This is a genomic window from Micromonospora sp. NPDC047707 (assembly GCF_040704235.1).
GTDB lineage: Bacteria > Actinomycetota > Actinomycetes > Mycobacteriales > Micromonosporaceae > Micromonospora.
The window spans coordinates 56,696-112,737 of record NZ_JBEYSU010000012.1 but is presented as its reverse complement, the minus strand read 5'-3'; the positions used below and the strand labels follow the sequence as shown (position 1 = coordinate 112,737).

Genomic DNA, 56,042 nt, shown 5'->3' with positions numbered 1-56,042 from the left:
CCTGCCCCTCGTGGCTGAACTCGTCGGGCGGGAAGCCGGCCACGGCGACGGGCCGGCCGTCGGCGTCGAGGTCGAACAGGTCCGGGCGGGACCAGGTCTCGACGCTGTCGACGCCCGGGAACATCGCGATGTCGCCGATCAGCTCGACGCCCAGCGCGGCGGCCCGGGCGCGGACCGCCCCGAAGTGCCGGGCGAACAGGTACTGCTCGAACCGGTACCGGTCGAGGTCGTCGGCGGCGCTCTCGTCGAGCCGGGCCAGGGCGGCCGGGTCCCGGCGCGCCAGCGGCCCCGGCCACCGCGTCCACGGGCCGCCGTGGCGGTCCCGCAGCACCATGAACCGGGCGTAGTCGTCGAGCCAGCCGGCCTGGTCCCGGCAGAACGCCCGGTAGTCGGCGGTGGGGGTGAAGGCCGCGTGCGCCCGGGCCAGGAGCCGCCGCTTCACGGCGAGGGCCCCCGGATAGTCGACCCGCTCCCCCGGCAGCTCCGGCTCGGCGGCCAGGTCCGCGGCGTCGAGCAGGCCGTCGTCGCACAGCCGGTCCACGCTGACGTAGAGCGGGCTGCCGGCCAGCGTCGCCGGCGACTGGTACGGGCAGCCCTCCGCGCCGACCGGGTTCAGCGGGAGCAGCTGCCACACCGACTGCTCGGCCGCGGCCAGGAACTCCAGCCACTCCTCGGCGGCGGGACCCAGCTCGCCGACGCCGTACCGCCCGGGAAGGGAGCTGGGGTGCAGAAGGATCCCGCTGCGTCGGGTCAGCATGGCGCGTGTCGTCCTCTCGGTCGTCAGGGGCGGTGCGGTCAGTCGGCGGGGCGGTAGAGGGCCTCGTACCGCCGCGCCGCGTCGTCCCAGGTGAACCGGGCCCGCATTCCCCGGTCGCGCAGCGCCGCCCAGCCGGCGGTGTCGGCGTGCCGGGTGACCGCCGCGCGGACGGCGGCGACCAGGTCGGCCGGCCGGTCGCCGTCGTACGCGATGCCCAGCCCGGACTCGCCGATCGTCTCGGCCATGCCGCCGACCCGGCGCACCACCGGAACCGAGCCGTAGCGCAGGGCGATCAGCGGCGCCAGGCCGCACGGCTCGTAGCGGGACGGCGCGAGGAAGGCGTCCGATCCGGCGTACGCGAGGCGGGCGGCCGCCTCACGGCTGTCCGGGTGGAAGGCGACGCCCGGGTGCCAGCGGGCGGCCCGGACGAACGCCCGCTCGTACCCGGCGCCGGTGCCGACCACGACGAGTTGGATGCCGAGCGCGGCGATCTCGTCGATGCCCTCCAGCAGCGCCTCGACGCCCTTCTGCGGCACCAGCCGGCCGACGAACGCGAACAGCGGCACGTCCGGGTCGACCGGCAGGCCGCTGGCGCGCTGCAACGCCGCCCGGTTCACCGCCTTGCCGGCCAGGTCGTCGACGTCGTAACGGGCCGGGAGGAAGCGGTCCGTCGACGGGTCGAAATGGTGGTAGTCGACCCCGTTGAGGATGCCGTGGTAGTCGCCGCCCCGGGAACGCAGCAGATGATGCAGCCCCGAGCCGTGCGCCGGGGTGAGCGTCTCGTCGCGGTAGCGCGGGCTGACGGTGGTGACCGCGTCGGCGTACCGGATGCCCTGGGCCAGCAGGTTGCCGGTGCCGTAGCCGGTCAGACCCAGCTCGGTGGCCTTGTCGTACGGGAAGAGTCCCTGGTAGGCGAGGTTGTGGATGGTAAGCACCGAGCGGGGCGCGGCGGGTCGCCGGCGCAGCTCGGCGGGGACGTGGCCGACGTGCCAGTCGTTGCAGTGCACCGCGTCCGGCCGGTGGGCGGGGTGGGTGGCCAGTTCGGCGACCGCGCGGGAGAAGAGCACGAACGAGGCCAGGTGGCGCTCCACGTACCCCTCGGGCCGTTCCCAGTCCGGGTGCGCGTCGGAGCCGAGCGTGAGGTACCGGACCCCGTCGTGGTCGCCCAGGTCGGTGACGTGGAAGCGGGCTCGGACCCGGCCGGCCGCCACCGGCACCGTCCCGACCGGACGGCCGGCGGGCAGGCCGGCGTACCCGGGGAGGACCAGGTCGACCCGGTGCCCGCGCGCGGCGAGCGCCTTCGGCAGCGCCTGGGCGACGTCACCGAGCCCGCCGACCTTGACCAGCGGAGCCACCTCCGACGTGGCGAAGAGGACCCGCAGCGGGGTGCTCACCGGCGTACCCCCGGAAGGGTCGACGCCGGGTGGAGCCCGCGCCCGGGCGCGGACCCCGGTGAGGGCGGCACTACCGGGCCCGGCGGCGCGGGCGGGGCGGCTCGGAGCAGGACGGCGGCCGTCCCGGCCACGTCCAGACGGACGCCGCCGGGGACCGGCGCGACGCGCAGCGCGGCGACGGCGGGCGCGGTCCACGTGGCGCCCGCGGCCGTCAGGCCCTCCTCCTCGCCGACCGCCACGCTCGCGGCGCCGGCGGCCGTCGCCGCGCGGACGCCCCCGGGGGAGTCCTCGACCACGAGGCAGTCGGCCGGGTCCAGGCCCAGCCGTTCGGCGCCGAGCCGGTAGCAGTCCGGGGCGGGTTTGCCCCGGGGGGTCTCCCCCCAGGTCACCGTCGCGGTGAACGCGCCGGCCAGGCCGAGTTCGCGGACCACCCGCCGGGCCCGCCGGTCGGACGCCCCGGTCACCAGCGCCATCGGCAGGCCCGCGTCGCGCAGCGCGCTGACCAGCGCCACCGCACCGGGTACGGCGACGAAGTCCAGCGCCGGCTCGGCCTCACGCACCTGGCGCAGCACGTCCTGCCGGTCGGCCTCCGGCAGGTCCCCGAAGAGCGTCGCGACGGTGTGCTCGGGCGCGCAGCCGAGCACGTCACGCCGGATCGCCGCCGGGTCCGGCCAGCGCCCGTACCCGGCGGCGATCCGGCGCCACAGCCCCACGACGGCCCGGCTCGAGTCGATGAGGACTCCGTCCAGGTCCCACAGGACACCGGCGAACTCGCGCATGCTCACCCGGCCCCGCCCGCGATGGCGGGCAGGATGACGAGCACGTCGCCGTCGTTGGTGCGGGTGTCGAGCAGCCCGCTCTCGCGGACGTCGACGTCGTTGACGTACAGGTTGACGAACCGGCGCAGCCGACCGTCGTCGGTGACCAGCCGGGAGTGCAGGCCCGGGTGCCGGGCGGCCAGGTCGGACAGGACGTCGGCGAGGGTCGCGCCGTCCGCGGTGACCTGTCTGTCGCCGCTCGTGAACTGCCGGAAGACCGTCGGGACGGTCACGTGCACGGCCACGGATGCTCCTCTCAGGTGGTGGGGATCTCGTCGCCGGGCATCGCGCCGGCGAGGTACGACAGCCGGCCGGCCGCCACGGCGTGCCGCATGGCGGCGGCCATGGTCAGCGGCTCCTTCGCCTGGACAAGGGCGGTGTTGACCAGCACCGCCGCCGCGCCCAGCTCCATCGCGAGGGTGACGTGCCGGGCACTGCCCAGGCCGCCCTCGACCACCACCGGAATGCCGACCTCGTCGATGATCCGGCGGATCGGCGCCGGGTCGGGCACGCCCCGGCCGGAGGCGACCGGCGCGGCCATCACCCGCAGCGCCGAGCAGCCGAGCGACTCCAGTGCGCGGGCGGTGTCCAGGTCGGGCAGGATGAAGGGCAGCACCTCGTAGCCGGCCTCGCGCAACCGGCCGGTGGTCTCGACGGTCGCCCGGTTGTCGGGCAGGTTGGTGCCGTCGCGCACGTCGAGCTTGAACACCTCGATGCCGTACGAGTCGTGCAGGATCTCGACGGTCCGCCACGCGCTGTCGGCGGACCGGGCGAAGGACGTGGTGCCGACCCACAGGTAGCGGTCCAGCGGCAGTTCGTCGTCCAGGTCGGACAGCAGGAGGCTGGACCGGCGGTTGTCCGGGTCGACGGTGGTGATGAAGATCTGCGACCCGGTCACCTCCAGCACCTGCCGGACCACGGTGGGCTCGGTGTACTGCTCGATGCCGACGAGGAGCCGGGAGGTGAGTTCGCGGCCGCCCAGCACCAGCCACGACTCCGTCAGATCCCGCTCCGGCAACGTCTCCACGGACAAGGGGACACCTTTCTGTCGCGGCCACCGGCGGGGTGACCGGTCGGGGGCGGCGGTACGCGGCCGGCGGACGCCGGCCGCGTCGGTCCCGCGCGCTCTCGGGGAAGGGGTGGGCTCAGCCCTTGACCGGGCTGGACTGGTACGACAGGACCCGCCAGTCGCCGTCGGCACGGACGGAGACGAACGTGATCCGGCTGGACCGTTCGGGGGCGACCTCGTCCTCACCGGCCAGCAGGAAGCCGCCCTCGGCCACCATGAAGGCGCAGTCGGCGTGCAGCAGCTTGATCTCGACCGGCTCGAAGCGCAGCCGCGAGCCCTTGTACGGGCCGGCGAACGCCTCGGCGAGCCAGGACCGGATCTCCTCCCGGCCCTTCAACTGCTCGTCGCCCATCAGCATGCTGCCGTTGTCGGTGAACATGGCGGCGACGGCGTCGGCGTCGCCCGCGTCCCAGTTGGCACGGACCCGCAGCGGGGCCGTCAGCGAGTGGCCCTCCTCGCCGTTGCTGTAGGCGCCGTAGTTGGTGGCCCACTGCTTGGCCTGGGTGACCAGCGACGCTGCCTTGGTGGTCATGTCTGCTCCTCGCGGGATGCACCGGCGCGGGGCGCCGGGTCGGTGGACACGGGGTGTGGGTCAGCCGGCGGTCAACGCCGCCTCGACCGGGGCGGGGACACCCCGGAGCAGGTCGGCGGCCTTCTCGCCGATGGCGATGGTCGCGGCGTTCGGGTTGCCGCTGACCAGGCGCGGCATCACCGAGGCGTCGGCGACGCGGAGCCCGTCGACGCCGAGCACGCGCAGCTCCGCGTCGACGACCGCGCCCATGGCGCAGGTGCCGGCCGGGTGGTAGATCGAGTGCGCGTACCGGCGGACGTAGTCGCGCAGGTCGGCGTCGGACTCCGAGGCCGACGGCCGGTACGGCCGCTCGGTGTACGGCGAGAGCGCCGGCTGCCGGGCGATGTCGAGCCCGATGCGCAGCGCCGCCACCGCGTCGTCCAGATCGGACTCCTCGGCGAAGTAGTTGTGGATGATCTTGGGTTTCGCCGTCGGGTCGTCCAGGGCCAGCAGCACACTGCCCCGGCTGCGCGGGGCGAGCATCGACGGGCCGTACGACAGGGCGTGGTCGGTGGGGGTGCCCAGCCCGTTGTCGGCGAACATGACCGGCGCGGCGAGGAACTCCACGTCCGGCGCGGGCAGGCCGTCGCGGATACGGACGAACCCGCCCGCCTCCGGCCCGTTCGAGGTGAGCGGCCCCCGGCCCTCGGTCATGAACTGCTCCAGGTGCTCCGGCGTGTCGGCGGCGAGCAGGCTGACCGGGTGCGAGTGGGCGTAGATCAGCGGCACCAGGACGTGATCCTGGAGGTTCTGCCCGACCTGCGGCTGGTCCAGCACGACGGGCAGGCCCAGCGCGGTCAGCAGCGCCGCCGGCCCGATGCCGGAGAGCATCAGCAGCTGCGGCGAGTTGTACGCCCCGGCGGAGAGCACCACCTCGCGCTCGGCACGGATCTCGACGTCCTCGCCGAGCCGCTGGCCGACCACGCCGACCGCGCGGCCGTTCTCGACGAGCACCCGGTGCACCTGGAGGTTCGTCTCGACGGTGAGGTTGGGCCGGTCGGCGGCCGGGTGCAGGAAGGCGGTGGCGGTGCTGCACCGCCGGCCGTCCCGCTGGGTGAGCTGGAACAGGCCGAAGCCGTCCTGCTCGGCGCCGTTGAAGTCGTCGTTGGCGCCGAAGCCGGCCTCCTGCGCCGCCGCCACGAAGGCCGCGGACATCGGGTTGCGGGCCCGGCCCTCGGAGACGGCGAGCGGCCCGCCGACCCCGTGGTACGCCGACTCGCCCCGCTCGTTGTCCTCGGAGCGCTTGAAGTACGGCAGCAGCTCGTCGTAGCGCCACCCGGGCTGGTCCCAGCCGTCGAAGTCGGAGCGGTGACCACGGATGTAGATCATCGTGTTGATCGAGCTGGTGCCGCCGAGCACCCGGCCGCGGGGCAGGTAGATCCGGCGGCGGTTCAGGTGCGGCTCGTCGTGCGTGTCGTAGTCCCAGTCCAGCTGGGTGCGGAACAGCCGGCCGAACGCCACCGGGACGTGCACGTTCTGCGCCGTGTCCGCCGGGCCGGCCTCGATCAGGCAGACCCGGACGTCGGGATCCTCGCTCAGCCGCGCGGCCAGCACGCAGCCCGCGGAACCGGCGCCCACGATCACGTAGTCGTACATCCACCCCTCCTCGTCGCCGGGCCGCCAGGCGGGCCGCCGGCGCGGCGTGCTGCGGGAGCCGGCCGCCGGTGCCACCGGCGGCCGGCCCGATGTCAGATGTAGAGGCTGTTGGGCTCCAGGCCGCAGAGCACCCGGCCGTAGAGCTCGTAGTTGGTGTGCGGGGTCATCAGGGCGTGCAGGTTGACCGTCTGCACGTCGCGGGCGATCCGCTGGATCGGCACCGAGCTGTAGATCGAGGAGCCGCCGCTGGCCATCGCCAGCACGTCCACCGCGGCCCGGCCGAGCTGGCAGACCGCGCCGACGTCGGCCCGGGAGCGGGCCCGCTCCTCCACCGTCCACGGCTGCCCGGAGCGGCCCTTCTCGTCGACCAGCGCGGTGACCCGGTGGGCGTGGAACTCGGCCTGGTCGGTCCGGAGCGTGGCCTCGGCCACCTGGAGGTGGGTCACCGGCGCGTCGGCCTGGCTGTCGTAACTGGTGTACGTGATCTTCCGGCCGGGCAGCCGCTCCAGGAACGCCTCGCGGGCGGCCCGGGCCAGGCCGAGCACCGTGCCGACCGACGAGGCGGCGGCGACGCCGAGCAGGGGCGCCCGCCACACCGGCGAGTCGGCGTTGCGCTTCGACGCGTACTGCCCCTGCAGGACCGCCGGCAGCGGCAGCACCCGCTCGGCGGGGACGAAGACGTCCCGCGCCACGGTGGTGACGCTGCCCGAGCCGCGCATCCCGGCGGTGTGCCAGTCGTCGACGATCTCCAGGTCGGTCATCGGCACGAGCATCATCACCGGCATCGGCGTGCCGTCCGGCGCCGCGCCCATCGCGATGATCTCCTGCCACTGGCTGTGCCAGGCGCCGCTGATGAAACCCCACTGGCCGTTGAGCAGCACCCCGCCCGGGCGGGGCTCGGCGCTGCCGGTCGGGCTGAGCGTGCCGCAGACGCGGACGTCGGGCGTGGTGAAGACCTCGTCCTGGACCTCGTCCGGGAACATCCCCACCATCCAGCCGGGGATCCACCACACCGAGGCGGTCCAGGCGGCGGAGCCGTCGCCGCGGGCCAGGTGGGCGGCCACGTCGCAGAGGGTGCGGGTGTCCGACTCGTACCCCCCGTAGCGGCGGGGGACCCGCATGCGGAACACGCCCGCGTCGCCCATCGCCTCGACGACCTCGTCGTGCAGGCGGCGGTTCTCCTCGGACCAGCCCGCGTGCTTCTGCAACAGGGGCACCAGCTCGGCCGCGCGGCGCACCAGCTCCGGGCCGGGCACTGTCTGGGTGACGTCCACCCTGACCTCCTCGCAAGTCGTCGTGTTCGGCGGTTCCGCCCACCCCGGGGGCACGGTGCGTGCCGGGTGTGCCACGGGTCGGTGACCCGGTACGGCGTGGTCCCCGGCACAGGCGGCGGAACGGACCCGGTCGGCCGGTCCTGACGTGCCCCGGGTGCCCTTGGCATCGTCTGCGGCGCACGCGGAGCCCCGCATCTTTCGAAGTGCGGTGTTGCCGGTGCCGTCGGCCGGCCCAGGAGGGCGACCACCGCCCGGTAGCGCAATCACAAAGATGCGTTGAGTGACGGGCCCCGGCCACGATTCAGGGAGCGATCACCACCGGTACCCGGCGTGGTCCCGGCCGCCGGCCGGCCCCGCCGCACCCGAGGGAAGGGAACACCCCATGTCCACGACCACGCAGGCCACCCGGCCCGACCTCGACGCCTACTACGGCCCCTTCACCAGCGAGAAGGAGAAGGAGGTGCTGGGCGTCCCGCTGCGCCTGGTCGGCGCCTGGAGCCGCAACGACGCCGCCGGTGTGGCCGACACGTTCACCGACGACGGCATCCTCATCCTCCCCGGCGACGTGTTCAAGAAGGGTCGCGACGAGATCTACTCGTTCATGGCCGCCGCCTACGCCGGCCCGTTCAAGGGCACCGGCGTGACCGGCAACCCGGTCGACGTGCGCTTCGTCAACGACGACGTCGCCCTGCTGCGCACCCACGGCGGCATCCTCGCCCCGGGCGAGACCGAGATCGCGCCCGAGCTGGCCGTCCGCTCCACCTGGGTCTGCGTCCGGCGCAACGGCGAGTGGAAGCTCGCCGGCTACCAGAACAGCCCCCGTGGCGCCGGCGCCACGCTGCGCTGGTGACTCCCGCCCGACATCCCGCGAGGAGCGCATCATGACCACCACAGCGACGACGCGGTGGGGCGACGCGACGCAGATCCTCGGCGCCGCCGGCGTCACCGAGGATCCCGCCTACGTCCGCGACTTCCCCAGCGCCGAGGAACGGGCGATCCTGGCCGTCCCGCAGCTCATCCAGGCGGCGTGGAAGGCCAACGACGCCGACCTCTTCGCCGACATCTTCGCCGAGAACGGCAGCCTGCTGATGGGCGACGAGCAGCTGACCAGCCGCGAGGAGATCCGCGCGTACATGGCCAAGGGGTTCGGCGGCCCCTACCGGGGCGCGTACGTCAAGGGTTACCCGGTCGCCCTGCGGATGCTGCACCCGGACGCCGCGATGGTGGTCACCGGCGGCGGCATCATCCTGGCCGGCGAGAGCGGCATCGCGCCCGACCGGCACATCCGCGCCACCTGGATCATCGTCCGGCGCGAGGGCGAGCGCCCGCAGTTGCTGTCCCACCAGAGCAGCCCCGTCACCGGCTGACCGGCGGGGCCGGCCCGTCCCGGGCCGGCCCCGCCCGCCGTCCACCCACCCACCCACGATCGAGGAGTCTTCCGATGTCGACCGAGTCCGTGGAGCGGCCCTCACCGGCCCGGATGTACGACTACTTCCTGCACGGCACGAACAACTACCCGGTGGACCGGGTGGCGGCGGAGGCGGTGATCGGCCGGGTCGGTCAGACGCTGACCCGGGACGTGGTCTGGGAGAACCGCCGCTTCCTCGGTCGTGTCGTGCGGTACCTGGCGGCCGAGTGCGGGATCCGGCAGTTCATCGACGTGGGCGCCGGGCTGCCGAGCCAGGAGAACACGCACCAGGTGGCGCAGCGGGCGGTGACCGCCCCGCGGGTCATCTACGTCGACAACGACCCCGCGGTGGCCGAACACGGCACGCGGCTGCTCACCGAGCAGGAACGGGCCAACACCGCCATCCTGACCGCCGACCTGCGCGACCCCGCCGCGATCCTCGACCACCCGGACACGAAGGCGCTGATCGATTTCTCGGAGCCGGTCGCCGTGCTGTTCGTCGCGGTCTTCCACTTCGTCCGCGACAGCGAGGACCCGGCGTCGATCCTCCGCGCGTTCCGGGACCGGATGGCGCCCGGCTCGTACCTGGCGCTGTCCCACCTCGCGGTGGAGGGCTCGCCGGCCGAGGAGCGCGCGCTGATGGAGGAGAGCTACCGCAACGCCACCGCGCCGATGGTCTACCGGTCGACCGCGGCCATCCGCGGGCTGTTCGACGGCTTCGTCCTCGTGCCGCCGGGCCTGGTGCCGACCGGCCGGTGGCGGCCCGACGAGCCGGACGCCCCGTCGACCGAACGGATGTACGCCGGCGTGGGACGCAAGCCCTGACGCGCCGCAGACCATCCGGCCCCGCACACCCGAGGAGAGACATGCGCGTCGTCTTCGCCCTGTGGCCGAACCCGGCCCACCTGTACCCGCTGGTCCCGCTCGCCTGGGCGATGCAGAGCGCCGGGCACGAGGTCCGCGTCGCCTCCCATCCGATCCTGGCCGACAGCACGAAGGCCGTCGGGCTGACCCCGGTCGCGGTCGGCGACCCGCAGCTCATGCCGATGGGTCCCGGCCGGCCGCAGCCGCGCAGCGTCAAGGAGCGGCTCGACCGGATCACCGCCGCGCTGGACCTCTCGCCGGCCGACAAGGACGTCTGGGACGTCTTCTACCAGTTCATGCTGCCGTCCATGTGGGACTTCCACCCGGTCGGCTCGACCGCCGCCGACCCGCACCCGGTCCTCGACGACCTGGTGGAGTTCACCCGCGCGTGGCAGCCCGACCTGGTGCTGTGGGACCCGTGCTTCCCGGCCGGGGCGGTGGCGGCGCGGGCCGCCGGCGCGGCGCACGCCCGGCTGCTGTGGGGCCTGGACTACTTCGCGTCCACGATGGACCGCTTCGCCGAACGGGCCGCGCGCCCGGGCCCCGGCCCGGAGGCCAACCCGCTGGTCGAGACGATGCGCCCGGGTGCCGAGCGGCACGGCCTGGACGTCGACGACGAGCTGCTGCTGGGCCAGTGGACGGTCGACCCCACGCCGGCCGGGGTACGGCTGCCGACCAGCGTCCGGACGGTGCCGGTGCGGTGGGTGCCCTTCGCGGCGCAGGAGGCGCTGCCGCGCTGGCTGCACCGGCGCCCCGAACGGCCCCGGGTCGCGCTGTCCCTGGGCCTGTCGCAGCGGATGTACTTCAAGGGCGGCTGGGACCACGTTCCCGGGTTGCTCCGGATGGTCGCCGACCTCGACGTCGAGGTGGTCGCCACGCTGAACGCCGACCAGCTGGCCGGGATCCCCGAGCTGCCGGAGAACGTCCGGGCGCTGGACTACCTGCCCCTCACCCAGCTGCTGCCGTTCTGCGCCGCCCTCGTGCACCACGGGGGCATGGGCACGTTCGCCAGCGCGGCCGCGCTGCGGGTGCCACAACTGATCACCGACTCGGACGACGACAACGGCATGATCACGATCGAGGCCGACGGCCTGGAGTGGTCGATGGCGACCAAGCACATCGAGTCGTCGGTGACCGCCCGGTGCGTGGCGCAGCGGGGCGCCGGCCTGGTCCTGGACATCAAGAACCTGTCCGTGGAGGCGATGCAGAAACAGCTGGTCCGGGTGCTGGACGAGCCGTCGTTCCGGGAGGGCGCGGACTCGCTGTACGAGGACCTGCTCGCCACGCCGAGCCCGACCGAGATCGTGCCCGTGCTGGAGAAGCTGACCCGGCGGCACCGGGTCTGACCCCGCCGGCCCGGCGGCACCGGGCCTGACCCCGGCCCGACCCTCCCCCGGCGGCGGCCCCGCACGTGCGACGCCGCCGGGGCGACCCGTCGCGCCCTGAGCGCCCTGTCGCGCGCGGGCCGATCCGCGCCCGTCCCGCCGCCGGCGGACCAGCCCGCCCCGACCACCCGGAGAACCGATGATCAACGTCTTCCAGCCGACGCTGGGCGCGGCGGAGCTCGACGCCGTGCGCGACGTGTTCGACAGCAACTGGCTGGGGCACGGGCCGCGCACCCGGCAGTTCGAGCGGGAGTTCGCCGAGCACGCCGGGTTGGCGCCGGAGCGGACCATCTTCATCACCTCGGCCACCGCCGGTCTCTTCCTCGCCGTGGAACTGCTGGGCCTCGGGCCGGGCGACGACGTGGTGCTGCCGTCGATCAGCTTCGTCGGGGCGGCCAACGCGATCGCGGCCGCCGGCGCCCGGCCGGTCTTCTGCGATGTCGACCCGCACACCCTCAACCCGACCGTCACCGACGTGGAGCGGGCGCTCACCCCCGCCACCAAGGCGGTGATCGTGCTGCACTACGGCGGCGTGCCGGGCGAGGTGGCGGCGATCGCGGAGCTGTGCCGGCAGCGCCGGCTGGCACTGGTGGAGGACGCGGCGTGCGCCGTCGCGTCCACCGTCGACGGCCGCGCCTGCGGCAGCTTCGGCGACATCGCCATGTGGAGCTTCGACGCGATGAAGATCCTCGTCACCGGCGACGGCGGGATGCTGCACGTGCGGGACGACGAGCTGGCCCGGCGGGCGCACCGGCTGGCGTACCACGGCCTCGAACACGCCAGCGGCTTCTCCGCCGCCGGCAAGGGCGTGCCGCACCGCTGGTGGGAGCTCACGGTCCGGGAGTACGGCCGCCGGGTCGTCGGCAACGACCTGACCGCCGCGATCGGCCTGGTCCAGCTGCACCGGCTGCCGGAGTTCGTGGCCCGCCGGCGGGAGATCGCCGGGACGTACGACCGGCTGCTGACCGACGCCGAGGGGGTCCGGCTCCCCCCGCCGGTGCCCGACGGCCAGGTCAGCTCGCACTACTTCCACTGGGTCCAGCTCGACCCGGCGATCCGCGACCAGGTGGCGGCGGACCTGCTGGACCTCGGGATCTACACCACCTTCCGGTACGCGCCGCTGCACCGGGTGCCCGCGTACGGCGACGGCGGGCACCTGCCCGGCGCCGACGAGGCGGCGCGGACCACTCTCCTCCTACCGATGCACCAGGGGTTGACCGATGCAGACGTACGAACGGTGGCGGACAGCCTGCGCAAGTCCGTCGACCAGCGACGGGCCGCGGCCGGTGGCTGACCGGACGGCCGGGCGCTCCCGAGGGCGGGCCAGGTGAAGGCCCTGGTGCTCGCCGGCGGCTCCGGCACCCGGCTGCGCCCGCTGACCTACTCGATGCCCAAGCAGCTCGTGCCGGTGGGCAACCGGCCGGTGCTGGAGCACGTGCTGGACGCGGTCCGCGCCGCCGGCGTGACCGACGTCGGGGTGGTGGTGGGCGGCTGGGCCGAGCAGATCGCCGACGCCCTCGGCGACGGCTCCCGGCTGGGCGTACGGCTGACGTACCTGCGCCAGGACCAGCCGCGTGGCCTGGCCGACTGCGTCCGGGTGGGCCGTGGGTTCCTCGGTGACGACGACTTCCTCATGTACCTCGGCGACGTCATGCTGCCCGACGGCGTGGCCCGGTACGCCGACGAGTTCCGCGCCCGCCGGCCGGCCGCGCACGTGCTCGTGCACAAGGTGGCCGACCCGCGCGCCTTCGGCGTCGTCGAACTGGGCCCGGACGGGGCCGTACGGCGGCTGGTGGAGAAGCCCCGGCACCCGCGCAGCGACCTCGCCCTCGTCGGGGTCTACTTCTTCACCTCGGCGGTGCACGCCGCGGTCGACGCGATCACCCCGAGCGGCCGGGGCGAGCTGGAGATCACCGACGCCGTGCAGTGGCTGGTCAGTGCCGGCGCGGACGTCCGCGCCAGCGAGTACCACGGCTACTGGCGGGACACCGGCCGGGTGGAGGACCTGCTGGCCTGCAACCGGCACCTGCTCGACGGCCTGGCCCGCGACGTGGCCGGTCAGGTGGACGCCGCCAGCGAGCTGACCGGACCGGTGGTGGTGGCGCCCGGCGCCCGGGTGGTCGCCTCCCGCGTGGAGGGGCCGGTGGTGATCGGCGCGGACACCGTCGTCCAGGGCTGCCGCATCGGGCCGCACACCGCGATCGGCCGCGGCTGCCGGCTCACCGACACCGAGGTGACCGACTCGATCGTCCTGGAGGGCGCCTCCATCACCGCCGTCCGGGGCCTGCAGGGCTCGCTGATCGGCCGGTCCGCCACGGTCCGTCCCGGCCCGACGACCGGCAGCCGGCTGGTCGTCGGCGACCACACCCGGGTCGAGATCGCCGCATGACCGGCGCCGGCCACCCGCCCGCCCGCCGCCGGGCCGAATCCGCAAGGGAGATGCGATGAGCGACGAACAGAAGGCGTTGCTGCTGGACAGCGTCCGCAAGTACCACCAGGAGATCCAGGAGGAGCGGCCCTTCGTTCCCGGCGTGACGGAGATCTGGCCGTCCGGGGCGGTGCTGGGGGTCGAGGAACGGGTGGCGCTGGTCGAGGCCGCGCTGGACCTGCGTATCGCGGCCGGGCGCAACGCCCGCAGGTTCGAGTCCGCGTTCGCGCGCAAGCTGCGGGTCCGCAAGGCGCACCTGTGCAACTCCGGGTCGTCGGCGAACCTGCTCGCGGTCTCGGCGCTCACGTCGCCGCAGCTCGGCGACCGGCGGCTGCGGCGCGGGGACGAGGTGATCACCGTCGCCGCCGGGTTCCCCACCACCGTCAACCCGATCCTGCAGAACGGGCTGGTGCCGGTCTTCGTCGACATCGAGCTGGGCACCTACAACGCCACCGTGGAGCGGGTCGCCGCGGCGATCGGCCCGAAGACCCGGGCGATCATCCTCGCGCACGCGGTCGGCAACCCGTTCCCGGTCGCCGAGATGGCCGAGCTGGCCAAGGAGCACGGCCTGTTCCTCGTCGAGGACAACTGCGACGCGGTCGGGTCGTTCTACGACGGCCGGCCCACCGGCAGCTTCGGTGACCTGGCGACGGCGAGCTTCTACCCCGCCCACCACATGACGATGGGTGAGGGCGGCTGCGTGGTGACCTCCAACCTGGTGCTCGCGCGGGTGGTGGAGTCGCTGCGGGACTGGGGACGCGACTGCTGGTGCGCGCCCGGCGAGAGCAACACCTGCATGAAGCGCTTCGAGCACCGGATGGGCTCGCTGCCTGACGGCTACGACCACAAGTACATCTACTCGCACGTCGGGTACAACCTGAAGACCACCGACCTCCAGGCCGCATTGGGGCTCGCCCAGCTGGCCCGGGTCGACGAGTTCTGCGCGACGCGCCGGCACAACTGGCGGCGGCTGCGCGACGGCCTCGACGGCGTGCCGCACCTGCTGCTGCCGGAGGCCACGCCCCGCAGCGACCCGAGCTGGTACGGCTTCGTCATCACCGTCGTCCCGGGAGCGCCGTTCACCGTTCCGGAGCTGGTGGACTTCCTGGAGGAGCGGAAGATCGGCACGCGGCGGCTGTTCGCCGGCAACCTGACCCGCCACCCCGCGTACGCCGGCCAGCCCTACCGGGTGGTGGGCGAGCTGACCAACAGCGACATCGTCACCAGCCAGACCTTCCACGTCGGCGTCTACCCCGGCCTCACCGACGAGATGATCGACTACGTCGTCTCGTCGATCCGGGAGTTCGTCAAGACCTACGGGTGACCAGCCGGCCCGTCGGGGCCGGCCGGCATCCTGATTGGAGCCTGAAATGGGTGTTCTGACCGACCGACGAGACCCACGGGTGGCGGTCATCGGCCTCGGCTACGTCGGGGCCTGCATCGCGGCGGTGCTGGCCGAGCGGGGCCTCGACGTGGCCGGTGTGGACGTCGACCCGCACCTGGTCGACGAGCTGCGCCGCGGGTACTGCCGTTTCGAGGAGCCCGACCTCGCGGACCTGCTCCGGGCGGGTGTCGACACGGGCCGGCTGCGGGTCGGCACCGACTACGCGGCGGTCGCCGACGCCGACGTCGTCCTGGTGACCGTCGGCACCCCGGTACGGCTGGACGGGTCGCTCGCCGACGACCAGCTGCGCGGCGCCTGCGTGGAGCTGAGCCGCCACCTGCGCCGCGGCCAGCTGGTGGTGGTCAAGAGCACCGTCCCGCCCGGCACCACCCGGGACTTCGTGCTGCCGCTGCTCGCCGGCGGCGGGCTGGTCGGCGGCACCGACTTCGGGCTGGCGTTCACGCCGGAGCGGCTCGCCGAGGGCACGGCGCTGCGGGAGCTGCGGACCTTCCCCATCGTCGCGGGCGGCCTCGACGCCGGCAGCACCCGGGACGCGGAGACGTTCTGGCGGCGCGCGCTGGGCGTCGACGTGATCCCGGTGGAGTCGCTGGAGGCCGCGGAGATCGTCAAGCTCGCCGACAACTGGTGGATCGACCTCAACATCGCCCTCGCCAACGAGCTGGCCAAGTTCAGCGCGCTGTACGAGGTGGACGTCCTGGAGGTCATCCAGGCTGCGAACGGCATCCCGAAGGGCACCGGCACCATCAACATCCTGCTGCCCAGCGTCGGGGTGGGCGGTTCCTGCCTGACCAAGGACCCGTGGATGGTCTGGCACTCGGCGCAGCAGCGGGGCCTGGAGATCCTGACGGCGCCGGCCGGCCGACGGGTGAACGCCGGGATGCCCGCGTACACCGCGCGGTTGATCCTCGACGAGTTGGCCGCGCTCGGCCGCCCCGCACGTGGGGCGCGGGTGGCGGTGCTCGGCCTGGCCTTCAAGAACGACACCGGGGACCTGCGCGCCACGCCGGTGCTGCCGGCGGTCGAGGCGCTGCGGGAGGCGGGGTGCGCGGTGCGCCTGCACGACCCGCTGGTCGACCCGGACGAGACCGAGAAGCTGTTCGGCCTGCGCCCGGTGGCGGACCTCGACGACGCCGTACGGGACGCGGACTGCGTCGCGGTGCTGGCGCACCACCGGCCGTTCGCCGGGATCGATTTCGCCGCGCTGCCGGTCACCCGCCCGTGCCTGGTGCTCGACGGGCGGGCCTACTACAGCCGGGAGCGGATCGCCGAGCTACGGGCGGCCGGCTTCCACTACCGGGGGATCGGCCGGTGAGCGCGCGGGTCGTGGTGACCGGCGGGTACGGATTCATCGGCGCCCATCTGGTGGAGCGGCTGGTGGCGCGGGGCGACGAGGTGACCGTCGTCGACGGCGCGCCCCCGGCGACGGGACGTCCGGCGTGGGCCGGGCAGGTCCGGTTCGTGCAGGCCGACGTCCGGGACGCCGGGCGGCTCGCCGAGGCGATCGCCCCGGGCGTCGACGTGGTCTACCACCTGGCCGCCGTGGTCGGCGTGGACCAGTACCTCGCCCGGCCGCTGGACGTCATCGACATCAACGTCACCGGCACGCGTACCGTGCTGGACCTGGCCTGCCGGGCGGACGCCCGGGTGCTGCTCGCCAGCACCAGCGAGGTGTTCGGCAAGAACCCGGCGGTGCCGTGGCGGGAGGACGACGACCGGGTGCTCGGCGCGACGTCGGCGGACCGCTGGACGTACTCGACGAGCAAGGCGCTCACCGAGCACCTCGCGTACGCCTTCGGCCGGCAGCACGGGCTGGCCGCGACGATCGTGCGGTACTTCAACGTCTACGGTCCCCGGCAGCGGCCGGCGTACCTGGTCAGCCGCTCGGTGCACCGGGCGCTGAACGGCCGGCCGGTGGTCGTCTACGACCGCGGCCGGCAGACGCGCTGCTTCACGTTCGTCGACGACGCGGTCGCCGGCACGCTCGCCGCGGCGGACCGTCCGGAGGCCGTCGGCGAGTCGTTCAACATCGGCAGCATGGTGGAGAACACCATCGCCGAGGTGGTGGAGCTGATCGGCGCCCTGACCGGCGGCGCCGCCCGGTCCGACGTGGACACCCGGGCGGTGCTCGGCACCGCCTACGAGGACCTGGCCCGCCGCATCCCGGACACCACCCGGGCCCGGACGATGCTCGACTGGAAGTGCGAGGTGCCGCTGCGCGACGGCCTGGCCCGCACGGTCGGGTGGGCCCGGGACAACCCGTGGTGGCTCGCCCTGCCCGACACCGGGGCATCCTGACCCGACAGACCAACCGTCGCCGCCCGTCCCCGTTCCGGGGCCGGGCGGCGACAGCGCGTTGACCAGGAGGCATTCGGACCGGCTCCCGCCGCCGGAGGACGCGAGACCTCGTGGTCAACGGACGCGGGCCCCTCGGGGCCCAGCGGCGCGCACGGCGGCCGGGGTGCGGGGGGCGGCGCCCCGGCCGCCGTGCGCGGTCGGTGGGGCTACTGCCGCGCGGGCTCCGGGGAGCCGCCGGTGCCGGCCGCCGGTTCCCCGCTCCCCTGCGCCGCGTCGGCCGACGGCTGCTCCGCCGTCGGGCGGACCCGCCGCAGCAGCAGCGCCGAGAGCACGGCGAGGAGCACGGCCAGCCCGGCGCTCACCACGCCCGCCGCGTTGAAGCCGCTCGTGAACGCCTCCCGGGCCGCCTCCAGCAGTGCCGCGCCGGTCTGCTCGGGCAGCTGGCTGACGACCGTGCTCGCGCCGGCGAGGGACTCCTCGGCCGCCTCGCTGACCTCACCCGGCAGGCCGGCGGGGACGGCGGGGGCCACCTCGCCGCGGTAGACCGCCGTGCCGACGCTGCCCAGCAGCGCGACGCCGAGCGCGACACCCAGTTCGGTGCTGGTCTCGGACATCGACGACGCGGAGCCGGCCCGCTCGGGCGGCGCCGCACCGATGATCAGGTCGGTGCCCAGCACGGCTCCCGGGCCGAATCCGAGGTAGACGATCACCAGACCGGTGACCGCCAGCCCGAGCCCGCCGGCGCTACCCACCAGGCCGATCAGCGCGTAGCCGACCGCGGCGATCGCCATGCCGCCGGCCACCACGTAGCCCGGCGCGACGCGCTGCGCGATCATCGGCGCCAGCATCGACCCGATCAGCATGGACACCGCGTACGGCAGCATCCAGAGACCGGCGCGCAGGGGCGAGAGTCCCTCGACGAGCTGGGCGTACTGGGCGAAGAGCAGCGCGATGCCGCCGATGGTGGCCCCGCCGATCAGCATGATGAGCAGCGCGGCGCTGAAGGTGCGGTTGGCGAACAGGCGCACGTCCAGCAGCGGGTGGGCGAGCCGGCGCTGCCGGTGGACGAAGGCCACGCCGATCACGAGCCCGACCACCATGGCCAGCAGCGGCGGTGCCCCGAACCCGTCCTTGGCCAGCTCCTTGAGGCCCCAGACCACCGGCAGCACGGTGGCCAGGCTGAGGGCGACGCTCACCAGGTCGAGACGGCCGGCGTCGGGGTTGCGGTACTCGGGCAGCAGCGCCGGCGCGGCGATCAGGAGCACGACCATCACCGGTACGCCGAGCAGGAACACCGAGCCCCACCAGAACCCCTCGAGCAGGGCGCCGCCGATCAGCGGCCCGATGATCGAGCCGATCATGAAGCAGCTCATCCAGATGCCGATGGCCATGGTGCGCTGCTGCGCGTTGCGGAACATGTTGCTGATCAGCGACAGGGTCGACGGCATCAGCGTCGCACCGGCGACGCCCAGCAGCGCCCGCGTGGCGATCAGCATCTCGGCGCTGGTGGAGTACGCGGCGACGACGGAGGCCACGCCGAAGGCGGCCGCACCGATCATCAGCAGCCGCCGCCGGCCGATCCGGTCGCCGAGGGTGCCCATCGTGACCAGGAACCCGGCGATCATGAACCCGTAGATGTCCATGATCCACAGCAGCTGGGCGGCGTCCGGCGCCAGGTCGGCGCTCAGGTGCGGCAGCGCCAGGTAGAGCACGTTGAGGTCGAGCGCCAGCAGCAGCGTGGGCAGGGCGAGCACCGCGAGCCCGACCCACTCCCGCCGGCCGGCCCGGGGCCCGGCCTCGCTCTCGTTGACGTCCATCATGGTCCTTTCCGTCCGGGGTACGCGGAACCGCGCGGCCTACTTGTCGTAGTCGTCGTGCAGCCGCCACCAGCTGTACGGCGTGGTCTGCGGCCGCCCGTCCGGGGTGTCCTCCCAGGTCTCCTGGCGACCCAGCGGGGTCAGGTCGAGGAACGTCCAGTTGCTGCCGAGGGCCTCCACGCCGCGGGCGGTGGTGAAGTACGTGCGGTACACGTCGTCGCCGTCGCGCAGGAAGACACTGAGGCCGAACGCCTCCCCCGCCTCCGACGTCAGCCCGAGGTCAGCGTTGAAGTCGGTGCCGTAGGACGAATACCAGGGCACCGACCAGCCCATGCGCTCCTGGAAGGGCGTGATCTCGGCCAGCGGGGCCCGCGAGACCAGGGCGAGCGTGGTGTCCCGGGCGTTGAGGTGGGCCGGATGCCCGAGGTTGTCGACGAACATCGAGCAGCCCTCGCAGCGGTGCGCCGAGCCCGGCGTGAACATGAAGTGGTAGACGACGAGCTGCCGCCGCCCCTCGAACACGTCGGCCAGGCGGGCCTTCCCGGCCGGGCCCTCGAAGACGTACTCCTTCTCGATCCGCGTCATCGGCAGCCGGCGGCGCTCGGCGGCGAGCGCGTCCCGGGCCCGGGTCGCCTCCTTCTCCTTGACCAGCAGCCGCTCCCGCGCGGCCTGCCACTCCTCCGACGACACGACCGGTGGCAGGTTCATGATCTCTCTCCGTCCGTGGTGTGAAGCGTCCTGGGGGGGTGCCGGCGGCCGGCCGCGCACGCGCGCGGGTCACGGCGAGGGGACGTGGCCCGTGCGGGGGACCCACGACCGACCGTGGTCCGGCACCCTGGTCCACCCTGTCCGGGGCCCCTCTCGGTCCACTCCCGGTTCACTCGCGGTCGCCGCCGGTGACGTGACGGCCTGTCGCCGGAGCGCTGCGTTACGGTGACACCATGCGTTTCGGGCTCCTCGGTCCGCTGGGCGTCTGGACGACGGACGGCGCGCCGGTCACCGTGCCCGATCTGAAGGTCCGTGTCCTGCTCGCCGCCCTGCTGGTCCACGAGGGCCGTCCCGCGTCGGTCGACCGGCTGGTGGAGGACGTCTGGGGGGACCGTCCACCGGCCAACCCCACCGGGGCGCTCCAGACGAAGGTCTGGCAGCTGCGCCGCGCCTTGAACGCCGCCGAGTCCGGTGCCCGGGACCGGGTGGTCTCCCACCCCCCGGGGTATCTGCTGCGCACCGACCCGGACCCGACCGACGCCGAGCGGTTCACGGCGCTAATGGAGCGGGCCGCCGGCACGACCGGTCCGGACGCGCGGGTGGCCCTCCTCGACGAGGCGCTCGGTCTGTGGCGCGGCCCGGTGCTGGCCGACTTCCCGGAAGCCCCGTTCGTCACGGCGCTGGCCGCCCGGCTCGACGAGCAGCGGTTGGCCGCCACCGAGGACCGGGCCGAGGCCCGGCTCGCGCTGGGCGAGCACCACCTGCTCACCGGGGAACTCGCCGACCTGGTGACGCGTCACCCGTACCGGGAGCGCCTGCGCGCGCTGCACCTGCGGGCGCTGTACCGGGCGGGCCGGCAGGGCGAGGCCCTGGACCGCTACGAGCGGTTCCGCCGGCGGCTCGCCGACGAGCTGGGCGTGGACCCGGGCCCCGAGCTGGTCGCCCTGCACCGGGCGATCCTGTCGCACGACCCGGCGCTGCTCGCCCCGCCGGCGACGACCGGCGCGGTCACCGTCGCGCCGGTCCCGGCGGGCGCCGCGCACCCGGCGGGGGTACGCGGCAACCTGCCCGCCCCGCTGACCGACCTGGTGGGCCGGGAGGAGGCGGTACGGGACATCCACGGCCTGCTCGACGCCGCCCGGCTGGTGACCCTGGTCGGCTCGGGCGGGGTGGGCAAGACCCGCCTGGCGGTCGAGGCGGCCCACCGGCTCGTCGGGGCGTACCCGGACGGCGTGTGGCTGGTCGAGCTGGCGGCGCTGCGCCGCGCCGGCCCGGCGGCGCTGGCCGGGTCGGTCCTCGCGGTGCTCGGCGTCCGCGAGAGCGTGGACCTCGCCCCCGCCACGCCGGCCGAGCACCTGGTGGAGGCCCTGCGCGGTCGCCGGCTCCTGCTGGTGCTGGACAACTGCGAGCACGTCGTCGAGGCGGTCGCCGAGCTGGCGCACCGGGTGCTGCGGCACGCGCCGGACGTCCGCCTGCTGGCCACCAGCCAGGAGCCGCTGGGCGTCGCCGGGGAGCAGGTCTGCGCCGTACCGCCGCTGGCCCTGCCGGACCCGGCGGTCAGCGACCCGGCGGTGCTCGCCCGGGCCAGCGCGGTCCGGCTCTTCGTCACCCGCGCGGGCGCCGCCGCGCCCGCCTTCGCGCTCGACGAGGGGAACGCCCGGGACGTCGCCGAGCTGTGCCACCGGCTCGACGGCATCCCGCTCGCGCTGGAACTGGCCGCGACCCGGGTCCGGTCCCTGGGGGTCCGCGGCCTGCTGACCCGGCTCGACGACCGGTTCCGGGTGCTGACCAGCGGGCACCGCGGCGCGCCGCCCCGCCAGCAGACCCTCCGCGCGATGATCGACTGGAGCTGGGAGCTGCTCGGCGAGCCCGAGCAGGTGGTGCTGCGGCGGTTGGCGGTGCACGCGGACGGCTGCGCGTTGGAGGCCGCGGAGGCGGTGTGCGCCGACGACCGCCTCCCCGCCGACCAGGTGCTCGACCTGCTGGCCCGGCTGGTCGACCGCTCGCTGGTGGTGATGGCCGAGCTGCCGGGCGGGCCGCGGTACCGGCTGCTGGAATCGGTGGCCGCGTACTGCGCCGAGCGGCTGCGCGAGGCCGACGAGGTGGCTTCCGTCCGCCGCCGCCACCGGCGGTACTACACGGCGCTGGCCCGCCGGGCCGACGAGGCGCTGCGCGGTCCCGAACAACGGCAGTGGCTGACCCGGCTCGACCAGGAGACCGCCAACCTGCGCCACGCGCTGGACGGCGCGGTCGCCGACCGGGACGCGGCCGGGGCGCTGGAGCTGACCACCGCGCTGGCCTGGTACGGCTACCTGCGCGGGCGGCTGCGGGAGGCACGCCGGTCGATCGAGACCGCCCTGGGCGTGCCCGGCCCCGCCCCGGAGCCGCTGCGGTCGGCCGCGGCCTGCTGGCAGGCCGGGCTGGCGCTGCTGGAGGGCGGCGGTGACCACGCCCCGCTGGTCGCCCCGGCGCTCGCCGGCTGGCCGGCCGGCGCGGACCCGGCGGCTCGGTCGCGGGCGGTCTGCTTCCTCGGGCTCGCCCTGCTCAACACCGGCGACGTGGCCGGCAGCACCGCGCTCGTCGACGAGGTTCTGCCGGAGTTCGAACGGCTCGGCGACCGGTGGGGCGTGGCCACCGCGCTGAGCCTGCGGGCCAACCAGGCGCAGGCCCGGGGCGAGCTGGCCGCGGTCCGCCGCGACGCCGAACGCGCCGTGGCCCTCTTCCGGGAACTGGGTGACCGGTGGGGCCAGTTGCAGGCGTCCTTCCCGCTCAGCTCCCGCGCGGAGGCGACCGGGGACTACGCGGAGGCGGCCCGGCTGCACCGCGAGAGCCTGCGGATGGCCGAGGAGCTCGGGCTGTGGCTGGAGGCGGCGGACCGCCTCTCCGGCCTGGGCCGCATCGCCCTGCTCGCCGGCGACTACGACGGGGCACGGGAGTTCCACGAGCGGGCGCTGCGGCTGGCCGCCGAGCAGAACTGCAAGCCCGCCGAGCTGTACGCGCAGATCGGTCTGGGGCTCGGGGCCCGCCGGGAGGGCCGCCTCGCCGAGGCGGAGGACCTGCTGCGCGGCGTGCTGGGGTGGACCCGGCAGCCGGGCCTGGACGCCGAGGTGGTGCGGGCGCTACTCCTGGCGGAGCTGGGGTTCGTCGCCGAACTGCGGCAGGCCGCGCCCGCCGCGCACGACCTGCACGCCGAGTCGTTCGCCCTGGCCACCGCCATCGGGGATCCGCGGGCGCAGGCGCTGGCGTTGGAGGGGCTCGCCGGGGCGGCGGCCGTCGACGGCCGCCCCGGGGACGCGGCCCGGCTGCTCGGCGCGGCGGCGGTGGCGCGGGCCTCGGTGGGCGCGCCGCTGCCGGACGGGGAGCGCGGGGACGTCGACCGGATCACCGCCGCCGCCCGCGCCGCGCTGGGCGCCGCGGCGTTCGCCGAGGAGTTCGACCGGGGCACGACGCTGCGGCCGGACCAGGCCTACCGGTCGGTGTCGGCCACCGCCGGCCGTCCGGCCTGACCGGGCCGGGCGGCACGCCGCCGCCCGGCCCGGTCCCGGCAGCCCGCTGTCAGCCGTCGGCGGTGCCCTTCGAGTTCTGGTACGCCGCGATGTGCCACCGTCCGTCCCGCCGCACCACCGTGGACGTGGCGAGGAAGCCGCGCTCGGGGACGATCCCGCTCTCGCCCTCCAGCAGCACGCTGCCCCGGGTCACCAGCAGGGCGATGTCGGCGGTGAGGAAGCGGACGTCGAGCGGCTCGACGTACACCCGCGTCCCCGCGTACGGGCCGGCGAACCCGGCGGCCATGAACGCGCGGATCCCGTCCCGGCCCTTCATGTACGAGTCCCCGATGAGGGTCCCGTCCTCGGTGAAGATCGCCGCGAAGCCGTCGGCGTCGTTGGCCGCCCAGGCGGCCATGATGCGGGTCGCCACGTCCCGCACCGCGGCCTCGTCGGTCAGCACGGCGGTGTCGCCTGCGGACATGTCCTACCTCCTCGTGGTCCCACCGGCACGCCCGGCGGCGTGGGTGCGTCTCAACAGGTGATCCGGGCGTCCGGCGAGGTCAGGTAGCCCATCATGTTGGGATCCCAGACGACCGCCCGGTACGTCCAGGTGCCGCTGCCCCGGCAGGCGAAGTCGAGCCGGTTGACGGTGCCCGGGTCCATCCAGCGCTCCAGCACGGTCCGCCAGCCGGTGTCGGTCGACTGCCAGCGCATCAGCCAGAAGATCGCGTAGACCGTGCAACCGTTGGTCGCCACGCTGCGTACCGACACGCCGGTCGGGCTCAGGGTCGGGGTGCTCGGGGCGGTCACGCACGTCGCCGGCGCGGTGTCCGCCCGCGCCGGGGCGGGGCCGAAAGTGGCCGTCGCCGACGCGCACCCGGCAACGAGGGCGGCGGACGCGACCCGGGTGGAGACGCTCATGGTTTCCTCCTCAACGGTCCCGCTCACGGGACGCGTACCGGTAGGCGTCGACGATCGTCTGCTCCAGCCGGTTGCCGTCGGTGTCCACGAGGACGGCCCGCAGCGACAGCGACGCCGCGCCCGGCGGGGTGGCCACCACGGCCCGGTAGCCGGCTCCGCCCGCAGGCACCACGCGCGCCGGCCGCCACGTGCGGCCCGCGTCGCCGGAGACCTCGACGGCGAGTTCCCGTACGGCACCGACCCGGGCCTGCGGCTGGGACATCACCGTCACCGGCAGCACGGTCACCGGCCCCGGACGCACCCGGTTGTGGTCGTCGACCGGCGGCGCGTACCGGACGGCCCAGAGCGGGAACGACTCGCCCGCCTCCCCCGCCGGGTCGGAGCGGAACGTCCACACCGAGTCCACCCGCGTCGACAGGTCGGAGAAGGACGGCCGGGTCGTCCGCTTCTCCACCCGGAACGTGCCGGGGCCGGGCGGGACCTCCGTCTCGAGGTTCCCGGCGCCGGAGCGGGCCAGCAGCACCCCGTCGCGGTAGAGCAGGGTGGACGCGGTGTCGGTGAGTGAGCCGCCCCGGTGGGAGTCCTGGTCGGAGTAGATCGGGACGCCGAACCAGACGGTGTCGCCGCGCCGGCCGGCGTGGCCCGCGAAGTCGAACATCGGCCCGAACACCGCGGCGTTCCACCGGTCGGTGTACCGGTGGCCGGCCCGGTAGCTCCGGTAGCCCTGCCCGAGGGCGGTGACCTCGGTGGGTAGCCCGCCCGGCCCGGGGACGTTCTCACCGAAGGCGCCGCTCCACTGGGTGTCGCCCGCGTCGAGCAGGTGGACGGTGCGGGCCGGCAGGCGGAACGGCAGCAGGGCGGCCAGCGTCCCGGTCACGCCGGGAGCCGTCGCGAAGTGGGCCTTGGTGGCGGGCCGGCCGGGCACCTGCGCGACCAGCCGGGTGTCGACGGCGGCGAGGTCGCCCTCGTCGACGGTGCGGTCGAGGCCGGTGAAGAAGCCGCCGGGGCGGGTGTCCAGCAGGCCGTACGTGTACGGGGTGTCCGCGAAGTCGCCGCGTGGCCCGGGCACCCCCCAGGTGGAGGCGAGGTAACCGGTCATCCGCGTGGCGTCGACGTCGCCGCCGATCTGCCCGGCGTACAGGCCGTCGAAGCCGTCCGCCGCCAGTGACAGGGTGAACCCGGGGCGGTCGCCGTCGCGCCGCTCGAAGCCGAGGTCCACCAGGGCGGTACGGGCGTCGGGCCGGGGCACGGAGGTGCGTACCGGCGCCGATCGCCGCGCGTCCACGGTCACCGTGGCGTCCCGGTCGAGGACCAGCTCGGGCTGGACCAGCCGGTGCCAGGTGGAGCCGGTGTCGCCGAAGTCGACCACGTCGGCGACCAGGACGTACGTCCCCCTGGGCAGCTCGGCGGAGGATGTGCCGGCCGCGTCGCTCAGCACCGCCCGGACGTCGCCGGTGAGGTCGAGGACCATCGTCTCGGCGACACTGCTCGCCCGTCCGTCCGGGCCGAGGTGGCGCACCGTCAGCGTGTGGGTCTCGGCCGCCGGTCCCGCACCGCCCGACGCGGTGGTGCTCGCGGGCCCGGACGCACCGCCGGACGTCGCGTCGCTCCCCTGCCCGGACGCGCCGTCCGACGTGGCGGTGCTCACCGGGCCGGGGGCCGGGGCGGCCGGGGTGTGCAGCCGGATCCGGGCGAGGTGCGCCCGCTGGGAACGGATCGCCGCCCACGCCGCCGGGGCGGCCGACTTCGTGAGGGTCACCGCACCCGCGTGCGGCAGGCGGGCGGTGGTGCGCAGACCGGGCCCGGTGAGCCCGGCCGCCGGATCGGCGCCGCGTCGGGTGACGAGCAGCGGCAGCCCGGGGCTGCGCGCGTCGTCGTAGCCCGCGCGGACCAGTTCGGTGACGTCGAACAGCCGCCGGTCCAGCAGGCCGGCGGTGACGAGCGGACGCGCGTCCTCGGGGAGCACGAGCTGCCGGCCGCCCGCGCGGAGGGTGGTGAACCGGATCCCGGCCCGGCCGGCGCCCGGCGTGACGGTCACCTGCGCGCCGTCCGCCGAGGCGGTGACCCGGTCGCCGGTGAGCAGCGTGACGGTGTGCCGGGCCGGCGCCGTGGACGGCGGGCCGGCCGGCGCGGGACGGGCGGCCCCCGACCCGCCGGCGTCCGCCGCCGTCCCCCCGCTGTCCGCACCGGACCGCACGGCTTCCCGACCGGACGGGGCAGCTTGAGCCGGTGGGGCCGGCAGCGCCAGGACGGCGGCCAGCAGGACGGGGACCAGTGCCCGCCCGGTCCCGCGGCCTGGTCGACCTGTGCCGTCCGGTGACCGCTCCCCACCCACGTCCCGTACCTCCGCGTTCGACCGGCCGCCGGGCGGCGCACGCCGGGCGGTGACTGGTTTCCCTCGTCCGCATCGTTCTCCGGCCGTCCCGCGGCGCGCATCTTCCACCGTGCGCTCTCCCGGGCCCGCGCCGTCGGCTGCGCACGGTGGAAGATGCGCCGTACCGGGCGGCGGCCGGACGATCCCACGGTGTGGAGGGCGGATGCGAGGGAGCCTCCGCGACGACCCGGCGGCCGTGACCACTCCGGTGGGCGCGTCCGCGGTGAGGAGCCGGTGATGACGGCGGTACGCGAGGACCGAACAGACAGACGCGCGAGGATCTTCTTCCCGGAGCTGGAGGGACTACGCGGGATCGCCGCCGTGCTGGTCATGCTGACCCACGTCGCGCTCACCACCGGTGTGATCGCCTCCGACATGTACGGCGCGTCCGGCAACCCGGTCGCCGGGCCGGTGCTGAACACGATGGACGTCAGCGTGCCGATCTTCTTCGTCCTGTCCGGACTGGTGCTCTACCGCCCGCTCGCCCTGGCCACGCTCACCGATCGGCCGGCGACGCCGCTGCGGCCGTACCTCTGGCGGCGGGCGCTGCGGATCCTGCCCGCGTACTGGGTGCTGACGGTCGTCGCGCTGGTGGTGCTGAACGCCGACGCCGTGGACGGGCCACGGGACGTCCTGTTCCCCCTGCTGGTGCTCCAGGTCTACGACCCGGCGACGATGCCGACGGGCATGGAGCAGACGTGGAGCCTCGCCACCGAGGTCGCGTTCTACCTCACGCTTCCGCTGGTGGCGTGGGCGCTGCGCCGGTGGGCGCGTCGGGTCACCGACCCGGCCGCGCGGGTACGGCGGATCGTCCTGCCGCTGGGCGGCGTCGTGCTCGTCGGCGCCGCCTTCGCCGCCTACCACCACCTGCCGTCCATGGGCGCCTTCCCGGCCCAGCACCTGTGGCCCACCGAGTACGTGGGCTACCTGGCCGCCGGCATGGTCCTGGCGACCCTGTCGGCGGTCGCCGAGGTGGCACCCGAGCGGCAGCCGGCGGTGTACCGGTTCCTCGGCCGCTTCCCCGGCGTGGCGTGGCTCGGTGCGCTGGCCGCGTACGCGCTGGCCTGCTCGCCGGTCAGCGGCCCGAACGAGATGAACTACCCGCCGCTCGGCGCGGCCATCGTCGACCACACCCTCTACCTGGCGATCGCGGTGCTGGCGGTGGCACCGCTCGCGCTGCCGAGCGGGCGTCCCCGGTACATGCGCGCCGTGCTGTCGAACCCGGTGGTGGCCTTCCTCGGCCGGATCTCCTACGGGGTCTTCCTCTGGCACGTGTTCCACCTGTGGCTCTTCTTCGGCCTCACCGGCACGCCGCTGGGGACGGGCAACTTCTGGCTGGTGACGGCGACGATCCTCGGCGCCAGCGTGGTGACGGCGACGGCGAGCTGGTTCCTCGTCGAGCGGCCGGCCATGCGGCTGCGACCCTGGCTGGGCCGCGCCCCGGTCGACCCCGGCGCGGAAGCGCCCCGGACGGTGCCGGAGCAGCCGGCCGTCACCGACGCGCTGCCCGGTTGGGCCACCGGGACGGGCACGCCGGTCGTGCCGGTCGCGCCGGTCACGCCGGTCGCGCCGGTCGCGCCGGTCACGCCGGTCGCGCCGGTCACGCCGGTCAACTGACCACACCGGACCGGCGGTACGCGGGCGGAGGGTCCGCCCGGTTGGGAACGGAGGGAGAGGCGATGAGCGGGACCCCGAGGGACCGGGCGGTCGTCCTGGGCGCAAGCATGGCCGGCCTGTTCGCCGCGAAGGTGCTCGCGGAGGCGTACCGGGAGGTGGTCCTGGTGGACCGGGACCGGTTGGCCGACGGGACGGCGCCGCGCCGCGGGGTCCCGCAGGGCCGGCACCTGCACGGGCTGCTCGCCCGCGGGCAGCGGGCCATCGAGGAGATCTTTCCGGGCTTCACCGCCGAACTGACCGCCTCGGGCATGCGCTCCGGTGACCTGGGCACCCGGATCCGCTGGTACTTCGACGGCCGCCGCCTGGCGCCGGCGGAGACCGGCCTGCTGGTGGTCGGGGGCTGGCGGCCGGGGATCGAGGCCCTGGTGCGGCGGAAGGTCCTCGGCCTGCCCGGGGTACGGCTGATCGACGGCACCGACGTCGTCGCGCCGGTCGCCGCCACGGACGGCACCCGGATCACCGGCGTCCGGATCCACCGCCGGGACGCGGGCACCCCGGAGGCGCTCGACGCCGACCTGGTGGTGGACGCGACAGGCCGCGGCTCGCGGACCCCGACCTGGCTGGCCGAGCTGGGGTACCCGGCGGTTCCGGAGGAGCGGGTCAAGATCGGGCTGACGTACACGAGCGCCCGGTTCCGGTTCCGCGACGACCCGTTCCACGGCGACGTCTCGATCAACCCGGTCGCCACGCCGGCCCACCCGCGCGGGGCGTTCCTGGCCACCCTCGGCGAGAACCGGGGGCTGCTCTCGCTGACCGGCGTCCTCGGCGACGAGCCGCCGACCGACCGGGACGGCTTCCTCGCGTACGCGCAGTCGCTGCCGGTGCCCGACGTCATCGACGCGGTACGGGACGCCGAGTTCCTCGACGAGCCGGTCTCCTTCCGGTTCCCGGCGAGCGTCCGCCGGCGGTACGAGCGGCTGCCCCGCGTACCCGACGGGCTGCTCGTGGTCGGCGACGCGCTGTGCACCTTCAACCCCGTCTACGGCCAGGGCATGACGGTCGCCGCGTTGGAGGCGCTGCTGCTGCGCCGGCACCTGGCCGCCACGGCGGCACCGCGTCCGGGCCGGTTCTTCGCCGACGTCGCCCGGCTCCTGGACGCGCCATGGGAGGTCGCGGCGGGCGGCGACCTCGCCCACCCCGGTGCCGAGGGCCGGCGTGGGCTGATGGTGCGGATCGCCAACACGTACCTGGCGCGGGTGCAGGCCGCGGCCACCAGGGACGCGCGGGTCACCGAGGCGTTCCTGCGGGTGGCCGGCCTCGTCGACCCGCCCCAGGCGATCATGCGCCCGTCGGTGATGTGGCGGGTCCTGCGCCGGGGCGGCCGGCCGGCGGCGCCGGCCCGGGGCGCCCCGACCGCCGTCCGCCCGACTGCCGACGACCGCGGCTGAAACCGCCCGACGGTCCCCCGCGGGGACCTCAGCCGGGGCGGGTCAGCTCGGCGTAGTCGGCGGCGGTGAGGGGCGCCAGCGACAGCGACCCGTCGGCGCGGGGCACCCCGAGCGGCTGCCCGTCGCGCAGGAACGACACCGAGTCGACCTCCGCGCGGGCGGTCAGGGTGCACACGATCTGTCCGAAGGCGAGGATCTCGTCGCTGCGACCGATCTCGTCGCCCGCCTCGGGCACCTCGACCTCGGCCCGGTCGCCGGCGAGCCGCACGCCCGCCACGGTGACCCCGCCGGGCAGCGCGGTGGTCAGGCCGTTGTCGCGCTCGGCCTGGTTCGGGCCGGCGAGCAGGTGCTGGAGTTGCCCGTCCAACGTCGGCGGCGTGTCGATCCGCCGGACCACGGGCACGAGGCGGTCGTCCCGGAGGAAGCACAGCACCTCGTCCACCTGACCGGCCGGCACGGTCGAGGTGGCCGTGCCGGGTGTGGGGAACGGACCGGGCGGCACCTCCACGGCGCGTGGCCCGTCGTCGGTGGGGACGCCGCAGCCGGCGAGGAGCAGGGCGAGCAGGACGGCCGCCGCCGCGCGCGCGGTCACCCGACACTCCCGGGCAGCTCCACCCGGAAGCGGGCGCCACCGCCGGGCCGGTCCCCCACCGTCGCGCGCCCGCCGTGCGCGGCGGCGTGCTGCGCGACGATGGCCAGGCCGAGGCCGGTGCCGTCGGTCCCGGCGCGGGCGTGGGCGGCGCGACCGCGGACGAAGCGGTCGAAGATGCCGTCGCGGTCCTCCTCCGGTACGCCCGCGCCCGCGTCGTCCACCTCGATCACGCCGGTGCCGGTGCCGGCGTCGACCGACAGGCGCACCGCGACCGGACCGCCGCCGTACCGGTCCGCGTTGTCGAGCAGGTTCACCAGCAGCTGCTCGGTACGCCGCCGGTCGACCCGCCAGTCGGCCGGCGTGTCCGGCTCGACCCGCACCAGATCCTCGGGGAGCGCCCGGGTGCGGCACACCTCGCGGGCGAGCGCCGCCACGTCGACGTGTTCCCGCTGTGCGGGCTGGTCGGCGCGGGCGAGCTCGATGAGGTCGTTGACGAGTTGCTGGAAGCGGTCGATCTCGTCGGCCACCAGCCCCGCCGCGGTGGCCGTCCGTTCGTCGTGGTGATCGCGGCGCCTGGTGAGGACGCTCGCCGCCGCGGAGAGGGTCTGCAGCGGCGAGCGCAGCTCGTGGCTCACGTCGGCGGCGAAGCGGCGGTCCCGCTCGATCCGCCGGGCCAGTTGGTCGACCATGTCGTTGAACGAGGTCGACAGCCGGGTCAGGTCGGGGTCGGTGGCCGGGGCCAGGCGGGTGGTGAAGTCCCCGGCGGCGATCTTCTCGGCGGCGTCCGCGACCGCCGTCAACGGGCGCAGGCTGTGCCGCGTCGCGTACCAGCCGAAGGCCGCGCCGGACCCGGCCACCATGATCGCCACGGCGGTCAGCGCCAGGGCGAGCACCTGGAAGGTCTCCTCCAGCTCGCGCAGCGAGGTCAGCTCGTAGTAGGTCGCCCGCTCCGACAGCGGCACACCGACCAGCAGGGTGGGCTGCCCGGCCAGCCGGACCCGCTGCACCGCGGGCCGGCCGGCGCGCACCCGCTCGTGCAGCGCCTCGGGGACGCCGGTGGCGGCGGTCTCCGCGGTCCGCGCGTACCAGGAGCCGTCCAGGTGCAGCAGCGGGCGTCGGGCGCTGCCGGTGTCCAGTGACCGCAGCACCTCGGCGACGTCGGGGCGCTCGGTGTCCAGCCCGGTACGCACCACCGCCGCGTCGAAGTACGCCGCCCGCACCGCGGTGCGTTCCCGCTCGTCCAGCAGGGACCGCCGGGTCAGGTCGTACGAGAACAACGCCATCGACGCGGCCAGCAGCGCGGCGCCGACGGCGAACCCGGCGGTCACCCGCGCGCGGAGCCCGAGCCGTCTCATCGCTGCAGCTTGTAGCCGAGCCCGCGCAGGGTGACCAGGTGCCGCGGGTTGCCCGGTTCCGCCTCGATCTTCTGCCGCAGCCGCCCGACGTGCACGTCGACGAGGCGCTCGTCGCCGGTGTCGTACCCCCAGACCCGCTGGAGCAGCTGCTGCCGGGACAGCACCCGGCCGGCGTGCTCGGCGAGCTCGCAGAGCAGCCGGAACTCGGTCCGGGTCAGCGGCACCGGCTGCCCCGCCCGGCGTACCTCCCCCGCGTCGGGGCTGATCTCCAGGTCACCGATGACCTGTACCGGCACCGGTCCGGTCAGGGCGCGAGCCCGGCGGCGCAGCGCCCGCAGCCGGGCCGACAGCTCCTTGATCGCGACCGGCTTGACCACGTAGTCGTCGGCGCCGGCCTCCAGCGCGGCGACGATGTCGTGGGTGTCGTCCCGGGCGCTGACCACCACGATCGGGACGTCGTCGTCCCGCCGCAGCTGCCGGATGCACTCGAACCCGTCGATGCCCGGCAGCATCAGGTCGACCAGCACGTAGTCCGCGGGCTCCGAACGCTGGAGGCGCAGCCCCTCCTCGGCGGTCGCCGCGCCGCGCGCGGCGTACCCCTCCTCCTCCAGCGCGAGCAGCAGCGCCAGCCGGATGCGGTCGTCGTCCTCGATCACCAGTACGGCCGTCATACCGGAATCATCCCTGCCACCAGGGCAGGTGCCCACCTCCGGTGTCCCGCCGGGGAATTTGTCACACGACTGTCATGCAACTGCGCCGGCCGCTACAAGAGCCCCTTGAAGGGTGAAGGACATGCCCGAAGGGACGCGACGATGACCGGCGACGCACTCGTCCACGCCCTCGTCGTCGGCCTCGCCGTCGGCGCGTTCGGGCGGCTCGTCCTGCCCGGGCGGCCGGTCGCCCCGGTCTGGCTGACCCTGGCGGTGGGCGTCGGCGCCGCCCTGCTCGGCACCATCAGCGCCCGGGTCGCCGGGGTCGACGTCGCCGCACCCAGCCCGCTCCGGCTGGCTGTCCAGGCCGGCTTCGCCGGCACCGCGGTCCTGCTCGCCCTCGTCACGGCGGGACGGGCCCCGCGCCCGACAGGCCACGCCACGACCCGGTGGCGATCCGCCATCGACCCGACCACGGTGCCGGCGGACCAGGAAGGGAAGGGCCGATGACCGTCGTGCCGGACGAGCACGTGATGACCCTGATCTGCGACGGCTGCGGCGACACGGCCGCGAGCACCGCCGTCGTCCTGCCCGACGCCGAGGTTGTCTGGACCCTGGTGTCCGAGCACGGGTGGACCGGATCCCCGTTCGCGACCGGCCCGCACCGCTGCCCACGCTGCACTCCCCTCCCCACCCCCGGTTCGGCGGCGGCCGGCCCGCACCCCCTCGGGATCGACGACCTCGACGAGGTCGACGATCCGGTGCCGGCCGCCGCCGAGGCGGAGACCGACGCGCTGCGCGCGGCGCTGGCCGCGGCGGAGGAACACGCCGGCCGGGTGACGGTCGACCTCTCCACCGTCGAGCACATCGACTCGGCCGGCCTCGGGCTGCTGGTCCGCGCCCGGCAGGAGGCCCGCCAGCGGGGCATGGAGCTGTGCCTGCACGCCCCCTCCCGGTTCGTGCTGACCGTGCTGCACACGATGCGTCTGCAGGCCGCGTTTCCGGTGGTTCCGCCCCGGTCCGGCAGCGCCACCGAGCCCGAGGTGCTTGTCTGAGCGGAGCGCCGCGCCGCCCGGTGCCCGGCGGCACCGCGCCCCCCGAACCGAGGATGAGGACACCGACATGGTCATGCCCTGGCCCCTGCCCGAGAACGACCCGTTCCACCCGGCGTGGGACCCGCCGCAGCCGGACGACGAGGACACGCGACTGGCGGCGCTGGCCGCGCAGCGGCTCAGCATCGACTGGTCGACCCGCCGTCAGCAGATCACGGTGACGGTGCAGAACCGGGTGGTGATCCTCGCCGGCACGGTCGCCGATGTGCAGGCCCGCAAGGCCGCCGGGGAACTCGTCTGGGACGTGCCCGGCGTCGCCGACGTCTGCAACACCCTCCGGGTGGTGGAGCGGCGCCGCCGTTGACGCCGGGGCGGCTGTAGGACTCCTGGGCCGGTCGGGTCCTGCCCGCGCCGCGCGCGCCGCCGTGCCGTCCGATTGCCGACACCTTCCACTGTGGTGGGTCGTCCCTAGAATGGGACATGGCCCGGCCCCGGATCACCAGCGCCCTGCTCGACGTGCTCGGGCTCCTGCTCGAGGCGTGGGATCAACAGACCGAGGTGCACGGCTGGCAGATCATGCGGTCGGTGCGGCGCTCGGGCCCGACCGTCTACGCGGTGCTCGACCAGCTGGAGGACGCCGGCTGGATCACCGGCTCGTGGGAGCGGCGGGCCGCCGACTCACCGGTCCGACCACGGCGGCGGTACTACCGCCTGACCCCGAGCGGCGCCGAGGCCGCCCGCCGCGAGGTCCCGGCGCCGGTCCGGACGCCGCCGGCGCGCCCCCGCCCGGCTCCCGGCTTCGGCCGCGACGCACACGCCACGCCGGCGGGCTGACCCGGTGGGCACGGTCGAGGTTGTCCTGGCGCTGGTGCTGGGGCTGATCGTCAACGAGATGACCGACCTGTCGCCGTGGCTCGGCCGCAAGCTGGTCACCTGGTCGGCCCGGCTGCACTACCCGGACGACCACGAGCGGGCGGAGATCCGCGCCGAGGAGCAGGCGGCCATCATCAACGAGCGGCCCGGCAAACTTCTCAAGCTCGGCACCGGGCTGGGGTTCCTCGCCGACGCCGTACTCACCCGGCTGCGCCGGCTCGCCGGCCGGGAGCCCGGCGGAGAGGTGGCCGACGACCTGCTGGGCGCCCGGCGGGTCCTGCCGCTGGAGGACGAACCGACCCCCGGCGTCGCCCGGTACCTGTTCCCGACCGAGCGGTACCGGGGCGAGTGGCGCCGGCACTGGATCCACCCGGTGAAGAGCGTCGGCGTCGTCGCGGTCTACGCCGTCCTCGGCGTGCTGGTCGCCCAGCAACGCGTCAACCCCCGCTACACGGGCTGGGTCGTCGCCGCGGTGCTGGTGGGCGCGGTGCTGTTGACCGCGCACCGCGTCCTGGGCTGGCACCTGGGCCGGTTCGTGATCACGAACAAGCGGCTGATGTCGACCGAAGGCGTGTTCGTCCGCCGGGTGGGCATGATCCCGCTGCTGCGGGTGACCGACATGCGCTACGTCCAGTCCCCGTTCGGCCGCCTGCTCAACTACGGCACGTTCCAGTTGGAGTCGGCGAGCCGGCGCAACGTCCTGCGCCGGGTGGTGGACCTGCCCAACCCCAACGAGCTCTACCTGCGCCTGGTCGAGGAGATGTACGAACCGGACGCGGTGGAGGCCCGGCTGGGCGTCAACGTGACGGACCGCGACGCCGAGGACCTGTCCGACCTGGAGCTCGCCCTCGGCCACGGGACCGGGCGGCAGTGGCACGACGGCGTCATCTCGGGGTACGCACCGGGGCTCGACGTGGTCGACCCGGCGGCGGTACGCCGCGAGGTGGTCCTGCGGGTGGCCGATCTGGCCGCCCAGCTGACGGCGCTGACCGAGGCGATCAGCCGGCTGGAGCCCTCGCCGGCCGGGGCCGCCGGGCACGGCGACCCGGACGCGTCGGTCGCCACGGAGGAGACAGCTCCGGTCGGTCCCGCCGAAGCGCCGGTCACCCGGCCGGTACTGCGTCCCCGGCGGCCCCGCGCCGACCCGCTTCCGAACACCGGCGACTGACGGGCGGGTCGCGCGGGGTGAGGCCGGCCCGGAGACGCTGCGTCGTCTCCGGGCCGGCCCGTCGCTCAAAGGTTGACCCGGCCCGGGTCGGCGTCCGGCTTCGTCACGGGGCGGAGCAGGCCAGGTCGGTCGGGGCGGTGCCCGCGCCGGTGCCGGTGAACCCGAAGGTGGTGCTGGCCCCGGCGGCGAGCGTGCCGTTGTACGGCTCGTTGGTCACGGTGTTCGCGCCGCCGGACGTGGTCAGCCTGCCGTTCCACAGTGCGGAGATGGCGGTGCCGATGGGGTTGGTCCAGGTGACCCGCCACGTGCTGGTCGGGCCGGTGCCGGTGTTCCTGACCGCGACCTGCCCCTGGAAGCCACCCTGCCAGGAGTTGGTCACCGTCCACGTCGCCGCGCACCCGGCGCCGCCACCGCCACCGGCCGGCGTGGTGAACGTCCGGCCCGCCGACGGTGCCGACGCGTTGCCGGCGGCGTCGCGCGCCCGCACGCTGACGGTGTACGCGGTCCCGGCGGCGAGGTCGGTGGCCCGGTAGGTGGTGCCGGTGACGGTGGCGACGATGGTGGCCGGCCCGGACCCGACCGCCCGCAGCACGTCGTACCCCGTGACGCCGACGTTGTCGGTGGCGGCGGCCCAGGTCAGCGTGGCACCGGTGGCGGTCAGGTCGCTGACGGTCGGCTGCCCCGGAGCGGTCGGCGCGACGGTGTCGCTCCCGCCGCCCGCGTACCGCTCGGCCAGGCTGATGCCGGTGGTGGTGGAGGCGGCGCCGCCCAGGCGCACCTGGTGGTCGAGGCTGACGAACCTGCCGTTGTGCTGCCACAGGACCGGCTTGAGGATCTGGTTGTACTTCGTCTCGTCCCAACTGGTCCAGTCGTCGCGCAGCAGGCCGCCGGTGTCGCCCGAGTTCGGGTTGAGACACCAGAACGTGTGGTGGATGCCGTACTCGCCCATCATGTCGCGCAGCGCCGCCATCCACCTGTCCTGCCGGGCGTCCTGGCCGAGCCGGCCGCCCCACTCGCCGACGAGCAGCGGCGCGGTCCCGTTCTCGTGGAGGTAGAGCCAGTTCGGCCGCCACACGTCGCTGATCAGGGAGTTCTTGTCGAAGTCCTGCTGGAACCAGGGCTGCTCGAACACCAGGGGCCCGTAGTCGTGCGGGGAGTAGACGAGCTGGTCCTGGTGCGCGCCGAGGTTAACCGGGTGCTCGGCGACGCCGCGAAGGTTTCCGCCCCACCAGTTGTAGTGGTAGTTGGGACTGAGGTCCGGGTCGGTGTTCGGCGAGCTCCACGTCTCACCTGCGCGCGGGTAGACCTCGATTCCCTCGCAGAGGATCAGCAGGTTCGGGTTGACGGCGAGGATCCGCCGGCCGGCCGTCTCGCAGGCGTACTTGAAGTTGTCCTGGTCGGTGCTGGAGTCCCACTTGGCGCGCGGCGGCTGGTTCGGCGTGCCGTGCGGTTCGTTCTTGATGTCCATCGCGACGATCGTGTCGTTGGTTTTGTAGCGGTCGGTGACCCATTCCCAGCCTTTGGTAGAACAGTTCCGGCGTGATCGTGCCCTTCCACCACACCGGGTAGACGTGACCGGAGTTGTCGGCCTCGGCGCTGTGCACGTCGAGCATGACCTTCAGGCCGTACTTCTCGCACAGCTGCAACCAGTGGTCGAAGACCTGGAGGTTGTTCTTGCCGGCCAGCTCGGGGTTGACGTACGTGTTGACGTTCGGGACGACCGTCTGGCCGGCCTTCCACTCCAGCAGGAGCTGGGTGGAGATCGGCACCCGGACGATGTTGATGCCGCGTTCGGCCATCTGTCGGGTGATGGTCTCGATGTTGGCCGACCACAGGCCGTGGAAGACGCGCTCGGAGGCGTTGAAGCCGAACCAGTTGACCCCGGTCAACCACACCTGATTGCCGGCCTCGTCGACGATCCGGTTGCCGTCGGTGTGCAGCCAGTCGGCGGTGGGTGCGGCGGCGACGAGGGGGGCGGGGGTGTCGGGCGCGGCGACCGCGACCGCCGCTGGGGCGGTCAGGCCGACGGCGGCGCAGGCCGCCACGATGGCGGCCCGCATGCGTGCGCTTACAGGCATGTCCTGTCCTTCTCTGGTGGGGTGGAAGGCCGGATCGCCCGCCCGGTACGGCGATCAGAATCGATGGGAGCGCTTCCACAGAGGTTAGGGCGTTGTGCCGGCCAAGGGAAGGACGATCTCGCCGACGGTCCGGGATGGACGGCTTCGCGACCGCCCGACCGGCGCCGACCGTGCCCCCTGACCGCCGGGGCCCGCCGGCGCTCGGCGGCGGTTGATCCGGTCGGCCGTCCGGGACGTACCGGTGGAGGGGCGGGCAGCGTTCGGTACGGTACGCTACCGCCCGATCACTACGACGAATCGTCGTGGCCGGCGGCGGGCGCCGGGACGGGCGGGGAGGTGTCGATGGCGGACGACGACGCGGAGGTCACCGCGTGGGCCCTCGCCGCGGGGCGGGGGGACCGCGACGCCGCGGCCCGGTTCGTCCGGGCGACGCAGCAGCAGGTCCGCCGCTTCCTCGGCGCACTGGTGTCCCCCGCCGAGGCCGACGACCTGGCGCAGGAGACGTTCCTGCGGGCGGTGCGGTCGTTGCCGTCGTTCGCCGGCCGGTCCACGGCACGCACCTGGCTGCTCGCCATCGCCCGCCGGGTCGCGGTCGACCACGTCCGCGCCGCGACGGTTCGCCCACGGACGGTGCCCATGTCCGACTTCTACGACGCCCCGGACCCGGCCCGCAGCGGATTCGACCGGCAGGTGGCCCTGGAGCAGCTCGTCGCGGCGCTGCCGGCCGAGCGACGGGAGGCGTTCGTCGCCACCCAGATCCTCGGCCTGTCCTACGGCGAGGCGGCGGAGGTGTGCGACTGCCCGGTCGGCACCATCCGCTCCCGGGTGGCACGGGCCCGCGAGGACCTGGTGGCCGCAGCCGAAGGCCGGCCGGGCGCGCGCCGGGGCGGCGGCACGGCCGGCTGAACGCGACACTGGGCCGTCCCGGCGGTGGGAGTCCCCGGGCGGCGTCCGGAAAGTGCCGGGAACCGTCGCCGCCGCCGGTCCGACTACCGGTACATGGGGTGTGAGCAGTGGCGCGAGGTGCTGTCGGCGCAGCTCGACGGCGAGGAGACGCCGGCCGAGCGGGCGGCGGCCGAGGCGCATCTGAGTGGCTGTGGTGACTGCCGGTCGTGGTTCGACCGGGCCGCGGCGGTGACGCGGCGGGCCCGACTGTCGGTGCCGCTGCCCGGCACGGATCTCACCGACGCGGTCCTGGCCGCCCTACCCGCGTCCGCGCCCCGCCGGCGGCGGGGCCGCCTCGTGCTCGGCCTGCGGGCGGTGCTGGGTCTGATCGGCGCGCTCCAGCTGCTGCTCGGGCTGGTGCAGATCGGTCGCGGCGCGGCCGGCGCGCACGTCCACACCGCCGGCACGCTGGGCGCGGGGCACCTGTGGCACGAGTCGGCGGCGTGGAACGTCGCGGTGGGCGCCGGTTTCCTGTTCGTCGCGGCCCGCCGTACTCCCCCGACCGGCCTGGTGCCGATGCTGAGCGCCTTCGTCGGCACGTTGCTCCTGCTGTCGGTCAACGATCTCGTGCTCGGGCGGGTGGACGGCAGCCGGCTGGTCAGCCACGCGTTCCTCCTCGCCGGCTACGCCGTCGTCGTCGCCCTGTCCCGCCCCCGTCTGCGTCCCGGCGGCCCCGCCCGACGCGGACGCGGCGGTGACGGACCGCGCTGGCGCCTCGACGCCGACGAGCCGGCCGAGGTCCCGCGGCTGCGGCTCGTCCCGCCGCCGTACCCGGGATCCGCTCACCTCCCCGACCGCCGTGCGGCGTAATCATTATCGGACACAAGATCGGCTAGTCCGGGGCGCGCTGCGCGGCCTCCCGGCCTGGGCGCTGCTACTCGGCGTCCCGCTCGTCGTCGCCCTCGGTTGGCCGCTGCCCTGGTTCGGCGGCACCCTCGTCGCGTTCCTCGTGATGGACGCCGTCCTGGGCGTCGTCGCCCGACGGCGCGGACGTCCCCTGCCCGTGAGGTCCGACGTCGACTGACTGTGCCCTCCGGCGGCACGGACGAGGCGATTCGGCAGCCGGCTCCCGGCGGGGCGGGCCGCCGACCCTTCCCTTCCGTGGCGAAATCCGTCAGGCTTAGCTCCAATCATCGAAGGTTTTCGACATTGGAGGTGCTGGATGGGTAAGCGGTGGACCGGCCTGCTCGCGACCGCGCTGCTGACGCTCGGCGTGCTGCTGCCGGCAGCGCCGGCGGCGGCCGCACCGACGTTCAAGGTGCCCTTCCCGTGCGGCCAGTCCTGGTCCGGGCAGACCCGCACCAACCACAGCCCCGCGTACGCGGTGGACTTCAACCGGACCGACGACCTCGGCGACCCGGTGGTGGCCAGCGCACCCGGCACCGTCGACCGGGTGACCGACCTCGGCGGCACCAGCTACGGCAAGTACGTCCGGATCAACCACGGCAACGGATACAGCACCTACTACGCGCACCTCAACGGCTTCAACGTCTCGGTCGGGCAGACCGTCGGCTACGGCAAGGTCATCGGCTGGGTCGGCAGCACCGGCGGCTCCACCGGCCCGCACCTGCACTACGAGCAGCGGCTCAACGGCAGCGACATCCAGGTCCGCTTCAACGGGACCCTGGCCCTCTACTGGGGCACGAAGACGTACACCAGTGACAACGGCTGCGGCGGTGGCACCGCGACCGGCACCGTCAACACCAGCGGCACCCCGCTGACGGTCCGTTCCGGCCCCGGCACCGGGTACGACGCGGTCGGCACCGTCGCCGACGGCGCCACCGTCACCATCCGGTGCCAGACCAGCGGCACCACCGTCACCGGCACGTACGGCACCAGCTCCATCTGGGACCGGATCGGCGCCGGCCGGTACATCGCCGACGCGTACGTCTACACCGGCCACGACGGGTACATCCCGAACGTGCCGCGTTGCTGACGCAGGCGGTTAGGAAGGGTCCCTTGTACAGCGCCAGGCGTTAACAGGGGGCCCTTCCTTACCCTCAGGCTCCCACCTTCGTGTAGCCGCGCAGGAGGTCGCGGGCGATGATCAGGCGCTGCATCTCGTCGGTGCCCTCGAAGATGCGGTAGAGGCGCACCTGCCGGTACCAGCGTTCGATCGGCAGTTCCCGGGTGTAGCCCATGCCGCCGTGGATCTGGAGCACCCGGTCCACCACCCGGTTGACCATCCCCGCGCCGTACAGCTTCGCCATGGAGGAGGCGTGCCGGGGGTCGAGACCGGCGTCGACCGTCCACGCGGCGCGCAGCACCAGCCAGCGGGCCGCCTCCAGCTCGGTCTCGGAGTCGGCGATCATCCACTGGATCGCCTGGTTGGTGCCGATCTTCGCGCCGAACGTCTCGCGCGTGTTGGCGTACTCGATGGCCATCTGCAGCGCCCGCTCGGCGATGCCGAGGGCGTGTGACGGGATGGTGTAACGGCCCTTGCCGATCCACTCCATGCCGAGCGTGAAGCCCTGACCGACCTCGCCGAGGATGTTGCGGTGCGGCACGCGTACGGCGTCGAAGACCAGCGACGCCGGCCCGCCCTCGCCCATGGTCTGGATGAACTCCGACCGCCAGCCCATCGCCCGGTCCACCAGGAACGCGGTGGCACCGCCGTTGCGGGCGCCCCGGTCCGGGTCCGTCACCGCCACGACGATCGCGAAGTCGGCGTCGTTGCCGTTGGTGATGAAGGTCTTCTCGCCGTCGAGGATCCAGTCGTCACCGTCGCGCCGCGCGCGCAGCTTGATGTTCGCCGCGTCCGAGCCGGCACCCGGCTCGGTGATGGCGAAGCAGGAGACCCGCTCCCCCTCGATGGTCGGGACGAGGAACTCCTTCTTCTGCTCCTCGCTGGCGTGGAAGAGGATGTTGTCCGCCTCCCCGCCGAAACGGAACGGCACGAACGACCGGCCCAGCTCGGTCCAGATCAACGCCTGGGTGACCGCGGGCAGGTCCATCCCGCCGTACTCCTCCGGGGTGGCCAGCCCCCAGAAGCCGAACCGGCGCGCCTTGAGCTGGAGCTCCCGCAGCTCGCTGCGTTCCAGGCCGGGCTGGTGGGCCCGCTCACGGCGCAGCACCTCCTGCTCCAGCGGCATCACCTCCCGGCGGATGAAGTCGCGGGCGGTGTCCCGGATGGCCCGCTGCTCGTCCGAGAGCGCGAAGTCCATGTTGCCTCCTGGTCCTCTGTGGTGCGCGTACGGTCGTAAGCCCTGGTCTAGAAGGCGTTGACGCCGGTGAGCGCCCGGCCGATGAGCAGTTGCTGGATCTGGCTGGTGCCCTCGTAGAGGGTGGCGACGCGGGCGTCGCGCAGGTACTTGCCGACCGGGTACTCGTCGATGTAGCCGTACCCGCCGAACACCTGGATCGCGTCGTTGGCCGCGCGGACGGCGGCCTCGCTGGCGAACAGCTTGGCCATCGACGCCTCGGTGGCGAACGGCTCGCCCCGGTCGATCAGGTCGGCGACCCGCCAGACGAGCAGGCGCGCGGCGGCGGTGTCGACCGCGATGCCGGCGAGGAGCTGCTGCACGAGCTGGTGCCCGGCGATGGGCTTGCCGAACTGGGTGCGCTGGCCGGCGTAGCCGACGGCGGCGTCCAGGCAGCCCTGCGCGATGCCGACGCACCCGGCGGCGACGGACATCCGCCCCTTGGCGAGGGTGGCGAGCGCCAGCCGGAAGCCGCCGCCCTCGTCCCCGAGGCGGGCGGTGTCGGGGACCCGGACCTCGTCGAGGACGAGTTCCGCGGTGGCCTGCCCGCGCAGGCCGAGCTTGCCGTGGATCTCCCGCCGGGTGAGGCCGGGGGCGCCGGTCGGCACCAGGAACGCCGTGATCCCGCGGTGTCCGGGGCCGCCGGTACGGGCGAAGAGGAGCGCGACGTCGGCGGTGGTGCCGTTGGTGATGAACGTCTTCCGGCCGGTGATCAGCCAGGTGTCGCCGTCGCGGACCGCTCGCGTGGTCAGGGCGGCGGCATCCGAGCCGCTGTCCGGCTCGGTCAACGCGAAGCAGCCCAGCGCGGCGCCGGAGCAGAGCCCGGGCAGCCACCGCTCCCGCTGCTCGGGCGTGCCGTGCGCGGCGATCGACTTGGCGACCAGCCCGAGCGAGACCGAGACGATGCCGCGTACGGCGGAGTCGCCGCGCCCGAGCTCTTCGAGGACCAGGCAGTACGAGAGGTGGTCCCCGCCGGATCCGCCGTGCTCCTCGGGGATGGTCAGCCCGAGGAAGCCGACCTCGCCGAGCTTGCCGACGATGCCGCGGTCGACCGACTCGCGGCGGTCCCACGTGGCGGCGTGCGGCACCACCTCACGGTCGACGAAGTCGGCGGCCAGCCGGCGGACCGCCGCCTGCTCGGCGGAGAGGTGAAGGTCCATGCACGGTAAACTAGCGGTGCAAGTTTTCGGCTGTCCAGACCTGGGTGTGGCAAAGTCCCCGGCGGACCACCGAGCAGAGGAGGACGGACATGCCCCGGCCGCGACAGGCGCTGCTCACCCGGCAGCGGATCGTCGAGGCCGCCGCCGCGCTGATCGACGCCGAGGGGCTGGCGGCGTTCTCCACCCGCCGTCTCGCCGCCGAGCTCGGGGTACGCGGACCCTCGCTGTACAACCACTTCGCCACGAAGGACGAGATCCTCGACGCCGTCGCCGACAGCGTCACCGGCCAGGTGGACGTGTCGTTCTTCGGCCACGTCGACTGGCGGGAGGCGCTGCGCCGGTGGGGGCACTCCTACCGGGCCGCGCTGGCGGCCCACCCGCACATCGTGCCGTACCTCGCCCAGGGCCCGGGCCGGCGGCACGTCGCCCTGGCCATGGCCGACGCCGTGTACGGAGGGCTGGTCGAGGCGGGGTGGCCGCCGGCCCGGGCCACCCACATCGGCGCACTCATGCGGTACTTCGTGGCCGGCTCGGCGCTCGGCTCGTTCGCCCGGGGCTTCGTCGAGGACCCGTCGGTCTACGCCGACCAGTACCCGCACCTCACCCAGGCCCACCGCCTCGCCGAGCACCAGCAGCAGGTCGACGAGGGCGCCTTCGCCCTCGGCCTGGACGCGCTGATCGACGGCCTGTCCCGCACGTACGAGCGGACCGTGGGGCCACTTCCGCCTCTCCCGCCGGCCGCCGAACCGTACTAGAGTCGAAACTTGCACTGCTAGTTTTAGGCGACGTGAGGGGCTTGATGGATCTCGCACGGACCGACATCTACCTCGACGGCCACTGGGTCACGGCGTCCTCCGGGCAGACCCTCGACGTCCACAACCCGGCGACCGAGCAGGTCGTCGCGACCGTACCGGCCGGCACGCCGGCCGACGTGGACCGGGCCGTCGCCGCCGCCCGGGCCGCCTTCGACGGCTGGGCCGCCACCGCGCCGGCCGACCGCGCGGCCCGCCTCGACCGGCTGCACGCCGCCCTGACCGCCCGCGCCGACGAGATCGCCCGGACCGTCGCGCTGGAGCTGGGCACCCCGCTCAAGGTGGCCACCCGGGTGCAGGCCGGCCTGCCGCTGACCGTGCTGCGCAGCTACGTCGACCTGGCCGGGCACCCGCCGGCGCCGGCGACCGTCGGCAACTCCCTCGTCGTCCGGGAACCGGTCGGCGTGGTCGGCGCCATCACCCCGTGGAACTACCCGCTGCACCAGGTCATGGCCAAGCTCGCGCCCGCGCTCGCCGCCGGGTGCACGGTGGTGCTCAAACCCAGCGAGCTGACGCCGCTGACGGCGTACCTGCTCTTCGACGCGATCGACGAGGCCGGCTTCCCACCCGGCGTGGTCAACCTCGTCCCCGGCACCGGCCCGGTGGTCGGTGAGGCCATCGCCGCGCACCCGGACGTCGACATGGTCTCGTTCACCGGCTCCACCGCAACCGGCCGGCGCATCGCGCACCTGGCCGCCGACCGGATCGCCCGGGTCGCCCTGGAGCTGGGCGGCAAGTCGGCCAACGTGATCCTCGACGACGCGGACCTGGCGACCGCGGTGAAGTCGGCGTCGGCAACGCGTTCCTCAACTCCGGTCAGACCTGCACGGCGTGGACGCGGATGCTGGTGCACCGCGACCGGTACGACGAGGCGCTCGCGCTGGCGGCGAAGGCCGCCGACGGCTACCGGCTCGGCGATCCCTTCGACCCGGCCACCCGGCTCGGCCCGCTCGTCTCGGCGGCGCAGCGGGACCGGGTCCGCGACCATGTCGCCCGGGGCCTGGCCGACGGGGGCCGCCTCGTCGCCGGCGGACCGGACGCGCCCCTGCCCGAGCGGGGCTGGTTCGTCGCCCCCACGGTGATCGCGGACGTCGACCCGGACAGCGCGCTCGCCCAGGAGGAGGTCTTCGGGCCGGTCCTGGCCGTCATCCCGGTCGACGACGACGAGCACGCCGTCGCGGTCGCCAACAACTCGCGGTACGGCCTGGCCGGCGCCGTCTGGTCCGGCGACGAGGAGCGGGCCCTCGCGGTGGCCCGGCGGATGCGCACCGGCGCGGTCGACGTCAACGGCGCCCCGTTCAACCCGCTCGCCCCGTTCGGCGGCTACAAGCAGTCCGGCCTCGGCCGGGAGCTGGGCACCTACGGGCTGGAGGAGTTCCTCCAGACCAAGGCGATCCAGCGATGAGGGCGCTGGTCGTGCGGAAGGTCGGCGGCACGCCGCGCGTCGAGCAGGTCGAGCCGCCGGCCCTGGCCCCCGGGCGGGTACGCGTCGACGTCCGCGCCGCCGGTGTGTGCCACTCCGACCTGTCCATGGTGGACGGCACCCTGAAGCCGCCGTACCCGCTCGTGCTCGGGCACGAGGCAGCCGGCGTGGTGGTCGAGGTCGGCGACGGCGTACGCCGCGTGGCCCCGGGCGACCACGTCGTGCTGAACTGGGCCCCGCCCTGCCGCGGCTGCTGGCACTGCGGGCACGGCGAGCCGTGGCTGTGCGACCGGTCCGGCGGACCGGCCGCGCCCGGCGGCCGGACGTCGTCCGGCGAGCCGCTGCACGTCACCCTCGGCCTGGGCGCCCTCGCCGAGCAGGTGGTGGTGCCGGAGCAGGCGGTGATCCCGGTGCCGGCCGAGCTGCCCTTCGAGGCGGCGGCGCTGCTGGGCTGCGCCGTGCTGACCGGCGTCGGCGCGGTACACCGCACGGCGGGCGTGGCCCCGGGCGACTCGGTGGCCGTGATCGGTCTCGGCGGGGTCGGCCTGTCGGCGGTCTCCGCCGCCCGGGCGGCCGGCGCCGATCCGGTCGTCGCGGTGGACGTGTCGTCCGCCAAGGAGGCGATGGCCCGGGCGGCCGGCGCCAGCGACTTCCTCCTCGGCGACGAGACGCTCAGCCGGGCGATCCGCGGCCTGACCGGCGGGCGCGGCGTCGACCACGCGCTGGAGTGCGTCGGACGCGGCACCACCATCCGCGCCGCCTGGCGGGCCGCCCGCCGGGGCGGCCAGGTGATCGTGGTGGGCATGGGGTCGAACGACGACGTCGTCGGCCTCAGCGCCCTGGACATCTTCCACTCGGCACGGACGCTGCGATCCTCGGTGTACGGCTCCTCCGACCCCGACCGGGACGTCCCCGAGCTGGCCCGGGCGGTGCTCGACGGCACGCTGGACCTCGCTCCGCTGATCTCCGACCGGGTCACCCTGGACGGCGCCCCGGCGGCGTTCGACCGGATGGCCCGCGGCGAGGGCGCCCGGACGGTGGTGCTGTTCGACTAGGTCGACGATGGCGCGTTCGTCGTCGTCATCGAGCGGCTCGGTCCCCCCGGGTCCGGCGAGCACCCCGTGCTGGTCGCGAGAGTGCGGATCTCCTCCCACGACATGCGGGCCATCTGGACGGGGTCGCCGGTCGCGGGTGCTGCGTCGGCGAGGTGGGAACCGGGCTGGCTGGCGATGAGCATGCATACGCCGGGCGGGAGGTCGATGGCGGCAAGCTGATCAACTAGCCGGCGGGAGGGGTCAATCTGCTGGCCGGTACGCCGGCCCAGGACCCGGTCGACATGGTCGAGACCGTCGATGATGAGAAGCACGCTCCGCCCGGGCCGTGCTTCGCGGCATGCCTGGACTGCGATGGCGAGCTGCGAGTTGTTCGCACCGCCAGGATTTGCCGACACCGGGTCCGCCGGTAACGACGACGCGGCCGCCAGCGGGGGCGCGATGACCCGGTAACTAGCGGGTCGCGGCGCGGGCGGCGGTGTCGATGAGGTCCGCCACCGGGCCGGGTTGGGAGACGGCCACGGCGTGGGACGCGTCGATCTCGACCGTCGTGGATCCGGCCCGTTCGGCCATGAAGCGCTGCGCTGCCAACGGGATGGTCAGGTCCTGGCTGGTGATCATGGTCCAGGATGGGATGGTCTTCCAGGCGGCCCTGGTCGCCGTCTCCTCCAGGGCGGACGCCGCGATGGGCCGCTGGGTGGCCGCCATCAGTTCGGTGATATCCGGGGCGACGTCGGCGGCGAACACGTGCCGGAACTTGTCCTGCTGGATGTACAGGTCGGTGCCAGTGCCGCCGCCCGGCAGGGGCAGCGGCACGGGGTGGAGGGCTGCGCCGAGCTCGGCTCCGGGAAACTTGGCCGCCAACTCGCCCGTGCTCTCGCCGACGTCCGGGCTGAAACTGGCGACGTACACCAGGGCCTGGACGCCCTGGGCTCCGTCGGCAGCCTCGCTCATCACCGATCCGCCGTACGAATGGCCGGCGATCACGACCGGCTCGGACCGGCTGTCCAGGACGGCACGCAGGTAGTCGGCGTCCTCCTTGAGGCCGCGCAGCGGGTTGGCGACGGCGATGACCGGGTAGCCCCGACGCTTGAGGGACCTGACCACCTCGTTCCAGCTCGACGACTCTGCGAATGCGCCGTGGACCAGCAGGATGGTGGGAAATTCTGCTCGTCGAGCTGACCTGTCAGGACCGGCGTCCATCGGCACTCCTTTCGTGGTCCGCCGCCGTCGCTGCGCGCGTGCTGGCGGGAAGCGGCCGCGGCGAGAAGACGGCGGTTCGCTGGTGGGCCGGGTACTGGGCCGCACGGAGACCGCCAACATGCAACATGTAGCACGAAGGAGGCTGCCGGCGGCCAGCATCCAGAAAGGCCGGGCGTGATTGCTGGTCGGGGTGGCTGCCGCGGACACCCCTTCCGAAGTGGGTGCTAGGGTCGAAGCAACTAGCTTCTAGTTCAGAAGAAGCTGGGCCGCCCGGCGCAGCCGCCCGATCAGCGGAGACTTTCCCGGTAGCCCGTTCGCCGGCCTGCGATACCGCTTCGAGGACTACGACGACCGTCAGATCCGTCGGCTCCGCATCGCACCCTAATGATGTCCCGGCGTACTGGCTGCGGCGCGTGACGTGGCCACCAGATACGCCGAACGCGCATCTCTACCGGGCCAGCCTGGTCCTGATCGCGGCCATCATCTGGCTTCCGTGACCGACACCGGCTGCCCTATACGGCCACCTGGCGTGAGCCGACGAACCAGGCATCCGATCCCACATCAATCGGCTCATCGGTCCATGGCTGCACGATCGCGGCGATCACTACCGTCAACGGCCACATGTCCCATGACCCAACCCTCAGGCGTCACGTCAACGTGTGCGCGCAGTGGCCCCACGACCTCTGGTGGCAGGTCCCAGGACCGCTCCAGCAAGCCGTCCGCACCGAACTTCTCCACCATGTTGACCACGACCACGGCTAAACTCTAGTTACAGCTCACGTCACCTGACTCCATGATCGGCAGGACACGCCCTAGGTGGCCGCATCGCGTTCGGCTGCGCGGATGGCATCGTCGGTGACCCGGAGCATGCCGAGCAGCAGGGCGAGCGCCAGCGTACCCATGATGGCGAACACCGCACGGAGGCCGAACATCTCGGCCAGCAGACCGCCGGTGGCGGCGCCGAACGGCAAGGTGCCCCAGGCGATCAGCCGGTAGCCGCTGTTGACCCGCCCGAGGAGACGGTCCGGGGTGATCCGCTGGCGCAGCGACACCGTGATCACGTTCCAGGCGGCGAGCAGGATCCCGCCGCCGAAGTAGACCGCGCCCAGCGCGAACGGGTCGGTGATCAGCGCCGGCGCGCCGACGACCACGGCCATGGCGACCACCGACACGCCGAGCGCGCGGGCCCGGCCGAGCCGGCGCTCGATCCACCCGGCGAGGAGCGATCCGAGCACGATGCCGGCGGCGATGGTGGTCAGGAAGATCCCGTACCCGGGCTCGGTGAGCCCCATCGCCGAGTCCGGGCCGACCGCGTGGAGCACCAGCACCCCGAAGATCGCGTTCGTGGCGAAGTTGCCGCCACCGACCATCATCGCCAGCGTCCGCAGGAGCCGGTGCCGCCACAGGAACCGCAGCCCCTCCGCGATGTCGGACCGTAGGGTGCTCGGCGCGTCCCGCTCGACCCGGAACCGGCCGCTCACGAAGAGCAGCGCGGCGACGGCGAGGGCCCAGAGCCCCGCCGGCCCGGCCAGGGCGAGGGCCGCCCCACCGGCCACCAGGAAACCCGCCAGCGGTGGGCCGATGAACTGGTTGGCCGTCAGTTCGGCGGCGTGCAGCCGCCCGTTCGCCCGGGGCAGCATCTCCCGCGGGACGACCTGCGGCAGGATCGACTGGGCCGAGGTGTCGTAGAGGGTCTCGGCGGCGCCGACGCCGAACGCCACCGCGTACAGCAGCCAGATCGAGCCGGTGTCGAAGGCCACCGCCAGTGCCAGTGCCCCGAAAAGCGCCGCGCGCAGCGTGTTGGCGGCCAGCATCGCCCGGCGCCGGTCCAGCCGGTCGACGAGCGCACCGGCCGGCAGCGCGAAGAGCAGCCACGGCAGGCTGAACGCCGCCGCCACCCCGGCGACCAGCGCCGGCGAGTCGGTGTAGCCGATGGCGACCAGCGGCAGGGCGATCTTGACGATGCCGTCGGCGAGGTTCGACACCGCCGACGCCGACCAGAGCCGCCAGTAGTTGCCGCCCAGCCCGGCCGGGGCGGGGCGGGGCACCGCCGCCGGATCCGTGCGCAGTGGTTCCTCGACCCCCGTCATGCGACCGAGGATGGCAGAACTGCCGCGTCCTGTCTGTCCCGGTGCCGGATGCTCAGCGCAGCCAGCCGAGGAAGCGTCGGTGCAGCACTCCGGCCGGCACCCACGTCAGGTCGTTCGAGGCGCGCACCAGTTGGGCACCGAGGTAGAGAGCCAGGGATATCGGAGCGCCGTCGAACTCCGCGTGCAGTTCCCGCTGCCGGGTCCGGCAGGGCCAGGGCGTGCCGCAGCCGCCGCAGTTCCAGATCGGCAGCACCGGGCCGTGTGTGGTCACGCGCGGCCGCCGAGCAGCGCCGCCGTCAGCGACCGCGCCCGCCGACTGGTCGCCCACTCCACCTGCCAGCACGGGTACGGCGTCAGCCGCGACCACCAGGCACGACAGCCGGCACACATGCCGTCGAGCCGTGGGACGTGAAAGGCAAGGACGATTTGCTCCTGGTCGCCACTCACTGAAGCTCCTCCTCCGCCGGCCAGTGACCAGTGAGAGGGACGCGGCGACCAGGCGATCACCGCCCGCCGCATCCCGTGAGGAGAAACCTACGGAGCGTCGCAGGACGGAACGGGTAAGGTTCGTACCCCTAGATCACGAGACGAGGCCGACCTTCAGCGCAAGGTCGCGCACGTCGTCGCGCACGTGACGGGGACCGTCGAGCAGGTCCAGCGTGATCTGACGGGCGTAGCCGTTGAATCGGATCGTCTCCGGCGCCGACTCGTAGGCTTGCCGCAGGGCCGCCACAGTGGCCTCGTTGTCGCCCTTGCCGTAGTGGCCGCGGGCCACCTCGATGAGGTGTCGCGCACGGCGCGGCCTCGACGGGATGGCAGCAGGGTCAAGGCGCGTGGCCTGCCGCACCGCCTCACCGGACTTCTGCAACTCGACGGCCACGGTCAGGGCGTGGGCTCCCATGATGACCCGCGAGAACGACGTCTGCGGCTGGTAGAAGCCCTTTGGCAGACGTTGCGCCACCCGGTCGGCGCGATCCCAGTACCGCCACGCGCGGCCGTCCTCCCCAGCCCGGGCAGCGGTGTAGGCGGCCTCGAAGTTGAGCGCTCCCCAGAGCGCGAGCAGGTTCGCGTTCGCGTCGGCTGTCCGCGCCTCCAACGCCGAGACCACGTCCAAGTTCACCGACATCGCGGTGTCCCAGTCGCCCGCGTCCCGGTGCACCTGACACAGGAACCAGCCCGCGCAGGCCAGCGCCTCGGGATCGCCGGACTCCTGGGCGGCCACCATCGCCCGGTCGGCGACCCGCCACAGCAACTCGGCGGCCGGCTGGTAGGCGAGAAACATCTGCGTAAGTCCCAGCACCTCGGCCAGCAGCGCCTGTGCCCGCCGACGCTCGTCGCCCTCGTGGGCCAACGCGGCACGCTGCGCGTCCTGAACCAGATCCGGAAGCAGCGCGCCGAGCACCGTGCGGTGGTCCGACGCCTGGTGACGTGCCCGCCAGGCAGCGGTGAGGCGTTCCCTGATCTGCGTCAAGGGCTCGGCAGCGACGTCCTCGGACAGCGGGACGCGGTTCACCGCGTCGCGGACCGAGGCCAGCGCCGGATGTTCCGGCCCGTTGACGACAGCGGACCGGTCGCTCAACTCCCCGACCAGGGCCGACACGTCGACCTTGAGGGCGCGGGCGATCCGATCCAGCATGTGGATACGCGGGGGCAGGATCCGATCGGTCTCCACGGCCTTCACCCACTCGGCGCTCCGACCCACCAGTCCACCGAGCACCGCGCGAGTCTTGCCCGAGCGCTCCCGGTAAAGCTTCAGCCGCTGTCCGAAGGTCAGCTCTGGCATCGGATCCATTCCAGACCTCCCTGAACCGCGGGATGCGCCGTCGGCCTGCCGGCCGCCGTCGTGACCACGGTACTCACGGCCGCTCCGCCCGGTAACCCTCCGCGCCAAGGCAGCGAACGGATATGCATCTTGTCCGAGAGGAACCAGGACTCATCGTCTAAAGCCTGAGGGCGGACGGACTCACCGGCACAGGGACGGGTAGATGACTGACGACCAGACGCCAGCGGAGCGATGATCTTCATTCTCGAAGCCGGCGTCCTCAATCGCGCCGCGCAGGATTCGACCGTCGTACGACAGTTCATCACTACAGCTCGCCGCGCGCCTCCCGGGCGACCAGCTCCAGCACCGCGATCACCGTGCCCGCGCCGACAATTTCACCGCTGCCCACCAGCTCACGCGCCTTGACGAGCGGAATCCAGGCGACCTGCTCCGCTTCGTTGACGTCCGTCGGCGCCCCGATGTGCTGCGCGCTCCGCGACAGAAACAGCAGATTCTCCGCGTCGGCAGTGCCGACCCACGGCTGGAAGGTCAACAACGGCTCGACATCGCCCGGGCGCCAACCGGTCTCCTCCTCGACCTCCCGCGCCGCACAGACCGCCGGCTTTTCCTCGTCGTCCACGTAGCCGCCGGGCAACTCCCACACCCAGCGGTCAAAGACGAAGCGGTGTCGTCGCATCAGAAGCAAGCGCTGCCGATCATCAAGAACCGCGACCATCGCGGAACGGGGCGCACGGATCACGTACTGCTCGAACCGGACGCCATCTGGCAACCCCACCGACGCGATGCTCAACCGCGCCCGCCGGGTGTCATCCACCACCCGCTCGCCGTGGATCGTCCACCGGGTCAACCTCGCCATCCGGCCAGTATCGAGACCCCCAGGTTGCCGCACCAACCTGCCGTCCAGAGCTGGATCGCTGGTTCGGTGGCCCGCTCAGGGCCGCAAGCTCACCGCATCACCGGGACCGCGCTCGACGGACAACCCCTCACCCGGCTCAATCCGCCTGCGCAGACGCACTAGCGAGGTCGGCGCGGGTGAGCAGCGCTCGCAGGTCGATGCCCTCCGCCGCCAGCGCCTCCGCACCGCCTTCCTGGCGGTCGATCATGCAGACGGCGGCGTCGACGTGAGCACCGAGACGGCAAAATTCCCTCGCCGAGAGCACCACCTGACCGCCGGAAGTCACCACGTCCTCCACGACGAGCACCTGCCGTCCAGCCACCTCCGCCCCCTCGGCCAGCCGGGCGGTGCCGTACGCCTTCGCCGCCTTGCGCACGAAGGCGCAGGGCAACCCGATGTGCCGCCCGAGCGCGGTCACCACGGCGATACCGCCCATCTCCAGGCCGGCCAGCACCTCCGTGCCGGCGGGCACCAGCGCGGCCATCTGTTCGGCCAGGGCGTCCAGCAGGATCGGGTCCGCCTCGAACTGGTACTTGTCGAAGTACTCGCTGGCGGTGCGCCCTGACCGTAGTACGAACTCCCCCGTCAGTCGGGACTTCTGGTTGACCTGACGCGCTAGATCATCGAGCTTCACTGGAAGATCGTGACACGGTCGGTCCTGCCGGCAGAACTAGCCCAGTACGCGGGCCAGTTCGGTGCGGGAGCGGACGCCGAGCCGGTGGAAGATGTTGCGCAGGTGGTGGTCGACGGTGCGGGTGGACAGGAACAGCTGGGTGGCGACCTCCCGGTTGGTGGCGCCGGAGGCGACCAGGTGCGCGATGCGCAGCTGCTGGCCGGTGAGCAGGTGCGCCGCCGGCCGGGTCGGCGCGCCGACGGACTCCCCCGCCGCCCGCAGTTCCGCGGTGGCCTGTTCCGCCCAGGTGTCCGCTCCGAGCAGGGTGAACGTCTGGCGGGCGCGGTGCAGATGGGGCCGGGCGTCGCGGGGTCGCCGGCTGTGGCGCAGTTCCCGGCCGAAGAGCAGTTCGGTCCGGGCCCGCTCGAAGGTCGCGGAGTCGGCCGGGTGCAGCCGCAGCGCCCTCCTGAACTGCTCCTCCGCCTCGGCGCTGCCGCGTGGCGCCAGCAGCGCGTGGCACCGTGCGGACAGGGCCCGGCGGGACGGGCTGGCCGTACTGCCGGCCCAGCGGTCGAAGACGGCGAGCGCGGCGCGGGCCTGCGGATGGTGGCCGACGTGGGCGGCGGCCTCCACCAGGTGGGGCGTGGCCATCACCTGGACGAGGACCTGGCCACGGCCGGTGCCGGGACGTGCCAGCGAGGTGAGGCGGTCGGCGGCGTCGGCGTACCGGCCGTCGGCCAGGTCGAGCACCGCCAGCGCCCACCGGGTGAGGGCGTACGGGCGGCTGCCGGGCGCGGCGGTGTCGCCGATCTCGGCGACATGTCGCAGGCTGGTGTCCCGATCGGCCCGCAGGGCGGCGAGGACGGCCAGCAGGCCCAGGTGCACGGCAGCGCAGGTGTGCTGGCCGCTGGCCCGGGCCACGCGCAGCCCTTCCCGGCAGCTGTCCGCCGCGGCGTCGTGCCGGCCCAGCCAGTACTCCGTCATCGCGCGCAGCTCCAGCGCTCGGGGCAGCTGGGACAGGTCTCCGGCGGCGCGGGCCAGGTCGACGGCGCGGTCGGCCAGCCGGTGTGCCGCGGCGTCCACGGCCACCAGCAGGCCGGCCACCGCCGCGCCGGTCAGTTCGGTCGGCGTGAGCGCGTCCCCGGTGAGCCGTCCACCGAGGACGACGGCGCGGCGCAGCAGTGGTCCGCCCTGCTCGTGCTCGCCGCGCAGGGTGGCGGCCACCCCGGCGATGAGTGCGGTCATGAGTTCCGCCCCCGGTGGGTGGCCGTCGCGGGGCAGGGCGGACATCCGGCGGGCCACGTCGGCGTAGCGGTAGTGGTCGCCCGAGAAGCAGATGGCTTCGCCGGCGCGGACGAGACCGAGCAGGGCCTCGGCGCGGTCGGTGGCGGCGATCGCCTCGGTAGCGGCCAGCAGGGTGGTGACCGCGGCGGCCGGGGCGTCGCACCGTAGCTGCATCTCGCCGCGCAGCAGGCCGGCCGCGGCGGTCACGACCGGGTGGGCCGGGGTGGACGGCAGCCGGCGGAGCACCTGCCGGGCCGTGTCGGGGTCGCCGCCCCGCCAGGCGTACCGGGCTGCGGTGACCAGGCGGGCGGCCGCCTGGACCGGGTCGTCGCTGAGGTCCGCCGCGTGCCGCAGGGCCGCCGCGGCGGTCGCCCAGCCGTCCCCGCCGTCGGCCGCCGCCGTCTCGAGTTCCGCGGCGAGCCGCGGGTCGGGGCCGTCCGCGACCGCGGCGAGGTGCAGGGCCCGCCGCAGCCGCCGGCCGTCGAGCGCCCTGGCCAGCAGCAGGTGGGCCGCGCGCCGTTCGGCGAACGGGACGACGACCTGCACCATCGTCCGGGCCACCGGACTGGGGAAGGTCACGCCGGCCGGGCCGGTACGGACCAGGCCGGCGGCTTCGGCCGGTGCGAGGGCGTCGACGGTCGTGCCGGCCGCCCGGGCGGCCCGGACCAGGGTGGCGGGGTCATCGTCCCCGTCGAGGGCGGCCAGGAGCAGCACCTGCCGGCTGTCCGGGGGCAGGCGGTCCAGCCGGGCACGGTACGCGGAGCCCAGCGCGCCGCCCGCCGGTGGTGCGGCGGGCAGCGGCTCCTCGCCCTGCCTCTGGCCGGGGGTGAGCACGTCGACGAGGTCCGCGAGGGCCTGCGGGTTTCCGCCACCGACCGTCGCCAGCACGGCGGTCACCGGCGCCGGCAGTCCGGGGCACCGGTCGGCGAGTGCCGCCCGGCTGTTCCGCTCGTCGAGTGGGCGGAGCCGGTGGACGGGGATGCCGCCGGCTGCGGCGTCGGTGTCGGCGGCGAGCAGGAGGGTGACCGGCAGGCGGTGCAGGCGGCGGGCGACGAAGGCCAGCGTCTCGGCGGTCTGCCGGTCGCCGGAGTCGACGTCGTCCATCGTGCACAGCAGCGGACGGTCGTGCGCGTCGGCGGCGAGCAGGCCGAGCACGGCCATGGACAGGGCCAGCCGCTCGTCGGCCGGACACCCGCCGCCGGCCAGGGCGCGCCGCAGCACCCGCCGCTGCCGCTCCGGCAGCGTGGCGGCCCGGTCGAGGACGGGATCGAGGAGGCGCTGCAACCCGGCGTACGGCAGGGTTACCTCGTCGGCGAGCCCGGCGGCGGTGAGGACGGCCCGGTCCCCGGCGTGGTGCCGGGCGTGCGCCAGCAGCGCACTGCGCCCCGACCCCGGCTCACCGTGGACCAGCAGCGCTCCCCCGTCTGGGCCGTCGAGCAGCCGCCGGATCGCCCGGCACTCGTGGTCCCGACCGCGCAGCACGGTTATTTGCACTGTCGATGCATTAACCATGCATCCAGTATTACCAATCGGTAACCGCTCGGTGAAGAGCGTCGTGCCGGTCAGTCGGCGACGGCCGCCAGCAGGGCGCCCACCGTGCGCGCCATCACCGCCCTGGCCTGGTCCACGCCGAGCCCCAGGCCGTCGCGCAGCATCGACCAGGTCCCCCACGTGCTCACCGCCACGACGGCGTTCACCACCTGCTCGCGGCCCGCGCCGGCCCGGGCCAGCTCGACGGCGAACAGCGCCTCGACCTCGTCGCGGACCCGGTCGATATGCTTGAGCCGGTTGCGGTGCAGCTGCGCGGACAGCGGTTCCCGCATCTGGGCGGCGCGCGCCGAGGGCGCGATGAGCTGGAGCAACTTGGCCCGCTGCCGGCTGTACGCGTCGACCCGCTTGGCCAGTGGTAGCTCGGTCGGGATCGGCCGCCACGCGGCGTCCTGCTGCCGGAGCACCTCTTCACCGCTCGCCTCGAAGAGGGTCTCCATGTCCTTGAAGTTGGTCCAGAGCGTGCGCAGCGAGATGCCGGCGCGCTCGGCGATGCGCTCCCCGGTCGGCCGCAGGTCACCCTCGGAGATCAGGGCGAGGTGCGCCTCGACGATCGCGGCCCGGGTGCGTTCGGCCCGGGCCGTACGCCCGTCGACCCGGCCCGGCGCCTCGGCCCCGCCCATTCCCGC

Annotated in this window: 50 protein-coding genes and 3 pseudogenes (1 of these 53 cut by a window edge); 24 read left to right on the top strand and 29 right to left on the bottom strand. The window is 74.1% G+C overall.

The features are described from left to right. The 8 genes from malQ to AB0873_RS16025 form a co-directional block, all read right to left on the bottom strand. Nucleotides 1-784 carry the 5' portion of a 4-alpha-glucanotransferase gene (gene malQ / locus AB0873_RS16060; RefSeq protein ID WP_366600559.1) on the bottom strand. Its footprint begins 743 nt before the window's first position, so only the first 784 of its 1,527 coding nucleotides appear in the window; its start codon is at nt 782-784; its stop codon lies beyond the left edge, outside the window. Nucleotides 785-795: 11 nt separating this feature from the next. Beyond that, nucleotides 796-2,151 (bottom strand): glycogen synthase, encoded by a 1,356-nt coding sequence (locus tag AB0873_RS16055; protein WP_366600512.1) that lies wholly within the window; start codon nt 2,149-2,151, stop codon nt 796-798. Beyond that, nucleotides 2,148-2,930: an HAD family phosphatase gene (locus AB0873_RS16050; protein WP_366600558.1), complete on the bottom strand. Its 783-nt coding sequence runs from the start codon at nt 2,928-2,930 to the stop codon at nt 2,148-2,150. The genes AB0873_RS16055 and AB0873_RS16050 overlap by 4 nt, the downstream gene beginning before the upstream one ends. Before the next feature lie 2 nt (nt 2,931-2,932). After that, nucleotides 2,933-3,214 (bottom strand): MoaD/ThiS family protein, encoded by a 282-nt coding sequence (locus tag AB0873_RS16045; protein WP_366600511.1) that lies wholly within the window; start codon nt 3,212-3,214, stop codon nt 2,933-2,935. Between the two features lie 11 nt (nt 3,215-3,225). Beyond that, complete coding sequence (locus AB0873_RS16040) at nt 3,226-3,996, bottom strand: HisA/HisF-related TIM barrel protein (protein ID WP_366600557.1); 771 nt, start codon at nt 3,994-3,996, stop codon at nt 3,226-3,228. A 118-nt stretch (nt 3,997-4,114) separates the two neighbouring features. Further along, the gene (locus tag AB0873_RS16035) at nt 4,115-4,570 is read right to left on the bottom strand and encodes an SgcJ/EcaC family oxidoreductase (RefSeq protein ID WP_366600510.1); all 456 of its coding nucleotides are present in this window, start codon (nt 4,568-4,570) and stop codon (nt 4,115-4,117) included. 60 nt (nt 4,571-4,630) lie between these two features. After that, nucleotides 4,631-6,205: a GMC family oxidoreductase N-terminal domain-containing protein gene (locus tag AB0873_RS16030; RefSeq protein WP_366600509.1), complete on the bottom strand. Its 1,575-nt coding sequence runs from the start codon at nt 6,203-6,205 to the stop codon at nt 4,631-4,633. Between the two features lie 92 nt (nt 6,206-6,297). Further along, complete coding sequence (locus AB0873_RS16025; protein WP_366600508.1) at nt 6,298-7,479, bottom strand: acyl-CoA dehydrogenase family protein; 1,182 nt, start codon at nt 7,477-7,479, stop codon at nt 6,298-6,300. Between the two features lie 382 nt (nt 7,480-7,861). On the opposite strand from AB0873_RS16025, the gene AB0873_RS16020 reads away from it, so the two are divergent. The 9 genes from AB0873_RS16020 (at nt 7,862) to AB0873_RS15980 (ending at nt 17,264) form a co-directional block, all read left to right on the top strand. Next, nucleotides 7,862-8,329, top strand: coding sequence for an SgcJ/EcaC family oxidoreductase (locus tag AB0873_RS16020; protein ID WP_366600507.1), 468 nt, complete (start codon nt 7,862-7,864; stop codon nt 8,327-8,329). 31 nt (nt 8,330-8,360) lie between these two features. Further along, the gene (locus AB0873_RS16015; protein ID WP_155331743.1) at nt 8,361-8,846 is read left to right on the top strand and encodes an SgcJ/EcaC family oxidoreductase; all 486 of its coding nucleotides are present in this window, start codon (nt 8,361-8,363) and stop codon (nt 8,844-8,846) included. A gap of 74 nt (nt 8,847-8,920) precedes the next feature. After that, entirely contained in the window at nt 8,921-9,712 is a 792-nt protein-coding gene (locus AB0873_RS16010; protein ID WP_155331742.1) for an SAM-dependent methyltransferase, read from the top strand. A 41-nt stretch (nt 9,713-9,753) separates the two neighbouring features. After that, entirely contained in the window at nt 9,754-11,097 is a 1,344-nt protein-coding gene (locus AB0873_RS16005; protein WP_366600506.1) for a nucleotide disphospho-sugar-binding domain-containing protein, read from the top strand. Nucleotides 11,098-11,275: 178 nt separating this feature from the next. Continuing rightward, on the top strand, nt 11,276-12,430 hold the full coding sequence (locus tag AB0873_RS16000) for a DegT/DnrJ/EryC1/StrS family aminotransferase (protein WP_366600505.1): 1,155 nt from the start codon (nt 11,276-11,278) through the stop codon (nt 12,428-12,430). A 33-nt stretch (nt 12,431-12,463) separates the two neighbouring features. Beyond that, complete coding sequence (locus AB0873_RS15995; RefSeq protein WP_366600503.1) at nt 12,464-13,525, top strand: glucose-1-phosphate thymidylyltransferase; 1,062 nt, start codon at nt 12,464-12,466, stop codon at nt 13,523-13,525. 55 nt (nt 13,526-13,580) lie between these two features. Next, nucleotides 13,581-14,888 (top strand): lipopolysaccharide biosynthesis protein RfbH, encoded by a 1,308-nt coding sequence (rfbH, locus tag AB0873_RS15990; RefSeq protein ID WP_366600501.1) that lies wholly within the window; start codon nt 13,581-13,583, stop codon nt 14,886-14,888. A gap of 46 nt (nt 14,889-14,934) precedes the next feature. After that, on the top strand, nt 14,935-16,281 hold the full coding sequence (locus tag AB0873_RS15985) for a nucleotide sugar dehydrogenase (protein ID WP_366600499.1): 1,347 nt from the start codon (nt 14,935-14,937) through the stop codon (nt 16,279-16,281). Further along, nucleotides 16,278-17,264, top strand: a complete 987-nt coding sequence (locus tag AB0873_RS15980) for an NAD-dependent epimerase/dehydratase family protein (protein WP_366600498.1) — start codon at nt 16,278-16,280, stop codon at nt 17,262-17,264. The genes AB0873_RS15985 and AB0873_RS15980 overlap by 4 nt, the downstream gene beginning before the upstream one ends. A 206-nt stretch (nt 17,265-17,470) precedes the next feature. Here AB0873_RS15980 and AB0873_RS15975 read toward each other — a convergent pair whose 3' ends face one another. Together AB0873_RS15975 and AB0873_RS15970 are read right to left on the bottom strand one after the other, a co-directional pair. Then, nucleotides 17,471-19,081 carry an MFS transporter gene (locus tag AB0873_RS15975; protein ID WP_366600556.1) on the bottom strand — a complete coding sequence of 537 codons (1,611 nt, stop codon included), beginning with the start codon at nt 19,079-19,081 and terminating at the stop codon, nt 17,471-17,473. 39 nt (nt 19,082-19,120) lie between these two features. Next, nucleotides 19,121-19,789 (bottom strand): DUF899 domain-containing protein, encoded by a 669-nt coding sequence (locus AB0873_RS15970; protein WP_366600496.1) that lies wholly within the window; start codon nt 19,787-19,789, stop codon nt 19,121-19,123. Nucleotides 19,790-20,022: 233 nt separating this feature from the next. Here AB0873_RS15970 and AB0873_RS15965 point away from each other — a divergent pair, with 233 nt between their 5' ends. Beyond that, nucleotides 20,023-23,295, top strand: a complete 3,273-nt coding sequence (locus AB0873_RS15965) for a BTAD domain-containing putative transcriptional regulator (protein WP_366600494.1) — start codon at nt 20,023-20,025, stop codon at nt 23,293-23,295. A 49-nt stretch (nt 23,296-23,344) separates the two neighbouring features. Here AB0873_RS15965 and AB0873_RS15960 read toward each other — a convergent pair whose 3' ends face one another. Genes AB0873_RS15960 through AB0873_RS15950 form a run of 3 tightly spaced genes read right to left on the bottom strand, consistent with a single transcriptional unit; the run spans nt 23,345 to nt 26,395 of the window. Then, nucleotides 23,345-23,758: an SgcJ/EcaC family oxidoreductase gene (locus tag AB0873_RS15960; protein ID WP_155331733.1), complete on the bottom strand. Its 414-nt coding sequence runs from the start codon at nt 23,756-23,758 to the stop codon at nt 23,345-23,347. A 50-nt stretch (nt 23,759-23,808) separates the two neighbouring features. Next, nucleotides 23,809-24,198 carry a hypothetical protein gene (locus AB0873_RS15955; protein ID WP_366600492.1) on the bottom strand — a complete coding sequence of 130 codons (390 nt, stop codon included), beginning with the start codon at nt 24,196-24,198 and terminating at the stop codon, nt 23,809-23,811. A 10-nt stretch (nt 24,199-24,208) separates the two neighbouring features. Further along, complete coding sequence (locus AB0873_RS15950; protein WP_366600491.1) at nt 24,209-26,395, bottom strand: hypothetical protein; 2,187 nt, start codon at nt 26,393-26,395, stop codon at nt 24,209-24,211. Between the two features lie 414 nt (nt 26,396-26,809). Between AB0873_RS15950 and AB0873_RS15945 the strand changes: the two genes are divergently transcribed. Next, complete coding sequence (locus AB0873_RS15945; protein ID WP_366600489.1) at nt 26,810-28,189, top strand: acyltransferase; 1,380 nt, start codon at nt 26,810-26,812, stop codon at nt 28,187-28,189. 62 nt (nt 28,190-28,251) lie between these two features. After that, entirely contained in the window at nt 28,252-29,637 is a 1,386-nt protein-coding gene (locus tag AB0873_RS15940; RefSeq protein WP_366600488.1) for an FAD-dependent oxidoreductase, read from the top strand. 28 nt (nt 29,638-29,665) lie between these two features. On the opposite strand, the gene AB0873_RS15935 is transcribed toward AB0873_RS15940, so the two are convergent. Genes AB0873_RS15935 through AB0873_RS15925 form a run of 3 tightly spaced genes read right to left on the bottom strand, consistent with a single transcriptional unit; the run spans nt 29,666 to nt 32,255 of the window. Further along, the gene (locus AB0873_RS15935) at nt 29,666-30,229 is read right to left on the bottom strand and encodes a GerMN domain-containing protein (RefSeq protein WP_366600487.1); all 564 of its coding nucleotides are present in this window, start codon (nt 30,227-30,229) and stop codon (nt 29,666-29,668) included. Then, entirely contained in the window at nt 30,226-31,584 is a 1,359-nt protein-coding gene (locus AB0873_RS15930) for a HAMP domain-containing sensor histidine kinase (protein WP_366600486.1), read from the bottom strand. Before AB0873_RS15930 ends, AB0873_RS15935 begins: the two co-directional genes overlap by 4 nt. Then, the gene (locus tag AB0873_RS15925) at nt 31,581-32,255 is read right to left on the bottom strand and encodes a response regulator transcription factor (protein WP_155331726.1); all 675 of its coding nucleotides are present in this window, start codon (nt 32,253-32,255) and stop codon (nt 31,581-31,583) included. The genes AB0873_RS15930 and AB0873_RS15925 overlap by 4 nt, the downstream gene beginning before the upstream one ends. Before the next feature lie 141 nt (nt 32,256-32,396). Between AB0873_RS15925 and AB0873_RS15920 the strand changes: the two genes are divergently transcribed. The 5 genes and pseudogenes from AB0873_RS15920 to AB0873_RS15900 all read left to right on the top strand — a co-directional run. After that, the gene (locus AB0873_RS15920; RefSeq protein WP_155331725.1) at nt 32,397-32,744 is read left to right on the top strand and encodes a hypothetical protein; all 348 of its coding nucleotides are present in this window, start codon (nt 32,397-32,399) and stop codon (nt 32,742-32,744) included. After that, nucleotides 32,741-33,289, top strand: coding sequence for an STAS domain-containing protein (locus AB0873_RS15915; RefSeq protein WP_155331724.1), 549 nt, complete (start codon nt 32,741-32,743; stop codon nt 33,287-33,289). The genes AB0873_RS15920 and AB0873_RS15915 overlap by 4 nt, the downstream gene beginning before the upstream one ends. Nucleotides 33,290-33,356: 67 nt before the next feature. Then, nucleotides 33,357-33,650 carry a BON domain-containing protein gene (locus AB0873_RS15910; RefSeq protein ID WP_366600484.1) on the top strand — a complete coding sequence of 98 codons (294 nt, stop codon included), beginning with the start codon at nt 33,357-33,359 and terminating at the stop codon, nt 33,648-33,650. Nucleotides 33,651-33,766: 116 nt separating this feature from the next. Then, complete coding sequence (locus AB0873_RS15905; protein WP_366600483.1) at nt 33,767-34,120, top strand: PadR family transcriptional regulator; 354 nt, start codon at nt 33,767-33,769, stop codon at nt 34,118-34,120. 307 nt (nt 34,121-34,427) lie between these two features. Beyond that, nucleotides 34,428-34,955 (top strand): annotated as a pseudogene (locus tag AB0873_RS15900) (PH domain-containing protein); the annotation flags it as partial. 475 nt (nt 34,956-35,430) lie between these two features. Here AB0873_RS15900 and AB0873_RS15895 read toward each other — a convergent pair. Beyond that, a pseudogene (locus AB0873_RS15895) lies at nt 35,431-37,405 on the bottom strand (cellulase family glycosylhydrolase). Between the two features lie 342 nt (nt 37,406-37,747). Between AB0873_RS15895 and AB0873_RS15890 the strand changes: the two are divergent. The 4 genes from AB0873_RS15890 (at nt 37,748) to AB0873_RS15875 (ending at nt 40,286) form a co-directional block, all read left to right on the top strand. Continuing rightward, nucleotides 37,748-38,311, top strand: a complete 564-nt coding sequence (locus AB0873_RS15890) for a sigma-70 family RNA polymerase sigma factor (protein ID WP_366600482.1) — start codon at nt 37,748-37,750, stop codon at nt 38,309-38,311. A gap of 93 nt (nt 38,312-38,404) precedes the next feature. Beyond that, the gene (locus AB0873_RS15885) at nt 38,405-39,160 is read left to right on the top strand and encodes a zf-HC2 domain-containing protein (RefSeq protein ID WP_366600481.1); all 756 of its coding nucleotides are present in this window, start codon (nt 38,405-38,407) and stop codon (nt 39,158-39,160) included. Next, nucleotides 39,150-39,374 carry a hypothetical protein gene (locus AB0873_RS15880; protein ID WP_366600480.1) on the top strand — a complete coding sequence of 75 codons (225 nt, stop codon included), beginning with the start codon at nt 39,150-39,152 and terminating at the stop codon, nt 39,372-39,374. The genes AB0873_RS15885 and AB0873_RS15880 overlap by 11 nt, the downstream gene beginning before the upstream one ends. 138 nt (nt 39,375-39,512) lie before the next feature. Next, nucleotides 39,513-40,286 (top strand): M23 family metallopeptidase, encoded by a 774-nt coding sequence (locus AB0873_RS15875; protein WP_155331717.1) that lies wholly within the window; start codon nt 39,513-39,515, stop codon nt 40,284-40,286. A 64-nt stretch (nt 40,287-40,350) separates the two neighbouring features. Here AB0873_RS15875 and AB0873_RS15870 read toward each other — a convergent pair whose 3' ends face one another. Further along, complete coding sequence (locus AB0873_RS15870; protein ID WP_366600479.1) at nt 40,351-41,514, bottom strand: acyl-CoA dehydrogenase family protein; 1,164 nt, start codon at nt 41,512-41,514, stop codon at nt 40,351-40,353. 47 nt (nt 41,515-41,561) lie between these two features. After that, nucleotides 41,562-42,710, bottom strand: a complete 1,149-nt coding sequence (locus AB0873_RS15865) for an acyl-CoA dehydrogenase family protein (RefSeq protein ID WP_366600478.1) — start codon at nt 42,708-42,710, stop codon at nt 41,562-41,564. 89 nt (nt 42,711-42,799) lie between these two features. On the opposite strand from AB0873_RS15865, the gene AB0873_RS15860 reads away from it, so the two are divergent. The 3 genes and pseudogenes from AB0873_RS15860 to AB0873_RS15850 all read left to right on the top strand — a co-directional run bounded on the left by AB0873_RS15860 (nt 42,800) and on the right by AB0873_RS15850 (nt 46,000). Next, entirely contained in the window at nt 42,800-43,465 is a 666-nt protein-coding gene (locus AB0873_RS15860) for a TetR/AcrR family transcriptional regulator (RefSeq protein ID WP_366600477.1), read from the top strand. Between the two features lie 44 nt (nt 43,466-43,509). Then, nucleotides 43,510-44,927 (top strand): annotated as a pseudogene (locus AB0873_RS15855) (aldehyde dehydrogenase family protein). Next, a complete protein-coding gene (locus AB0873_RS15850; protein ID WP_366600476.1) occupies nt 44,924-46,000 on the top strand; it encodes an alcohol dehydrogenase catalytic domain-containing protein in 1,077 nt (358 codons plus the stop codon). Before AB0873_RS15855 ends, AB0873_RS15850 begins: the two are co-directional and overlap by 4 nt. A 450-nt stretch (nt 46,001-46,450) precedes the next feature. On the opposite strand, the gene AB0873_RS15845 is transcribed toward AB0873_RS15850, so the two are convergent. The 10 genes from AB0873_RS15845 to AB0873_RS15800 all read right to left on the bottom strand — a co-directional run bounded on the left by AB0873_RS15845 (nt 46,451) and on the right by AB0873_RS15800 (nt 56,036). Beyond that, entirely contained in the window at nt 46,451-47,200 is a 750-nt protein-coding gene (locus tag AB0873_RS15845; RefSeq protein WP_366600474.1) for an alpha/beta hydrolase, read from the bottom strand. Nucleotides 47,201-47,770: 570 nt separating this feature from the next. Beyond that, nucleotides 47,771-47,956, bottom strand: a complete 186-nt coding sequence (locus tag AB0873_RS15840; RefSeq protein ID WP_366600472.1) for a hypothetical protein — start codon at nt 47,954-47,956, stop codon at nt 47,771-47,773. A gap of 56 nt (nt 47,957-48,012) precedes the next feature. Then, nucleotides 48,013-49,290, bottom strand: coding sequence for an MFS transporter (locus tag AB0873_RS15835; RefSeq protein ID WP_366600471.1), 1,278 nt, complete (start codon nt 49,288-49,290; stop codon nt 48,013-48,015). 52 nt (nt 49,291-49,342) lie between these two features. Further along, nucleotides 49,343-49,561: a hypothetical protein gene (locus tag AB0873_RS15830; RefSeq protein ID WP_155331710.1), complete on the bottom strand. Its 219-nt coding sequence runs from the start codon at nt 49,559-49,561 to the stop codon at nt 49,343-49,345. Continuing rightward, nucleotides 49,558-49,737, bottom strand: coding sequence for a hypothetical protein (locus tag AB0873_RS15825; protein ID WP_155331709.1), 180 nt, complete (start codon nt 49,735-49,737; stop codon nt 49,558-49,560). Before AB0873_RS15825 ends, AB0873_RS15830 begins: the two co-directional genes overlap by 4 nt. A 133-nt stretch (nt 49,738-49,870) precedes the next feature. After that, nucleotides 49,871-51,082: a helix-turn-helix transcriptional regulator gene (locus AB0873_RS15820; protein WP_366600470.1), complete on the bottom strand. Its 1,212-nt coding sequence runs from the start codon at nt 51,080-51,082 to the stop codon at nt 49,871-49,873. 295 nt (nt 51,083-51,377) lie between these two features. Beyond that, nucleotides 51,378-51,929, bottom strand: a complete 552-nt coding sequence (locus AB0873_RS15815) for an NUDIX hydrolase (RefSeq protein WP_366600469.1) — start codon at nt 51,927-51,929, stop codon at nt 51,378-51,380. A gap of 136 nt (nt 51,930-52,065) precedes the next feature. After that, on the bottom strand, nt 52,066-52,602 hold the full coding sequence (locus AB0873_RS15810; RefSeq protein ID WP_366600468.1) for a phosphoribosyltransferase family protein: 537 nt from the start codon (nt 52,600-52,602) through the stop codon (nt 52,066-52,068). 36 nt (nt 52,603-52,638) lie between these two features. Further along, nucleotides 52,639-55,347 carry an AAA family ATPase gene (locus AB0873_RS15805; RefSeq protein WP_366600467.1) on the bottom strand — a complete coding sequence of 903 codons (2,709 nt, stop codon included), beginning with the start codon at nt 55,345-55,347 and terminating at the stop codon, nt 52,639-52,641. 80 nt (nt 55,348-55,427) lie between these two features. Beyond that, on the bottom strand, nt 55,428-56,036 hold the full coding sequence (locus tag AB0873_RS15800; protein WP_366600466.1) for a TetR/AcrR family transcriptional regulator: 609 nt from the start codon (nt 56,034-56,036) through the stop codon (nt 55,428-55,430). Between the last annotated feature and the right edge of the window lie 6 nt (nt 56,037-56,042).

What these genes read in the sequence shown, in the direction of transcription:
- AB0873_RS16050 (WP_366600558.1), bottom strand. Translation starts at nt 2,930, where the DNA reads ATGCGCGAGTTCGCCGGTGTCCTGTGGGACCTGGACGGAGTCCTCATC.
- AB0873_RS16035 (WP_366600510.1), bottom strand. Translation starts at nt 4,570, where the DNA reads ATGACCACCAAGGCAGCGTCGCTGGTCACCCAGGCCAAGCAGTGGGCC.
- AB0873_RS16030 (WP_366600509.1), bottom strand. Translation starts at nt 6,205, where the DNA reads ATGTACGACTACGTGATCGTGGGCGCCGGTTCCGCGGGCTGCGTGCTG.
- AB0873_RS16020 (WP_366600507.1), top strand. Translation starts at nt 7,862, where the DNA reads ATGTCCACGACCACGCAGGCCACCCGGCCCGACCTCGACGCCTACTAC.
- AB0873_RS16015 (WP_155331743.1), top strand. Translation starts at nt 8,361, where the DNA reads ATGACCACCACAGCGACGACGCGGTGGGGCGACGCGACGCAGATCCTC.
- AB0873_RS16010 (WP_155331742.1), top strand. Translation starts at nt 8,921, where the DNA reads ATGTCGACCGAGTCCGTGGAGCGGCCCTCACCGGCCCGGATGTACGAC.
- AB0873_RS16005 (WP_366600506.1), top strand. Translation starts at nt 9,754, where the DNA reads ATGCGCGTCGTCTTCGCCCTGTGGCCGAACCCGGCCCACCTGTACCCG.
- AB0873_RS16000 (WP_366600505.1), top strand. Translation starts at nt 11,276, where the DNA reads ATGATCAACGTCTTCCAGCCGACGCTGGGCGCGGCGGAGCTCGACGCC.
- rfbH (WP_366600501.1), top strand. Translation starts at nt 13,581, where the DNA reads ATGAGCGACGAACAGAAGGCGTTGCTGCTGGACAGCGTCCGCAAGTAC.
- AB0873_RS15985 (WP_366600499.1), top strand. Translation starts at nt 14,935, where the DNA reads ATGGGTGTTCTGACCGACCGACGAGACCCACGGGTGGCGGTCATCGGC.
- AB0873_RS15975 (WP_366600556.1), bottom strand. Translation starts at nt 19,081, where the DNA reads ATGGACGTCAACGAGAGCGAGGCCGGGCCCCGGGCCGGCCGGCGGGAG.
- AB0873_RS15970 (WP_366600496.1), bottom strand. Translation starts at nt 19,789, where the DNA reads ATGAACCTGCCACCGGTCGTGTCGTCGGAGGAGTGGCAGGCCGCGCGG.
- AB0873_RS15965 (WP_366600494.1), top strand. Translation starts at nt 20,023, where the DNA reads ATGCGTTTCGGGCTCCTCGGTCCGCTGGGCGTCTGGACGACGGACGGC.
- AB0873_RS15960 (WP_155331733.1), bottom strand. Translation starts at nt 23,758, where the DNA reads ATGTCCGCAGGCGACACCGCCGTGCTGACCGACGAGGCCGCGGTGCGG.
- AB0873_RS15955 (WP_366600492.1), bottom strand. Translation starts at nt 24,198, where the DNA reads ATGAGCGTCTCCACCCGGGTCGCGTCCGCCGCCCTCGTTGCCGGGTGC.
- AB0873_RS15945 (WP_366600489.1), top strand. Translation starts at nt 26,810, where the DNA reads ATGACGGCGGTACGCGAGGACCGAACAGACAGACGCGCGAGGATCTTC.
- AB0873_RS15940 (WP_366600488.1), top strand. Translation starts at nt 28,252, where the DNA reads ATGAGCGGGACCCCGAGGGACCGGGCGGTCGTCCTGGGCGCAAGCATG.
- AB0873_RS15930 (WP_366600486.1), bottom strand. Translation starts at nt 31,584, where the DNA reads ATGAGACGGCTCGGGCTCCGCGCGCGGGTGACCGCCGGGTTCGCCGTC.
- AB0873_RS15925 (WP_155331726.1), bottom strand. Translation starts at nt 32,255, where the DNA reads ATGACGGCCGTACTGGTGATCGAGGACGACGACCGCATCCGGCTGGCG.
- AB0873_RS15920 (WP_155331725.1), top strand. Translation starts at nt 32,397, where the DNA reads ATGACCGGCGACGCACTCGTCCACGCCCTCGTCGTCGGCCTCGCCGTC.
- AB0873_RS15915 (WP_155331724.1), top strand. Translation starts at nt 32,741, where the DNA reads ATGACCGTCGTGCCGGACGAGCACGTGATGACCCTGATCTGCGACGGC.
- AB0873_RS15910 (WP_366600484.1), top strand. Translation starts at nt 33,357, where the DNA reads ATGGTCATGCCCTGGCCCCTGCCCGAGAACGACCCGTTCCACCCGGCG.
- AB0873_RS15905 (WP_366600483.1), top strand. Translation starts at nt 33,767, where the DNA reads ATGGCCCGGCCCCGGATCACCAGCGCCCTGCTCGACGTGCTCGGGCTC.
- AB0873_RS15890 (WP_366600482.1), top strand. Translation starts at nt 37,748, where the DNA reads ATGGCGGACGACGACGCGGAGGTCACCGCGTGGGCCCTCGCCGCGGGG.
- AB0873_RS15885 (WP_366600481.1), top strand. Translation starts at nt 38,405, where the DNA reads ATGGGGTGTGAGCAGTGGCGCGAGGTGCTGTCGGCGCAGCTCGACGGC.
- AB0873_RS15875 (WP_155331717.1), top strand. Translation starts at nt 39,513, where the DNA reads ATGGGTAAGCGGTGGACCGGCCTGCTCGCGACCGCGCTGCTGACGCTC.
- AB0873_RS15870 (WP_366600479.1), bottom strand. Translation starts at nt 41,514, where the DNA reads ATGGACTTCGCGCTCTCGGACGAGCAGCGGGCCATCCGGGACACCGCC.
- AB0873_RS15865 (WP_366600478.1), bottom strand. Translation starts at nt 42,710, where the DNA reads ATGGACCTTCACCTCTCCGCCGAGCAGGCGGCGGTCCGCCGGCTGGCC.
- AB0873_RS15860 (WP_366600477.1), top strand. Translation starts at nt 42,800, where the DNA reads ATGCCCCGGCCGCGACAGGCGCTGCTCACCCGGCAGCGGATCGTCGAG.
- AB0873_RS15850 (WP_366600476.1), top strand. Translation starts at nt 44,924, where the DNA reads ATGAGGGCGCTGGTCGTGCGGAAGGTCGGCGGCACGCCGCGCGTCGAG.
- AB0873_RS15845 (WP_366600474.1), bottom strand. Translation starts at nt 47,200, where the DNA reads ATGGACGCCGGTCCTGACAGGTCAGCTCGACGAGCAGAATTTCCCACC.
- AB0873_RS15835 (WP_366600471.1), bottom strand. Translation starts at nt 49,290, where the DNA reads ATGACGGGGGTCGAGGAACCACTGCGCACGGATCCGGCGGCGGTGCCC.
- AB0873_RS15820 (WP_366600470.1), bottom strand. Translation starts at nt 51,082, where the DNA reads ATGGATCCGATGCCAGAGCTGACCTTCGGACAGCGGCTGAAGCTTTAC.
- AB0873_RS15815 (WP_366600469.1), bottom strand. Translation starts at nt 51,929, where the DNA reads ATGGCGAGGTTGACCCGGTGGACGATCCACGGCGAGCGGGTGGTGGAT.
- AB0873_RS15800 (WP_366600466.1), bottom strand. Translation starts at nt 56,036, where the DNA reads ATGGGCGGGGCCGAGGCGCCGGGCCGGGTCGACGGGCGTACGGCCCGG.